Origin of the sequence: Clostridium sp. MCC344 (assembly GCF_018785365.1) — a bacterium.
Lineage (GTDB): Bacteria > Bacillota > Clostridia > Lachnospirales > Lachnospiraceae > Pilosibacter.
Genome location: NZ_WQPQ01000065.1, coordinates 1 through 52,612, shown reverse-complemented (window position 1 = coordinate 52,612; position 52,612 = coordinate 1). Strand labels below are relative to the sequence as shown.

Below are 52,612 nucleotides of genomic sequence, written 5' to 3'. Positions count from 1 at the left end.
GCGGGGCAGAGCCCCGCAATCCTCGGGCCATGCTGACCCGAAGTTTGGGCTTACTTTTCCTGTTCGGTTTTCTTCTCCGGCTTTTCATGTTCCTTCTGCTGACCCTTCCAGTCGTCCAGCAGCTTGATGATCTGGTCCTTCATTTCCCTCGGCGTAGTTTCCTTGCCGAAATACTTGCTCAGTTCCGCACCTGTCAAAATCACTTTGTCTACCTCCTTTTTGTCCTCCATCATAATGCCGTCGATCACATCCCCGTTGAGCAGCTTCTTTTCGTCCAGCTCACGCATACGCTTTGCCTGCGCCTGTGAAGGCGAGGACTGCTGGCTGTCAATGGCGACGGCGATATAGTTCTGGTTCTTCTTGCCGATATAGGAAAGCTCCACCGCCGTAGTAAAGCCCAGCTTTTTTTCATCCATCAGCTTCATCAGGTCGGGAACCAGCTCATTGAGCCGGATATACCGCTGCACCTGCTTGACCGCCATCTTATTGCGCTCGGCCACGATCTCGTTGGAGCGTTTGCCAGCGTCCTTCGGGTCAATCTGGCCCGAAGTGCGGGAGCCCTGGTGCTTGATAGCTTCAAGCTGCATTTTCAAGGCTTTGGCCCGCTCACTGGGGAGGATTTCTTCACGCTGGTTCAGATTGTCCTCGACCATCTGGGTGATGGCTTCATCATCCGTCAGGTTTCGGACGATACAGGGCATATCCGCATATCCGGCAAGCTCGCTGGCTTTCTGGCGGCGGTGGCCGGACACGATCTCATAGCCGCCATCCTCACGGGGACGGACGATAGCGGGCTGGGTCACGCCCTTGTCTTTGACGCTGGACACCATAGCCCGCATTTCTTCATCATCCCGAACCTCAAAGGGATGGTTCTTGAAGGCGTGAAGCTCGTTCAGCTTGATATAGACGATCTGTTCCTTGCCCCGGCGTGGTGCATCCTTCGGTTTTTCGGGTTCCTTCGGAGCGGGAGCAGCCTGTACCGTTGGAGCCGTTTTTTTCTCCGGTTCCTTTTTGACCGCATTTTCCGGTTTCTGTGCGGGAGCTTTGGGCTTCGGGGTTGCGGCCTTGTCCTTATCTGCTTTCGGGGGACGGCCCCGGCGCTTCGGCTGTTCCGGCTCTTTGGGTTTTTCCTCCGCTTTCTTCGGAGCCTCCGGCTGCTTTTCCGTTTTTGCCGGGGCAGGCTTTTCCCCGCTGGGAGCTGCCGACCGTTCCTCGACCTTCTTTTCCTTCATAATTTCAGCGAAGTTATAGACGGAAACCTGCGGGTTCTTTACCTCTGGTTCCGTCTTTTTTTCCGGCTCCGGAGAAACGGAAACCTTCTCCGGCTCTTTTGGGGGAGCGGGAGGCGTTTCCTTGCCCGGCCCGCTATCCGTTACCGGCTGTTCCGGCGTTTTTGTGGTTTTATCATCTGCCATAAGCATTTACCTCCTGTTTTTTGGCATGAAAAAAGAGGCTCAACTTTTCAGTCAAGCCCCCGTGGGAAGTTCCTCCTTTCTCCGCCATGATACAAAAATACCGCCCGTAGTCTCGTTTGGGCGGTACTTTGTGTAAGATTGGCAGTCCATTATTAAGTTTTTTATTATGTTCCCTTTGTACACCGTTGCAAGCATATCTTTAGAGACAGGATTATAAATTTCAAGTGCCAATCCTCTGGAATTTCGCAGAATAGCTGTCGGTTTTAAGCTGCTGTCTTCCTGGGGCAGAGCTTTCTCTGTCGGCTGAGGAAGTTCCACAAACGCCGGTTCTGGATTGTAGACCTCCAAACATGCTTTGCGGACTCTTTTCAGACGATAATAATAATTCGCTTTTGTGATGCCATGCTCACTGCACCAGGTTTCTACTTTCATATCTGCAGGGCGGTTTTTACAATCCTGGATCTGTGCCGCCCATTGCTGCAACCGAACCTGTTCAGCAACTAAACTTGTTTGACTGCTCATAGATAGACCTCCATAGGCGGTCAAAAAAGTTGAGTACTTAACTTTTTTGACTCTGTATAGTGTGAGACTATTATGGCAGAAAAAGGAGTGGAGGAACAGGTACTTGCTATGGAGCGTTTACCTGCAATAGGTGCGTTTACCATGGTTGACCTCCTGGTTTGCTAATTAAAAAAGGGCTACTTACCAGTAGCCCAACGGGAACTGCAGGATTCGAACCTGCGGCGTCTTTCATGTCATATTAGCTTTTACCTTTCCACATGCCCCTGCATATTTTCGTACAAATTCCCAGCACCGCCTGTACCCACCATAATGCTTTTTAAGGTTGTTATTATTGCCATAAGCGTACCCCCTGATACTATCAATCTAAACTGAAATTGACTTCTAATCTTTCGAGAATACATGACAGAGCAACATGAAAAAATGCCAACTAATACTTCTAACCATGACTATGTAATTTTCTATATTTTGATTTCTAACTTTCTCATCATATAATACAGATTCTCTGTCCGAACCCCGAATACTCTTGCCACATCGGGTATCTTAGCATTTTTATTCGGAGTCTTTGGACTTAACCCACTCGATGGAACCTCGGCAGTAATAATTGTATAATCATTCACCGCAGCTGCTGCAATCAACCACGGATCCGCGATATCGGCTGAACCCCAATTCCGCAATGCCTGCTCTTTATACAAGCCGCAATTCTGTACATACTGCAATATTTCCTGATATTTACCTATAATAGTTGCATTAACATGATTACAAATTATAAATCCCGTCTGTTTATCTACCCATTCAGCTAAATCATCCCGCCCTTTATCAATTTCTCCCTTTACCATATCAAGCAAAACGATTTTTCCTGTGTCCATACATTTTGACAGTTCTTTCCAATAAGTAGGTACTAAATCAAACGCATAATACTGCCTGTACGGTGTCATGAATGAATTCGAGTCAATCAAAAATTTTTCTTCTACCATTCTACACCTCCAAAATGCCGCACCACCTCAGGAAATGTCTTACCACTGGTGTTAGTCAAGCGATAAGCTTCTGTATAAGAAGTTCTGCCCATGTTGATACTCTCACATAATGCATTTACAAAATGTCCATCTAAACGAGAAAACATTGTATTGTAATAGTTGCCTCCAGAACTTTCCCGTTTTTCTTTTATCTGATTGTAATTATTGATTGCAGTCTGTACTATTTTGGTGTATACATCCCTCGTTATTTTTTTACAATCCAACGCTTTCCTTGCAATTACGCTTTCACCGCATCGGAAATATCCCGCCAGTTCTGTAATAGCTTTTTCTATATCTGCTGCATTATCATCCCATTTATCCAAAAAAATATATTTCGGTACAAGCAGTTCACCTGCTACAGCATTGCACAATACTTCTACGGAGCTTACACCATCTACTCGGTTATGCCTGTCATTATATAAATCATCCAGCCCAATCCAAATGTGTGCAACCTCATGCAATAAAGAGAATAACCGTGCTCCATTAGAATCTGCCGCATTAATAAAAATAAGCGGAGCCCATTCGTCTATCATCGCAAATGCTCTGAACTCATTTATATCTAATGTTCTATGCGTATTCTTGCCTACGATGCCATTCATCATTACAATAACACCGCATGCCTCCACTTGGCTCCTAATAACCCCGAATGCATCTCTGGAATCTTTGCATCTCTCATACCATTTAATGTCCAATTCCAAATCTTTACGAATTCTATTCACGATGGTCTGAACATTCCCACTGTTCTTCATGCAGCCTACTATAGTAAGAGTATCATACCCCAAATCCTGTCTGTAATCCCTCATCCAATCCTGAATATTCTCCATTTCATGAACAGTATCTATCAGATTACGACTTGGATTGACCAACTGGATGCTATCAACTGTCCTATATTCCAATAAATCCAATTGCTCTACAGGCGGCGTCTGTAGGAAGAAGTAGCCTAATGGAATATTCGCTTTTCTGCTGAAATCCTCTATCTGATTAAACGTAGGAGTCTTTGTACCATTAAGCCATTGGGTAATATGGCTCATTAACTTATCGCCCAGTTTTTCTTTCTGCGTCTGGCTTAGTGCCCATTTTATTATTTCTGGCTCGATATTAACATTTACTGCTGGCATAATGCTACCTCCCTCCTATTTTGTTTCTTTGTTATTATTATAGCAGAAATTTCTTATCATTACACCCCATCTCAAAAAATTTGTTCTATTTGAAAATTTCAATTGTAGTATCTATCACTCGCACATCAACCTTATCTTTGATATACTGATAAGGCACCGAGTAGTACATTTTGTCTGCGGTAATGTGATGAACTGTACTGTGGCGGTACGATATTCAGCTAATTCAAAGCGGGTAGCAGGCAGGGGCATGAGCAATGACTTCTCATCTTCGAGAAACAGCTTCTGTCGGCTCCCCATTTTCTTTTGAAAAGAAGCCTCGTTGTATTTTTGAGTTTTTCCTGATTTTCTGGTTCAACTCTGCCAGAGAGAAAAACTGCTCATCACGAAGCGCTGCTGTGATCCATGTGGAGACAGGGCCAGCTTTTCCTTCTGCACTTGGCTTATCCTTCGGGGTATGTACCCTTGCCGGGATGATAGCAGTGTTGTAATGCTGCGCTAGTTCCTCATAGGATTTGATCAGAACAGTCTCATATTTATCACTCTGCTTACGGTTCGTTGCTGTAGGAGCATTGTCTGGCACCAGAATCGACGTAACGCCACCAAAGAACTCGTACATATGAACATGAGCGGTAATCCAGGCCTTCTGTTGCTCATTGATGAACGCTTCGACAAAAGCACACTGGCTGTAGGTCATGACACCGACAAAGATCCACACACACAATAATCAGCGAAAAAGGGGAAAGCTGTCGAGGACGAAACTTGAAAACCTATTCAATAGAAATCAGTGATTCGGCTGAATAACAGCATTTCCTATCTCGCTTTTCAGGTTATAAAACAACTTATAATCCTGCAATTTGCAAACATATATTCAGGAAGTCAAAAACCTCATATCATCCAAAATCTATCTCCAACAGCTCTCCCGCTATTTCCGCATTTCTGATCCGCATCAAATTATCATCTTCCCTTTCCCTGGAAAGCAAATTCATGCTTCCATACCAGACGACCTCTCGATCAATGATCGCATAATGTTCATGCATCTGCTGCCTTATTTCTACTAACACCCCGTTATTCTTCATCATCTGTATCAATTGTGCCGTAGCCTCTATGCGCTCTTTCGGGTACTTTTCTGGGTTCAAAGTCAACACGATCACTTTTGTGCCTCTTTCCTGCACATTTCTCCAGATGTCTATCATAGTCTCAATCTTATTTTTATTTATTCCAGGACTGGAAATTATGATCTCTTTGTTCGCACTTTCGAGATCCTTTTTATATACCTCAATGTATGATTCAAAATCATAAATCACATTAACCTGCTGTATTCCTGCTGGCGATGGCACACAAATATTATAGCCCATTTTCCGATATGTCTTCATCCGCTTATGATACATCCTCTCCAATTGCGGAATATGCATATCCACATAATCGTAAATAATGACATCTTTTTTTGTATCATAATCACGGTGCAGACGTCCTGAATACTGTTCTACATTTCCTTCAAAAGAAATTGGCATCGCCAGCATCATAGTATCCAGTCTCGGATAGTTAAAACCCTCACCGATATATTGCCCTGTCGCCACAAGAATCACAGATTCATCCGCAGGAACTCTCTTCATCTGTTCACGAATTTCATCCCGCTCCTTAAGCTTTCTTCCACCCTCCAGTAGAAAGATATGATCTACCAGACTCTCTAATCTCTTATATAAATATTCTGCATGAACTCTGCTTTTCGTAATAACAAGCGGTGTTCTCTTCTGCTCCAGACACTGTTTCACATCATCTATGATCTGATTATTTCTGATTTCACTGCCGATAATAAGTTTATTTGCCGCATTCATGGACAGTTTCTTAATCTCCGGGCTGATCAGGCGTGTGAATCTTGGATAAACAAAATGTTCAATTCCCTGTTTCTTCGCCCGGTCCTTTGCGGTATATTTATAACGGATTGATCCAAGCTGCATAAATATCTTCTGTTCCTGCCCATCATCCCTCTTCGGCGTAGCAGTAAGCCCGTAGACATATTTGGCATTCACTTCATTTAAAACTTCCTGTGCGATCTGTGCCGCTGCATGATGACACTCATCCATGATAACCATTCCATACTGTTTCACGATTTCATTGATCTTATCTTCCCGGCCTAACGACGAGATCATCGCAACATCCAGAATTCCGTTCATTGAGTCATGTGCGGATGTTTTTCTTCCAATCACACTTTTTCGTTTCTTTAATCTTCCTGTTGGTGTCCGATATTCCGGCAATGGTTCATCGATACATAAAAACTTTCCAAAGTCTTCCACCCAGTTTTTCATGATCTCCGTATTATGTACTAATACCAACGTATTCACTTTTCTTTCAGCAACGAGCCATGAACCTACCGCCGTCTTTCCAAACGCTGTTGCCGCCGAGAGAACCCCCTGATCATATTTTAAAAGCTGATCCGCCGCTTCCTGCTGCTCCGGGTATAACGCCCCCTTAAAAGAAATCCGAATCTTTTTCCCGCCCTGACGTTCATCTTTAATCTCTGCCTGAATTTTCGCATTTTTCAACATATCCTGCAATTTTTCATAGCATCCTCTAGGAATACTGATATACTTCCCGTCCTCCTCACTACAGGAAATAAATCTCGGGATTCCCTGTACAGAACGCCCAATTGCCTGATTTTTATAAAACTCTGGATTACTGTATGCTGCTATTCTTCTAATCTGATTCTGCATTCTTGGCTTTACATTCGTGATATCAATATAAACGCGATTTGCCAATATAACCTGCAGTTTCCCATCCAAATCTTTTGGGTTGAAAGTCATAGTTCTCTTTTTCCACGGTTTAGGAATTTCTTCCACCATCGATGTTTTCTCCTGCTCGACCCATTCCTTAATACAATTATCCACAAATTCTTCCGATAGCCTCTGGACTTTCCCCAACTGCTTCCATTGGTTTGCAAATGGTTTCCAATTTTTGTCAATAAACGCGCTGTTCCCCTTCTTTAACGCCTGTCCCTGCAGTGGGAGCGCAATTAAATTTCCGAGTCCACCTTCCGGCAAATGATTTTGAGCCGGGATCATGCGGTCATACGACTGAAACGTTTTTAAGTTGACAGATTCTGCCCCTTTTTCTAAAAGTGCATCACCAAATTTTCTTGCTTTTTCTGCCGAAATTGCCTTTTCAAAAAAGATCCAGATATGTGCCCCATGTCCAGATCTTGACCGTTCTGTTAACGCGCGTATTTGGTTTTTCTCACAGATTTCCCGCAATACATTTACTTCTTCTTTCCATGCGAGACCTGTGTTAGCTCCATCATCCAGTTGATTCTCTTTATCATGGTTATCAAAGTCAAATACCAGAAAATTACAAGTTTCATCCGGCAACATCGGATAGATACCGATTACATCTGAGCAGTCTTCCCTATCTCCACGTAAATGCATCAACAAGTCATTTCCTGTCAAACTTTTATACTTCTGATTTTCACAGTTACCACATTTTATCTGCTTACCCTCGCGTTTTGGGCATAAACCATTTTTCCAATAGTTCCAACACTGTGTGTAATATCCTGTCTTTCCGGTTTTGGGATTCGGCTTTCCTGATCTCTTGCTATAGACATCACTTCTGCCCTTGAAGAATGAATAGAAATAGTTGGCGTGTTTTGGTGTGATCGTCTCCGGGATGATGTATGGCATCAGATTATCAGCCTCTACACTATTGTCCGCAGACTTTGGTTCTGAATTTTGTTCAACATCATATGGAATACCTGCCTGATCTAAGATTTGCTCCAGGTATTCAATTCGTTTCTTAAGAGCATCAATCTCAGCCTCTAATTTTTTTGTTTCATTGCCCATACCGCTGCTCATAGACTTATCTACACTTTCTTTTGAATGCACCCTTATAATTTCAACGCTCTTTTACCAGTTAAACAAATAATCATCCAAAGATTCTTTTAATATTGCTTTGACCCTATCGCATTTACGGTCGCAGAAAAGAAACAGTGCATGGTCAATTCCCATAAAAAACTGCTCTTGGATGATGGCATTTTAATTTGTACTGACTCTTGACAATGCACCGAATATTTTTTGCTAGATCCATAACAAGCATACTTACGTTAATTATTAAACATCTTTTTCCTACAATTGATAGTAAACGCTATGGAGCGTTTACCTTTTGTCAACGGAAAATTATGGAAGCAAAATTCCTTACGTAAACGGTACAACGCCCGTCCTTCCAACCACACATAAATTTTGAGATAATGACTCCAAACATTACTTGATAGTTTTTCAAGTCCCATTAAGACTACCAAAGGAGGCATCATCATGCATCAACTTGTTGCACAGGTCCGCACTCAACAGTGGATCACTATGATCAGAGAACTGTGAGCCAGTGGACTCTCTGTTTAATTCTGGTGTGTTGAAAAAGCACATCAATGAGAACTGCTTTTATTACCGTCAACGACGAATCAGAAAAATCGATGGCAATGAAATTCCTGAGTTTGTTGAGATGACAAGGGATACAGTTTAAATGCACCAAAAATATATACAAGCAATCTAAACATTACAAAATATCTATCATCCCATCCTCAGAGATTACAACTACAATACTTTTTTTATTATTTTCAACATAATTAACCGCCGAATTATACCTCGCCCCTCTTTCTGGCGTTCCCTGCCCAGCGTTGGGAGTTGCGATAATCAGCCCTATTCCTGAACATTTGCCGTATGGATCAATCATAAAAGCTCCATCAATTGAACTCAAACCTATAATTAAATCCTTATCAACTTTTGTCAAGTTTTTCTTTTCTATAGCAGTTCCCTTCTTGGCATTGACTAATTCCTTACTTTCCTTTTCAGCTGTCTCTGAAACAATTACCATTGTTCCATGTTTTTGATGGCTTGCAGTTTCAATAACAGTTGCAATGTCTTTATCATACTTATTTCCAAAGCGTTTTTTGCATTTTTCTAAAAATAAGTCCTTATCAAATTTCTTTTGTGGCAATCTATATTGACCATTAATATACTTCACAATATTTTTTTGATTACATGACAAATCCCACATATTTTTCCCGGTAAATTGAAGCAAACATTCTTCTTTATATTTTTCATAAAGATCCAGTCCAATAATTTCTTTTTTGGAACCAGCCGCAACTAAACAAGTATTCCCATTAGACATCTCTAACATTTTACGTATTTTTTTCACATTGTCTGTAGATAATTCTACAGGTTTCTCAAATCTGAATCCCCCCTTCATATCCCCAGTAAAAATAATTTTCCCTCTACAGGGATCCCCTTCGTATTCATAATTAGCAATCTTCGTAAAAATATGCTCAGATGGTAGTTCTCGCCATTCAAACATATCATTTACTGACGCTGTTATAATTGCCTGACTATCTGAAATATAATGAATAGCCGAAAAGGTAAGCCCATAATATATATACTCTAACCATTTTTCGAAAAAATTATTTATCAATGTTTTTAAAAAATATTTATATTCACTATCTGAATCCTCATCTGTGTTTGTATATTCCAAATATTGTTCATACTCTTTATTATCCAATTGAGATACAAAAAATATACAAAACGGTCCATATTCAATCCAATTTGACACAAATAGAGTATTATTATTTTTTAATAACTCTTTCATCTTAGATTGAATCATTTCATATTCTGATGATTTACCTTGTCCACCACTACGGTGTATCGAATAGAGATCCTTATTCTCATAATAAATTTCACATTTTTTTATATTTAAATCTTTTGATCATAGAAGAATCTTATTTACAGAGATTTTCTCATAGTCTCTTTACGACGTAAATTTTGAATTCCTATAATTTTTCCACCATTTGAAGCCCTTATTTTCAGTTTTTTACAATCTCATTTAATGCATCCAATAGCGGTACAAAATTTGTAAAATCTATTGATGATATATTTTGTGCAATATAAGAGGCAAATATCTGCTTACTATATGACTTCTCACCATCTTTTCCTTTTCGGTCAAAATATTTCCCATCTATTTCATGTGATAATACCTCATCCGAAAAGAGATCTTCAATTTCACATTCTTTTTGCCCCTTTACAAGAGGAATGGTTGCGAGATACAGATTTTCATGTATATTAAGCCATAACCGATAATCCATTCCACTTTTATTATTTATATGATTCAAAAAATCTTTCAATGGTCTCTTAGTTACAGTTTCATTGTCAAATAATAAAATTACCGGGTTACTTGACTTTAATCCATATTTTCTTAATGGTTCATACAAATTAGGATATTGATTATTACCTACATATTCATTGTAGATATTCTTCATAGCATTAGCCCCATCTTGTTGGATCCCCAAGAAAAATTCTAACCGCGATGTCCTTTTTAAAAACGTGATTAGATACTCAAATGAACCATCTTCCTTTTTTCGAATTAATTTAGGATATTGAATATAAAATTTTTGTAATGCAGATCGAATATATACGGGATCTGTTTTTCCTTCTGTTACAATTACAGGTTTCGAAGGACAAAAAAAATACTTATAAAACAAAAATTGCTGATATTCTTTTTCTCTACCATTCATACCTTTCTGAACATTTTTTCGCTCTCCCCCGTGTTTATTATTATATTTGTCAATTTGATTGATAAATGATAAACGTCCTTCTATTTGCTGTAAACTCACTTCAATACCATTATGTTCAACAATTAATCCCTTATATAAATGGTCAAGCATAGCCCGTGTTTCTTTGTAAAATTCCCTTTTTACACTAATTTTTTTATTTACAACTAATCCTGTTACTTCTTGTCTCGAATTCCAAAACAAAACCCGCGTTTTATTACGATTTACCTTAAACCCGCTTTTATCTATCACCGCATATAATTCGGATATTAGCTCATCCTTATTTTCCAAAAAATCTCTTCTGTTGGTTGAGAAAGTTAAATCATCCGCATAGCGTGTATATGTCATACGATATTTTTGAGCAATAGTAGCCAATCTCCGATCTAAAATCGAGCATATCAAATTGGTAATAACTGGAGATGAAGGGGATCCCTGAGGTAACTTTCCTTTATAGCAAGCTATATTGGCCAAACATGTGGCTACATTGGAATTTAGCATAAAATATTGATTTTTCTGAAAATAGCCTTTAACTCTACCAAAATGAAAACTATCAAAAAAATTTTCAAGATCTAAATTTAATATATAACGCTTATTTCTATGATAACTACCATTGGATATTATATCTCTCTTTTTTGTGAAGCCTTGAATAATATTATTCGTCTCTAAGTAATATTTTTCTTGAATGCTAATTAGTTGTTTAGCTAAATTACGTTGAACATATTTCAACGGCTCCTGTGGTGCATTTATGCATCGCATTTTTCCATTTTTTTTGGGGATTTCAAATGTTTGATATAGATTTTCGGTCCTTTTTGAATAAAGAATGTACGTTAATTCCTTATATTTTATTCCGAGAAATTTTGCTAATAGACGTTTATCAGTTATATCCTTAAATTCCATTTTAATAATCATTCAAAGGCGTGTGGTTGCTCATTAACACCATTCGAGAACTACTATATTAAGAAGCCCCTCCAGTCTGAACATAGAGAGTGGTGTACATTCCCACCATTTTTGTCAAAACTTGCGAAACACAAGCCAAATAATCCAACCACACGCAATGATATTATACTCCTTCCACTTATTCTGTTCAACTACTATAGAGTTAATAATATACTTTTTCACTTTCCGAGAAAATCTTAATCGATCCGTCTTGGCTTATTTTTACAGCAACTCCATTCTGTGCAAGTAATCTCGTTGCTGTCTCCCCAGAACCAGATAATTTCACAACACTATATGAATCATGACTCATATCTGCAAATACACTATCAAATATTATTTTTCCATCCTTATCAATAATAACAGCCCCATCACTTGCTAGAATTTTCTCTATCAAAACTTGATGACTTTCATTCATTATATTTAACTCATTATTCCATATCTTCACCCTGTTATCTGTTGTCAATTTACTAATGGCCTCTTCACTACAATCTTTTGGTATCCATAGGATAGAGCTGATATGATTTCGTGAACACCTTAAGATATAAAATAAAATCGCATAACTAACCTTATACTCTATGCCTAATTGTTCCACCATAAATTGCGTTATATTTTTATAATGTCTATATCTCCATACGTTTTCAATTTTCACAAATTCTTTCCCATCAGAGTCAGAAACCGATATTTCATTAGGTCCAACTGTACGCACAATAAAATCCGGTGTCTTCAAATCATTCGCCAAATAATAATCCTCAAAGAATCTCTCTATATAGTCAGTGGATTTTGACATTGATTTTCTATATATTTTTTTAGAATTCATGTTTGAATCCAGCAGGAAAAATGTTTCTTTACCATTTGCCAAAAACCACTCTCGCTTATCTAGTGTATCCAAATCTCTCTGTGTTCGAAATTCAAAGCTATCTTTTTTATATTTAGTTAAATCTGAGCATACAATCACTCCCGTTGTGAAGAATTCTCCTTCAAAAGTTGACGAGGCTAACTGTTCCATTTTTTCTATTAAATGCGCATACTTAATTCCATCATATTTTCTGGTCGAAATGCAATTAGATATAATTATTCGTGCCAAATTTTCTCCAAAAATCCAATCCCCTCCCCGGAAATCTTGAAGATAGCACATTGTAATTTGATCTGATATTGCTTCCGCCAGTTTTGATATAAAGCTACTAGTTCTCAAGTAAATTTTCACATTTCTTCCTGCTAAAACATACGGGAAATATGCAATTAATTCATTATTTACCTTAATTTGAGATACAACGCATATTTCATTATCTTTTTCCGAAACATCCATCACCTCCTCGATTTTATCAACTTTAAGCCACTCTTTTAATTTTTTTAGTTCACAAGGTTGAATGCGAACCTTAGATAAGTTTAATAGTTTTTCTAAAAAATCACAAAATTCATGTTGTCCAAGCTGTAAAAAACGGTTAAAATTGGGTAATTCAGCAATACAGTGTACTTTCGGTTCGCTTTTTTCAAATTTCATGATAACTCCATTCTTTAACATATATTTCTATGTACATCTTTTACAACAATATCAACAACTAAATTATGATTGGGGGATGGCATAGCTTCCTTAAATAAAGTTTTCTATGCCCAGATATAGTCTCATTTCTTGATGATTCAATATCTCATATTTCCGCTGATATACACATGTTCATTAGGCTACTTTCTATAGGTAAAATGCATCGCACAATTTCATTAGCATTACAACTGCAACCATTTTTCTCTATTCCTCTATTTTCCAAAAATGATATATTGGATATTGTTTGAAACTATTTTGTTCTTCTTTTGATAATCTTGCAAAATGTATTTCTGCGGCTTGCTGTTGTTCCAATAATAAATATGCTCCTACAATACACTCTTCTCCTATGTCTTTATTTTCAACCATTGAATATAGAGTTTCTATTTCATTTATATTGAAATTCCTATATCGTTTAATTGTTTGCAGAACATTCAGTGTTCTAATTTGATTATCCAATTCAGCTTGAGGCGCTTTAGAAATCCAGGTGCTAAACGCTTTACACGTTTCTAAAATTTGTTTTTTTCTTATCCCTTTGGCCTTATCGTATGCTTTCAATAATTCAAGTAAAAATTCATTTGCTTTAGAAAATGTCAAACGATTATGTTCTATCTTCTGAAAAGATAGAAGTAAAATATCAAATTTTATATTACTTAATGTCAAGAAGTCTTTTTCATGCAGGATGCTAAATTGTGAGACAAAAAATGTATTCTTATCGCTATTTCCATCTTCCATAGTAACCTTGCAACTTATATCAGTATCAAAAAAATCAAACATTTCATATGTTCCTTTTTTCTCGCACGGCTTTAAATAAACTGCAAATGCCATTTTTCCTACTTTAATGGTAATAACAGGTGGTAAGTTTTCTTTAAGACCCTCTACTGGTTTTTTATTTAAAAAAGCTATTATTAAATAATGAAGATTTCTCCAATCCGAATCATTCAAATCACTAATATCAATATCATCGGTACATCCTAATATATTAAGAACCCTTACGATTTCTTTTACATGCAAAAGTCTCTCTCGTTCTTTTTCCTTATCAAAGTTTGAAAAATCTATATCACCACATTCAAGTGGGATTTCAATGTCATTGATTTTAAAAAATCCCTTATCCATATATGATAAAATAAAATCAAGATCCCTCTCCAAAACTCGAATTTTATTTGAGTCTTTATATTCAACCGTGCAGGAATTGCAAATCTCATCGATTCTCATTTGAAAACTCTCTCCAATGCAAAGTGTGGTCTCTTTTGCACTTTTTGTAACCTTATAATTTGTGTAAAAGACCTTATCATTAATCGTAATCAATGCATCCATACTCTGCTGCATATGTATATCCTGCGGAATAATGTCAAGTGGTTGTAGAATAGTACTGCCCTTTATTTTAGCATATAGATAAATCTCATTCTTAACGAGTGCCATTTGAGGATCCATCTTTCCCACACCTGAAACCGGAATAACTACATTTTCCAACACACCTTGCGCACTTAATTCCTTTAAAGTAAATAGCTTTTCCTCTTTAATGTTAGATTGTCTTTGACAGTTTTGTAAGCAGTTCAAAAAGATTGTTGTTTTTTTATTATTATCAGCTGGAAATTCCTTTAAATAGACTGTTTTATGATCTTGTCCTTTTGCTTCCTCCAGCAGTTTTCTTAATTTAACTGGAGTAAGTTCTACATAATAAATTTTATTAGTCAAACCGTGGTTTCCAATATATACAACAAAAAGGATACAACCGCCGTCATAGAGGTAATTTCTTAAATCTACAGTCGGCATTTTAAATGAAATAGTATCTTTTGAATGATCATCACATTCAGTGCCTTTCACCTGTACTGGCATTCTTCCCTTAAGTTTACTTTTTGCTTTAGATTTGTCTCCATAAATATAAACAAATCCATCCCATGAAGGTTCTTTATCATTGTCTGCAATAAATTGGGCAAGAAGTTCTGACATTACAATACTATTTTTTACAGCATTGACCGACAGTGTCTCTATTGAATTATTATCTAATGGCATTTTAACACTCTCCCATAGTAAAATAGTCAGATGGCTTCACTGCCATCCTTCTACACATTTTTTATATTGTATTCATCGCCTGCATGAACCTTTATTTTTATATCCTAATCGGTGAATAAATCTTTTGATTTCTATTCCGATTATATCATATTTCTTATATTATACATCAATCTATACAGCAGAATTTTCACGATCTAAAATGAAAATTTAAATTCCACTTTTCCTAACTGCGGCGGAGTTTACTCTTGCACAGTTGATAAAACCAGAAGAGCCTCCGCTTGGTTTCACAAAGGGACTTTTCTTAATGCGAAGAACTTCTGTACCAATCATTTCCGTTGTAAGAAAACGAATGCCTGCAATAAGATCCTGCTCTGCGACGTTAAATGTGCTTCCTGTCCCACCTGTAACCAGACCTGTCCGGATTTTCAAAAAGAACGCTGCTGCAGACTTGATCGGGCTCCCTACGTCTGCAATGGATGCAGTAAAAAGATCAATCATTGTACGATTGCCCACAAATACACCTATAATGTCAGGTTCGCTGACCGGAAATACCGGGAACGTCTCAAGGATTCCAGGTCCGGTATCGCTTACCTTCTTTTTTACAAGAGAAAAGCTGTTTCTTGCGTTCCTCATGAACCGGAATACGGAAGGCTGCAAATTCCAGCCAAACGGTGCGCTCATTCTGAAATAAACGGTGCATCTATTCTGAACTGCAGATTGCCTAGCTAAACGGACGTCAGTGCCATATTCGGCGGACAGTGCAGAACATAATCACCGAACACTGCGAGCCTAATTAAACGGACAAGCTTTCCAGATATAATAGATTTATCTCTTACAAGAGAGAAATATTATATTTGGAGCTTCCACTATGGACTACAAAAAAGTTTTGAGACTTCATTTTGTGAATCGTCTCAGCATCCGTGAGATTGCCGAAAGCTGCGGTGACTGCGGAAAAACATCCGTTGGTGAATTCCTGAAGCGTTTTCGGGAATGCCCGGAACTATCGTATCCTTTGCCGAAGGATGTCACAAATGAGTACATTGAAAAACTGTTGTATAAAAAGCCTGGTGTGACAGCTGACCAGCTTCTGTATCGGGATTTCGATGCAGAAGCCATCTATAAGGCACTTGCCCGTAAGGGTGAGACACTTAAACATCTCTGGCAAAAATACAATGCTGCGGGCATTGTGGACGGCAGAAGACCTATGAGCTACCGCCAGTATTGCAGACGATACAGTGAATGGGCGGATTCCAAACAGCTTACCTTCCATATCCAGCGATATCCGGGTGTCAATCTCGAACTGGACTTTGCAGGAAAAGCGCTTTGCATTCATGACCGTCATAATCCGGAAGAGACAACAAAAGTTACCATCTTTGTTGCCGCACTTACCTACAGCGATTACTTCTATGCGGAGGGTATGACTGAGTGCGACATAAAAAACTGGATCCGCGTCAACAACAATGCCCTCGCATTCTTCGGCGGTGTAACGCCAACAGTCACTCCGGATAACTGTAAGGTTGCCGTGTCCCGCAATAAAGACTGGGTAAGCCCCGTTGTGAACAAAGACTTCCAGGCCTGGGCAGAACATAACGGTACCGTGATCACACCGGCGAAGGTAAGATCACCTCGCTGGAAACCAACGGTAGAAGGACATGTTAAGATTATTACAATGCATATCCTGATGGATATGGAAGATATGATCTTCTATTCCCTGGATGAATTAAACCATGTCCTGATAGAAAAGATAAACGCGGAAAACAAACGACCATTCGAGGGCCTTTCGTATTCCCGTTACGATCTCTTTAACAAAGAGGAAAAAGAGAGTCTTCTACCACTTCCATCCACCGCCTTTGAATACCTTGAACGAAAGACTGTGAAAGTTGCCCAGGACTTTTCTTTTACCTTCGACAAGGTCCATTACAGCATGCCGCGAAAATATCTCCGGCAGGAAGTTGAGATCAGGGCAGGTGAAAAAGAGATCTATGTTTATAACAAACAGGGGGATTTCATTCGCACCCACAAACGCAGTTATACTTCAAAAGACTGGGTCGTTATTCCAAGTGATATGCCGGCTGAGTACAAGGATTATGGTTACTGGAATGTTCCATACTTCCAACATAAAGCCTCCGCGATCGGTCCGAATACACGCATTCTGATCGATGCTGTTATTCAAAAGAGCCAGTATCCGGTACAGTCTTTCAGAAGCTGCTTTGGGATCCTGCGCTGTGCGGAGAAATATTCGCCGGAAGCGCTGGAACGCTGTTGTAAGGATGCCGTTCTGGCAGGCAAATGTAACTATTCTTATGTCAGTAACACGGTCTCCACATATCACATAGAACCTTCGCATCAGGTAGAAAAGTTCTACAAGACCAGTGGAAACACATCTGGAACAATTTCTGGTAGATACAAAGATGATGACAGTAAGTATTCCTTGAAGAGCCTTATGGAACGCCAGGAAAAGGAGGTATCCCATCATGAATAATACGAATTCTGATATTTATGAGATGTTGGATACGCTTTCCCTTCCTGTGGCAGCGCAACGTTTTTCCGAACTTACGCAAAGTCCGGAACTCGTGAACTACACTGCGTTCCAGTTTATCCGGGAGGTCCTTGAACCTCAGTATACAGAGACATTAAACAGGCGTTTTGAAACCAATCTGAGACTCAGCAGCTTGATCAATAAAGGTGCGTTGACAGAAAATCTGAAGACCGGAAACGGGCGGGTCTATAACGATGCTACAGTACAGCAGGTACTTGGATTCCACTTTGCGGAGAACCGACAGAATGTTGGCATTTATGGAGTCACAGGAGCCGGAAAATCTTATTTCATTTCTGCCTGCTGTGTAGAAGCATGCCGCAGGAACTATCGCTGTAAGTTCGTTGATTACAGCGATCTTCTGGATGAACTGATCGTTCTGAACCGTCAGAAAGACCTGAACCGATATCGTAAACGCATTAAGTACTATGCGCGGATACAGCTTCTCTTCATCGATGATTTTGCAATCAGCCGTTATTCCGAGGAAGGGATCAAGATCCTCTACCACCTTCTGAAGCTTCGGGATGATCTGGGAACTTCCACACTTTTTAGCTGCCAATACTCACCCGATGAGTGGGGAAAGCAACTTAGTGATGAGAATGAATGCTATGGAAAGTTAGACGGCATCCGAAGACGTCTTACAACAGGATTTACAGTTCTGATTGAAAAAGCATAGCCAAAAGCCTGGCGAAGCAGGGAATCCCTGCTTCGCTGGTCAGTAAAAATGTCCGCTTAATATGGCCCTGCATGTCCGGGGAATATGGCCCTGATGTCCGTTAAAACCGGCTATATGCATGGAAAGACGGTGGGTCATTCAGCGCTTACGTTGTACCGTTTACTTTCCTTCTGTCATTTCAACTCTGTGAACAGGTTTCTTTTATCTTGCCATAATGAAAGGCCCTCCTAATGATATTTATTTTATCATAGAAGGACCTTGTGATGGTTATTTTACAGAAAAAGTTTCACAGGTGAAAATTTCAAAAGTAAATTCCACCGTCCACTTGGGCATGCGGAATTTAGTCTTACACACCAGATATCCAGAGGTCTCTTTTCCATGTCACAAACTCAGATATTTTATGAGAAGTTAGCTTAATTATACCAGTTATCTAAAGATTTTGCTCATTATAATTCAATAAAATCAAGGAATTTTAATGTCTGGTGGAATTTACCACTGCACTGGAATTTAAAATTTCAAGTCAGCCTTTTTCCAATTGTACTTAACCATCGTGGGTGTGGGAGCAATTATTAAATGTCTTCCAAGTATTCTCTTTTCAGTTCCTCTATCGTTTCAAACGGGAAACATTCCGCACAGCCATCCTGGATTTCTTCCAGACACTCCACGATTGCCTTTACAAGTTCTATTCCTTCCTTGCTATAATCTCCTTCCTCTTAACCTTCCGTTTCCTACAGTATTTTTTCACACATATCCAGTGCCGATGCAATCACTGCATCCATATCATAATACTTATACTCACCTAAGCGACCACCGAATACGACCTTCTGCTCGCCCTCTGCAAGCTTTTTGTACTCTGCATAGAGAATTCCATTCTTTTCATCATTAACCGGGTAATACGGCTCATCTCCAGGCTTCCATTCCGAACTGTACTCACGGCTGATCACTGTCTTCGGAATTTCGTTTCCCTCATCATCTTTTCCAAACTCAAACCACTTGTGCTCGATGATACGGGTCCACGGAGTCTCCGCATCCGTATAGTTCACAGCCGCGTTGCCCTGGAAATTCGGCTTATCAAGAAGTTCGGTCTCAAAGCGGACAGAACGGTACTCCAGAGCGCCAAGCTTAAAGCCAAAGTATGCGTCAATTGCACCTGTGTAGATCACCTTCTCTGCCATCGCGTCATACGCTTCCTTCTCCGCCAGATAATCCACGCCAAGCTTCACCTCAACACCGTCAAGCATATTGGCAACCATCTTCGTGTAACCACCCATCGGAATTCCCTGATATAACGCATTAAAATAGTTATTATCAAACGTCAGACGCACCGGAAGGCGCTTGATAATAAACGACGGAAGCTCCGAACACGGTCTTCCCCACTGCTTCTCCGTATATCCCTTTACCAGCTTCTCATAGATATCCGTTCCGATCAGGCTGATCGCCTGCTCCTCGAGGTTCTTCGGCTCCGCGATCCCGGCCGCCTTCTTCTGTTCTTCAATCTTTTCAGCTGCCTCCTCCGGCGTCACAACACCCCACATCTTATTAAACGTGTACATATTGAACGGCAGTGAATACAGTTCCCCATGATAATTTGCCACCGGAGAATTCGTAAACCGGTTGAACTCTGCAAACTGATTGACATAATTCCACACCTTCCGGTTGTTCGTATGGAAAATATGCGCGCCATATTTATGTACATGGATCTTCTCGATGTCCTCCGTATAAACATTTCCCGCAATATTCGGACGCTTATCGATCACTAAAACTGATTTTCCATGTTTCTTTGCCTCATGTGCAAACACTGCTCCGTAAAGACCGGCGCCCACTACTAAATAATCGTACATCTTCTCTCTCCTTCACAAAATCATTTAATTTTTTTCTTACCTGTGGCCGCAAGCAGCCATCAGAACATTTCTACTCGCTTAACGCATTCCCAGACCGATCAAACCTTTTCAGCCGACCTGAAACCATTATGAAAACAGTTCGTCCTTATAAATTCCCTTCGCAATCAGCTCCCGGATCGAGTCCACAACCACCTGCTTGTCCTCCTTATAAGTAACGCCAAACCACCGGTCTCCCGTCTCCAGGACCTTCACACAGGCCTTCTGTTCCGCTAAAAGCTTATCGATGATCTTCGGGAGCAGATACTCCTTTTTCATGGCATCCTCGCCAAGTTCGTCCAAAAATTCAGCAAATCCGCCCTCTAACAGTTCCAAAAATCTCGGCGGAAGTCCCCACATGTTCATCGAAACATGCTGACCTGCATTTACGGAAACCGGTTTCTTTTCATCATCGCACGCCGTCAACTCTCCATCTTTCATCTGGATCTCATATGTCTCTGTCACACGCTGCAGATATCCGTCCCCGTCTACCGTGCAGACACCGCGAGTCACGCCGCCGTTCTCGCTCAGCGTATTGGAAAGAATAAATCCTGCCATGCAGATATCATAAACCGGCGCATCCACATCCATTTCCGTTGTCATATACTGATACAGCTTTACAAACGCCTCTTTGCCATAATAGTCATCCGCATTGATCACGATAAACGGTTCCTTCACGATATCCTTCACGCAAAGGACCGCCTGTCCGGTTCCCCACGGTTTCGTTCTTCCCCAGGTATTTCTTCTCCCGCCCGGAAGCTCATCCACCGACTGATATGCATACTCGACCGGAACCAGCTTCTCGATCCGTTTTCCGATAATCTCCTTAAAATCCTTCTCGATATCCTTGCGGATAATAAAGGCAACCTTATTGCATCCCGCTTCCAGCGCATCATGGATCGAATAATCCATAATAATCTCTCCATTCGGCCCAACCGGCTCCAACTGTTTAATTCCGCCGCCAAAACGGCTGCCGATCCCAGCGGCCATGATAACAAGTGTTACATTCTTCATTTTGTGATGTTCTCCTGATAATTTATTTCCTTTGTCTTCGCCAGCAATCTAAACCATCCATAGCTTAACATTATATGATTCAAAATAAGCTTAAAGCGACCTTCTCTCAACTTGTAATCTGAAACACTTTCGGATCATACGAATCAGAATCAACAACAGATACTCTGCAATTGAACCATCTCAGCTTCCGGTTCATACTGTCCTGTAATGACTGCATGATCATCTTTTTGCTGCGCGTTTTGCTTCCAAAATCTCCTTCCAGAAACAAGATTACATATTTCTTTTTTGAGTCATCCGAAAACGATTCAGATGACAAAAACTGGATAAACTTGTCAAATTCACTCAGACAATCTTTTTTATCCCCGAATGACTTTGCTCCGATTATGGAAGCTATTGTCATAGCTACTTTCTGTGTTACTTCAATATCCAGGCTATCTCTTCCTGTAAGATCAAGAGTTGTACTGGCTGTTTCCTTTTTCTTGTTATCCGGTGCAATTCTCCATCTGCAATTACCCTCATCGCCTCTGCAGTTTTTCACCTCTATAAATGCAATCTGATTCGGACTTACAGAAACAAAATCGATACCCTTTGATCCTGGAAATCTATTGAAATAATCTCGATAAAATAACGTATCATCAAACTTGATCACTATGCTTTTTTCGGGAAAACCAAATTTCAATCCGCTTTCTTCTTTAATTACCATAAATAATCCTCTGTTCTCTGTCGTACATCGCATCAAACTCCTGCATAATCGCATTATGCGCAAGGTCTGAAGCCGAATGAGTCATCTCATAGTGGACATCATGTGTCTTTTCGTCTCTGTATAAAGATAAAAAGCGTACATCCAGCTTCGAGGGGTTCAATTCCGGATAAGATGCAACCATATTAAATTCCTGCTGAATAAAATAATCGTGTGTTGATACAAAAACCTGTACCCCCATCTGAGCCAGAGCAACCAATGCCTGTACGATCGGGCGGATCATTTTCGGATTCATATTTGTCTCCGGCTCGTCCCAGAATAAGATCGTATTCCTGTTCAGACTCCCCGACAGAATCATATAGATGATCATCGATAATTTTCTGTACCCATCAGAAAGCAATCCCATCTCAAATTCGCCTTCACCTTTTATTTTAAAATAAAACTTTTTATCTCTCTGCACGATATTACCTTTCATAATATCTTCCAGACTGCTTAAAATCTGATTCTGCTCATTTGTATTTGGTCCCTTGGAAAGAGGACGGTCCAAAAGTTTTGCAAGATCGTAATACATTTCCTCAAAGTCAATATGATACTCCTCATATAGTGTCACGAAATGTTCCACCGTAGAGATCATTTCTTTTGTCGGAATGTAAATCGCTTCATATTTCTCCGCAAATTTGTTTTTTATAATATTGATATCTGCATGATTCGCCTGTCCACGGCTAAATCCAGCCGAGACTTTCTGTTTTTTATCAAGATCCACCGAAAAATCTGTTCTCTTGTTTCCTCTTTTTCGACTCACCAAACGCCCCAGTTTCATTTCATCCGGTCGAAAAACTCCCTGCAGTTTTTTCACAAAATACTGCTCTTCCATCTCCTTTGTCAAATTTTCACGATTTACTTCATTTAAAGGCTTAATAAGAGAATACATCGCCTTCAGTAATGTTGTCTTTCCGGTACTGTTCTCTCCGCAGATAACATTAATATTATCCGACCAATCCAATTGTAAGTTTTCAAAAGCCATGAAATTACTCAAAGTCAGCTTTTTTATTTTCATATGCGCCCGTCACCTCCTACAGCAGCATCACATCTTTTTGATCCATTATGAGACAAAAGCAGACCGTATAAGCTTTCGTATGGTCTGCTTTGTGATTTAATATTTTTATCCTAATTCATCATCATTCTTCAGCCTGTATAACAATCTTCGGATTATAGGATCTCATCTACCTCTTCCTACGAATATACTGTACTATATTTTATCATAGGGGAATGTTGATTGCAAGAATAGGAATTCCTCACTCCCCCACAAAATACCTCCCATTCCTCTTCCTATCAAACAACGCATAATACTGCACTGTCCGGTACCTCTCGATCCATTCCCTGTAACTATTCTCCGCCCAAAGATCATACCAGTCCCCATCCGCGGTCATATATCCCGCGAAATTAAACACCGGGATCTGCTCTCTCTGGTTCATCCGGTAACGGTCATACGCGGACAGCTCCAGCCCCGCATACTTCCGGACCAGCGTCCCGAGATAATTCGTGCTGATCACATCTTCTCCCTGGGAATCCTTCATCGAATAATCCTCCGGGATCTCATAATTGCTCCAGATAAAATACGGCACCGTATAGATCTTCTCCGTCATCGTAAGATCCGTATCCGTGTCCTCTCTCCCGGCTTCCCTGAGTGCATTCTCAAAGTCCCCATTCAGCGCCGGCTGATGATCCCCGAAGAAACAGATAAGTACCGGCCGGTCCACCTGCTCAAAATAGGAGATCAGATACGAGAGCGCCTGATCCGACTTCGCGATCAGCGACTCATACATCTGAAGATCCGAATACCCGCTGTATTCCTCATCGACATCGACGATCTCCTCCGGCTTCAGCTCCCCGATCCCGTCATATCCGCCATGATTCTGCATCGTGACATTAAAAATAAAGGTCGGCTCCGTCTGCGCCTCATAGACCTCGATCAGCTTCTGATAATCCCCAAGATCAGACACCCGGTTCCAGACCGTCCGCTCACTGTCCTCAAACGCACTGATCGACAGAAACTCATCAAATCCAAGCTTCGGATACACAACACTTCTTCGCCAGTTCTCCGGATTTTCCGGATGCATCGCGATCGTGTGGTAGCCCTGCTCCTTTAGGATCGAGACCATGGACGGCACATTCGTGAAATCAAAGCTGGAGTACGGATTGATCCCGTTTGTATAGGTCATCGAATCCCCCGTCAGATATTCAAACTCCGTCGTGGACGTTCCGCCGCCGCGGGTCGAAACATAATCCCATCCATACTCGATCGTATGCGGATCATCCTTCAGCGAATAGAAAAACGCAAGATCATCCTCCGTACATGCGAGCGGTCCCAGAACACTCAGATCACTGAACGATTCATTCATGATCGTAATGATCATCGGCTGCTCGCCGGTATCTTTCTTCTCCGTTTCCGCAGGAGCTTCCGCTGCCCCGTACTCATCAAAAATCTGTTCCGCACTCTGCTCCGTATACCCATCCGGCTTACTGATCTTCATCCTCTGCCAGAATGAGATAAACGCCGGAGCAAAACCGGTTGTCTGATATGTATTTACCTGCGCCCAGAAATCAATCCAAATATTGTAAGTATCCGGGAAATCATAGCTGCCGATCCAGAAAAACAACGCCGCAGCTGCCCCGATCGCTCCGCAGCCCTTTATCAGGATCCGTTTCTTTCCCGTTCTCTTCTGAAAAATTTCCATCTTTCCAAGCGCCCACATACAGGTAAACAGAAAATACAGGATCAGAAACGTAAACGCCAGCTCTTCCGCGACCTCAAACGTATACTGCCCTGCGACCGACATCGCGGTCCGCAGTGCAAAAATATCCGTTGCAAGGAACGGCTGCCCGCGGAACTTCAAGAGATAATAATTGAGCGCACCGACAAGCCACGCAAAGATATACAACGCCTGAAGCCCGAGCGTCCCTTTCTGCATCAGGCACACAAAGATCACTTCCAGAATCAGATAGATTAGGACATTCAGCTCCCCGTTTAAAAGGCTGATCCCCGTCACCGACGGGTTCCAGCAGAGTTCCTCGAGGAAAAATGCAAGAAACGGAGTGATCGCCAGAAAGATCCAGTAGATCGCCCTCGCACACTCCGGAAACCGCCGGAGCACGTCCGTTCCATAGATCCAGATCGCAGTGGCCGCAAGGAGCATGAGATCCGCCATCCCCGTACTCACCGGCGGAAACTGGTTTGCGATCTTCGTGACGCCGATCACATCACGAGAAAGATTCACATAGTAAAACGCCAGGATCCCCATACCGACCGCCATCTTGATCGACATGGAATAAACCTGCTTCCGTTTCTCCGGTATGCAAATGAAGATCCACAACATCCGGCTGCACTGCGCCGCGATCAGCGCGTACGTTAGGATCAGCCATATCGACAGGTAGTGGATATGGAACACCACCTTGATCGCAAATTCACAGCATAGCGCTGCGAATAGAGAACAGCCGAGATAAACTTTCTCTTTCCGCTCCTTTCCCTGCCCCTGTTTCTTTCCGGTCCCTGTAAAATATACAATGATCGCCGCTGCGATCCAGATTATTGCTTCCACTCTTTTGTATTTCCTGCCTTATCCTTTTTTCCTGAAAATAATCAATTTACTCGCTACATAATTTAAAATCACAACAAGCACATTTGAAGCAATCTTAATAAAAAGGTCATTCATCCCCATGCAATCCACAAAAACATACATGATCAGCAGATCGCATGCCCCAGTAAATAATCTGCACGATACGAATGACACAAATTCCTGCATCATGGCACGAAGCTGAAGATTTTTGCTCTCAAATACCCACCACTTATTCGTAATATACGCAAATAATACCGATATGACCCATGCGATACAGGTACTCGCTACAACAGATAAATGCAGCGGATGCGCACACAGATAGTATGTAATAATATTAACAGCAGTTGTACAAACTCCAAAAAAGAGATATAAAATTGGCTGCTGATATTTTTTGAATAACTGCATTATCATTTCTCTGTATCTCCGTCTGTATCTTTCTTCTCCTCTGTCCGCTCACTGATAATATATCTCGGACGATGCTTTACTTCCATATAGATTTTTCCGATATACTCTCCAAGAACACCAAGGCAGACCAGCTGGACACCTCCGAGGAGACAGATAATGCAGATCATGCTGGACCATCCGGCGACCGCATTGCCCATGAGCCGCATAACGATCGACCAGATCACCCCGAGAAAGCTTAGTCCGGCAATCACGGTTCCAAGAGCCGTAATGATCCGAATCGGTTTTACGCTGAGACTGGTAATTCCATCAAAGGCAAGTGCCAGCATTTTAGAAAGCGGATAATGGCTTTCCCCTGCGATTCGTTCATGTCTCTCATAATACACGCTGGTGCTCTTAAAGCCGACCAGCGGGAACATTCCGCGCAGGAACAGATTGACTTCCTTGAAATTTGCAAATTCTTTCAGAACACGACTTGAAACCAGTCGATAATCTGCATGATTATAGACAACTTCTGCCCCCATCCAGTTTAAAAGCTTATAGAATCCTTCCGCTGTAAAACGCTTAAAAAATGTATCCGTATCACGTCTGCTTCTGACACCGTATACGATTTCGCAGCCCTTCTGATACTGCTCAACCATTTCATCCATGGCATTGATATCATCCTGACCATCACAGTCGATGGAAATCGTAATATCACATTTGTCTTTTGCTTCCATCAAACCGGCAAGAACCGCATTTTGATGTCCGCGGTTACGGCTCTGAGAAATGCCGATAAAATGCTCATCCTGCCTCGCCAGGTTGCAAATGATTTCCCATGTTTTATCTTTGCTACCATCATTGACAAATAAGATTCGGCTACTATCAGAGATCTTATTTGAGCGAATCAATGATGTCAGCTTGTCTAAAAACATTTTTGATGTGATGGGAAGAACGGTTTCTTCGTTGTAGCATGGGATGACAATATATAATATGCTATTCATTTCAAATTTCACCTTTCTGATCTTTTGTGTTGTTATTTAATAGCGTTCTAATATATTTTATATAGATCAATACATACAGAATTGCGTGATACTGCGTTATTCCCTCTGTTCCAAACAAATAATGACCATATGTAATTGTACTTAACATTACAGATACAACCGCATATATTAAATATTTCTTATTCAAAGTTCCCAGTATCAGCAATAAAATATCTAGTGGATATGAATACCGTTCATGCATTGCCGGCAAAAACCTTAAACATGTCCAAACAAATCCTGCGGCAATGCTTATATAGTCTTCCAGCGTATCCATTTTTATCTTCTTAGATAGCATTATGTACATTCCTGTACCAAGAAGTACCATTGTGAAAATAATGGAAAAAGATTTCAAACTGTTATAATCATCTCCAACTATTAGCCAAAAACTAGGGAAGTTCATATACATATGCTCGTATGTTATTGTCTGACTGGCATATATTGTAAAAGGAGCAAGTAAGTTTCTCCCATTTATAAAAGCTAAAATCCCTGTGCGCCAAAATGTAATTATCGAGATGCAGATATGTATTATGCTAAATCTCTGATTGTTAAATTAGTAACTAATAATAAATGGCACAATAAAAATCATTTGTAGTTTAAACGCAAACCCTAATCCTAACATTATAAATGCGCGTACATATTTTTCATCATATATGAAAAATAAAGTCAAAATCAGAAATGTTGTATATATAGAATCACATTGTCCCCAACAAGATGGATTCAATAAAACTGTCGGCAAGAATAAAACTGCACCATATATTATATTAAATTGAATTTCAAAAATTTTATTGTTAGTGATTTTTAAAACAAACCATGCTGTTGATGCAGCCAGCGTATAATCGAATAATATTGAAATACACTTATACATAAAAATCGGATTACAATCAATGTATGTTATCAGCGCAATAATTATCTGATACAAGACATTGTAATCTCCAATTTGGTATTCAAGTGCTGCTACCCCCCACACACACATTTTCCATACTATTAAACCAAGGAAGTAAAAACTCTTGCATGTCTCCTGATAGGAATGAAAATCCGGAACACCTTATGAGTATTCCGAAAAAATTTATCATTAAAAAAATAAACTATTTTTATGCTTTCTAAACCAAAAAACTATTTTGTCTTCAACTCTTATCTGCATATAGCTTAGTCTCCCTTCTACTGTATTCTTTCAAAATTCTATATAGTTCTGCCCAGTCATCTACAAATAATGCGGTTATTATGATTAGCACTGGATATATAATAAATGTATATCTATTCATTACTTCCACCAGTACAAAGGCTGATGTAAATCCCAATAATAACAATCTTAATAATAAGATAAACTCATCATTTTTCCTTTTGAATATACAGCTAAACAAACTCCCAAATACGATTAATGCAAAATACAATGACACCATGCTTGAACATATTAAATAAAGTGCGCTTTCATTATTGATTCCCAAGCAATACCGGATATCATATATTGCATTGCCCTCATTTGCAAATAAAACTGACATCTTATTTGCAATATGTGTTATAAACATTTTCAATGAATAATCAGAATAGCGTTCAATTCCCTTTTCCATAATCATCTCACGCGCTATGTCTGCTGGATAATAAGGTGTTATCTCACCAAAGAAATAATCTCTGTCTGATGCTGTCCATTGTCCTTTGGATTCGTAATTACTTCCAACATAAAAATTCCATCCACCTGTATTGTTCATTACATTCTCATTCACAATTTTATTAATTGCTCTATTGGTTATCTGCGATAATATTACCATTGTGCAGGTCATTACTAATATTCCTAATATCAGCGTTCTGTCTCTGTCCTTTAAGTATCTCATAAACAGAATGATAATCATCGCTATCAGAACAACTGAAAATAATGGTCGAAAGTAGTTAGCCAAGGTAACTGCTATTCCCAATGCAAAACACGTTAATAAAAATTTTTTATTTGCCTTTTTATGAATAATATTTATACAGATAGTTATCACTAATAATAAAAGGAAGTTTACTACAATTAAATTTAATGAACACCAACATGCTATTATTGAAAACGGATTTACCAGAGAGATAATCATTCCGAAAACTGCGTTCTTTTTTCCCTTCATTTTATGTAAAATTTTATATAGTAAAAAAATTCCACAGTAATCGAAAAAAAGGTTTGACAGAATAATTGCGCAGTCAATATGTCCAAAACAAAGTCTCACAAAGATTGATAAAAGAAACGTATATGGAAAAAGATAAGGATACATTTTCTCGTATGTTACTATATTATCTCCTAAGAAACCTTCTGCCAACTCCTGCGCACCAAAATAATGAACCCCTGTATCACTTAAGTCATTAATGCAAGTATAGTTCCAATTTAATATTAGTGGAAGTGATCTAAATATAATTCCGACAATAAAAAATATTGCCACAATATACTTATAATTTATTTTACATTCTTTATCCCATCTTCCAAATAGCAACACTATGATTGGTATTGCTATAACAAATGAAAGACCCGGTTCTACTTTAACCCCTGTAATTGAAAACTCGAACATCAAAATTGCTAAAATTACAAAACATATCCAAATTGTGGATGAAAGTAAATTTCTGATTTTTGTCATGATTAAAAATCCTCTCTGTTATATTACGAATATACTTTTAGTTGTTCATCAGCTTATTCTGCAAATAAATATATTTTTTTAACGATACTCTTAGTATAAATTTACTTGTATATTCGAAATATTAATAACAGAGCTGTACGGATCTCCATAGTTCAAGCATTCATAATTTCAAGTCTTCTATATTGAAATTTTCTTTTCTCTTATGACTCCTATCCCGTAAATAGATATTACTATATAAAGAGGAATATAAGAAAACAAATAACGGGCCCGTGCTTCAAACAGTAATTCGAAAATCGTTAATCCAACAATACCTAACATAAGTACATTTACAGAATTTGCTTTTTTTGCAAATATTGAAACAACATTCATTACCAAAATAGTCATCCATAACATTTGTTCGAAATTAGACCAAACCGAATAATATCTTCCAATATCTGCATAATCTCTCGTATAATATAAGCCACGTAATAAATTATTGCCTGGCAATTGTTTCTCATCAAAAACGGTTACAAAGAAGGTTCCTTCCCCCCCCAACAAAAAGTACCATCATTGTAATTTGTAAGTGTTTTTCTAATTTCTTGTTTTACACATCCTGTAACACCCATTTGATTAATTCTCATAAATGCCTCCCTTAAATCGGCTTTTTTGCGTAGTTCTTTTGATAAAAAAGAACTTGAAAATTGAACATCTTCTTCAGAATACACGCCCATAACATCCGGGTTCATTCCCATCATAAAATAATGTTCAATGTCAAATGATTGGTTTTCATCTATTGTCAGTGGAACTTTATTTATTAGTGTATTTACTCCGAATTCAGCTATGATTATTCCTATTAATATACCTATGATTGTTTTTTTATATACTGTTTTTTCTTTTATAAAGGAGAGTATTTCTATTAATACAATGCCAATGAATAAAATAATTACTTGTGGTTTTATTTTATAACCTATCCATGTGAAAACGGCTATATTCATCCATACCACTAAACTGTTTTTATGTTTATTACGATTTATGTATAAATAATAAATCATTGTTGGGAAAAACAATCCAATGGCATCTGAATATGGAATGGAAACCCATGGAGAGAGTCCAACTATTAAAGTGTACAATATGTACCCTAAATAGGCAAATGTCTCATTATCTAACAGTCCTATTATTATTTTAAACAGCAATACTCCAGTAATTGACACAATCACACATTGAACCACTATAAGTGAGAAATATTCTAAAGGATGTAATCCAATACAATGGACTATCTTCTCTATACCTGCAAAAATGACACCCAAGAAAATATTATTAGGATATCTCGAAAAATACCATGATAACCACGAGACATCTTCTCCATGAGCAAAAGCACTTGCAAACATTGTTAATGTCGAAGAATCCCAATCTGTATAAAAATAATAATTCCAGGTACTATAGACTTGTATTGCAAACAGTACAAGTGCAATATAAACTATATATTTAGAAGAAAAATCGCCTTTCTCTAAACATGTTAATATTCCAAACATGAAAATCATTCCAAAGGGAATTAATATTAGTGTAGGTAAATAATTGTTATGAATGTCTCGACCATAGCCAATATCAACAAACAAAACACAGCATATAAGAATACTTAATATCATAAACCCATATAAGAGTTTTATACTTTTTTGAGCGGCATTGGCAAGCCATATATTTACATTTAACATTTTTATTCTCGCTTTCATCAAATGTTAATCAAGCCTATATCTCTTTAGACATTATATCAAGTTCTATACAACCTCAAAGAAATTTCTTAATGGAGTATGTATAATCATAGGTTTAGAAATATCTATTTCCTTGTATCCTAAAAATTTAAAAACCATACGCTCGCCAGAATTTCCAATTAATCCCCATTCAAATAATTGTTCCAAAAATTCAGGAATTTTAGTTTTTTTTCTGAATGTATCCACATAATCATACATTAATGCGTACGTATCAATTCGTGTATTCAAGGACATAAATGTAAAAGGAACATTTATACCATTTAATATTCTTTTTATAGCCTTGATATCATCTGGAGAATATTTCAATGCCATTTCTTCTTTAAGCTCGTTCCACATTAAATTAGAATATTCCCGCAAAGCTCTATCAAATTTTTCTTGATTAATTTTAGTCTCTCCATATTGACATTGATCCTGAACAAGTAAAAGCATTCTTATAATATCTCTTGGACGGTACCATGAATAATTTAAAATGTACTTCCTAACTTCTATATTATTTATTCTATCATCAAAATATTTTTTCCATACATCTTCTGATTCTGGTACATTTTGAGCAATTTCTGATGCATGTATTTTGGTTTCAACTATTTTCAATAATGGATTATCTGTATAATTTCCTCCCTTTTGAAACCATTCGATAGTTACTCCAAAATCTTCGATACATTTATTAATTTCATAGCCGCTAGACAATGCACTATCCAACACGTCCGATCTGATTGATGCATATATTTTCACATTATACCCTTGTGATTTTGATATCTTATTTAAAGCGTCTATTGCTAATATTAGGTCTCTAATTAATTCAATATCAGCTGTACGTTGCTTTTTCGTTGCTATCGACAATTCCAATTCATCTATAAGTATATATGCAGAATTACTTCCGCCAATCAATTCCTTATATAATTGAATGATTTTTTTGCATATAAGCTCATAGTTTACGGTTTTTTCCTTTTCTCTTAATTCAATCTCCAACTTTACAGATGCTGAAATTTTTTTCTCCAAATCTGCAGAAATTTCAACAGTTCCTTTAGTGATTTTGGGGACAATTTTGTTGCTATCGTTTTCTCCATAAAGGACCTTTAATAACGTCCAGAGGGTCTTATATTGATCAGTATATGGATCAAATACTACAAATTCATTTCGTAAAGATTCCTGATTTTTAAATATTAAATAAATCAGATAAACTTTCCATGCTATAACATATGATTTAACGATATTATCACCATTGTCATTATCGACAATTTCATCTTGCACGTTAATGGCTGCGGTTCTAATCTTTTTTTTATCTAACGAATCAAAATCAGATTTAAATCGAATAGGAATAACCAAATTCTCTTCATTCTCCGCAAATCTACATTCAAGGTACTTAAGTAGCGCAGTCTTTCCAGTTCCCTTTCTGCCTATTATATAATATCGAGCTCCATTCAAAAACTCACTGATTTTATATTTCTCATAGGGTAAAAATGATTTCAAAAAATATTGATTGCCTACTTCCTGAAGTTCATTACTCGCATCAGTCTTTCCAAAAAGAATGTCTTTAATAAGGATATTATTCATCTATGTTCTCTCCCATATTAGACTAAAGTTTATCTATTTTTATATTCTTCCTCCAAAATACTAATTACAGTTCATTTTCAAATAGATTGTTAATTATATGCTATAAATGAGCAAATTTGAAAAATTGCACAAAACTACACCACGGACTTTAAAAAGGAATCAAAATCATTGCATTGCCTCGCACATTGATAGAGGATGCGATATTTTTCCATCTGGATTATGCCACTGATCTTGTGATACCCTGTTTCAAAAGAACAGATTTCACCAGTTCCACCAACACACATATAGTGTGCGAATGACATAATCAACCAATATCTTCGGATTCCCTGTGCAGAACGGATTTGATAGCTGTCCAGCGCCAGCTTATCCTTACATTGGCGGAAAAACACTTCAATTGGCCACCTGCATACGTAATTGTCCAGGATTTCATTTGTGGATAAAGACACATCCATGCAAAGAAAAGCCCTTAGTGCTTTCGGTTTTCCAAATGCTTTTTCAGGATAGCTGAAAAGAACAATCGCGTTTTCTATACCGTTGAGATTTCCTTCATATCGGTACACATAATAGTTTCTGCCTTTGACTGTCACAAGGTCAAAGTTCTTATGTGTTATGGATAATTCGGCAGCCAGTTCACTGAGCTTCTTTTTCATTCCTGACGGGTACAGCAAACGATTTGTTTTCAAAGCACCAATGGTATGAAATCCTTATATCGCAAAGGTGTTGATTATTTTTTCAGAAACGTACCAACAGTCACAAAGAAAATAAGACTTTACCGGAGGAGTTGGCAGTTCCCTTGCGATATCTTGAACAATGTCAATTTTAGAAATTGCCTTGTTATACAGCACAAAAGCATAATTCAAAACAATGTCGTTACAGGAAAGCATAACCGAAACTGCCTGATGCCCATAGTCCTGTTTTCCCTTCAAATGAGATTGGTGAAAATACGCATCTTCAATCGGATGCAGATCCTGTGACGAAGGCTTTGTCTTTGAAGCTATCGTATCGTCAACAATACAAAAAACAAGTTTTCTAGTGCGGGCTGCTTCTGAATAAATAATCTCAATGACAAACTTTTTTAACGTATCTGAAAGCAATAATTCATCCTACTTCCCAGAGTTGAGGAAATGGGCAATTGTAGTTCTGTGGCAAGAACTGTTTTTAGCAAAATCCGTGGTTTTCCCATGGTATCCAGAAAGAAAGATGCTAATCAGGATACTCATAAGATGATTGATCATTCGATTAGAATACGATTTGCATAAATTTAATTTTTAAACTGGTTGTATATGAATGCTGAATGATGTATAGTATTTGCAGGAGACACCTTCTTTCGTGAATGCTGCAAATGTTAGTTTGGGCACTTTCATTATACAACACAATCGAATTCAAGGTGTCTTTCTTTTATGCAAAATCACGAACTTGCTCATTTATAGTTATAAGTATATTCTTGATTATTTAATTCAGTACTTGTACTAAGGCCTATGCAAAGAACTTTCTTCTGTTTTGCAATAAGCTTCAATGGTAAATCTTCGATGGTTCTGCAAATATTAATTCCATAATCATAAGCTTCCCAGTAGACACCGTCCTCAATAATTGCTCCACCGCCAAAAATCAATACATCGAATTTTTTTCAATCTCACCATAATCGTACACTGTTTTGGGATAATGGATATATTCAATCCCATATTTCAAGTATACCAATGGATCAAACAGCCGATTAGGTTCCATCATAATCGTTATTTTTCTTGTTGCATACCGTCTAATGTAGGATATCATTGTATCCATCATCCACTCGTCCCCAGTATTGGGGTTTCCATAATTACCACAAAGCAAAATCCCATGGTCCGGAATATTCTGCAATTTCTGGATTAGTAAATTATTTAAAATAATATTGTCTGTCTACAGCCAACGTAAGCAGTTTACTCATATCGTTAATTTTTTATTTAAATTTTCAATTCCCTTGCGTAACTCAACAACTTCGTTTCTTTCTTCTTGAATTACTTCCCCTTCGAGCAATTAGTCACAAACAATATTTATTTGTAATTACTAAATATTTTCACATTATTCTGTTCGATTGCTTTGTAATAGTCCGCATTTTCCTGACCAATTCTTTCGCGTGCAAGCTCATATGTCCTTTCAAATATTCCTGTACTATCTAAATCCTCCTTTGCATGTTTAATATAATATTCTTTAAACTCATCTTTTATTTTTCTTAATGCATATAGATGCGTCTGTATCTTGCACATCTGTAGCTGATCTGTTAAGAAGCCATCATTTTTATCAGCAATCGATTTATTCAAATACTTAAAGATATCAAAATGAACATATAAACGCTCGTCATCTGCCGCAACATCTTGTCCGGGTCTTGCAAGTCTGTAATAATATAAATATTCCGGAACCGCTATGACTGATTTAGCTGCCGCAAATGTTTCTACTTTAAACGGAAGATCATCAAATCTACGCAAGTCCGTATAAAAATGAATGTTATTCTTTTTAAGCATTTCTGCTTTATATATGCCTCGCCAGATTGCAACACGGCAATATGTAATTAAATTGAGTATTTCCTGTGTGTTTGTAGTACCATCACAATATGGCACACCTAACGCATCATCTACACGTTTCTGTGTCTTCGTGTCTTCATAATACTCATTATATCCGCAATAACTAATGTCATAAGATCCAGTCATGGCTGCACGCAAAAGTTTTCTATACATACTCTCGTCAATATAATCATCCGGATCAATAAAACCAATATACTTTCCCTTTGCATGATCAAATCCATATTGTCTGGCAGATGCACATCCTCCATTGGGTTTATCCAAAAGTTTAATTCTTGGATCTTCCTTTGCCCATTTCAGCACAACCTCTCTTGAATTATCTGGAGATCCATCATTTACAAACAAGAACTCTACATAAGGTGCTTTCCATGCTGTCACACTCTCAATACACTGATCAAGGTATTTTTCCACATTATACATTGGGAAAATAACACTTAATTCCACATCTCCATTTTCTCCACTATCCCATTCTAAAATCTGATCTGCCTTACCCCATCTACGCGTTTTAATCAAAATATGTACCGCAGAATTTTTATAAGCTTCCCACACTTTGAAAGCTGTTATATAATCTTTCCATAAATCCGCTAATAGATATGCAGGCTTCCATTTATTCACATTCAATAATAAATCCGCTTCAATCCACTCTGCACATAATGCCCAGTTTCCATCCATTCCATTAAACGTATTTATATCCATAAATTCAATTAATATAGATATGTTAAAAGACATATAATTCCTATCATACTCTAACTGCTTTCGCATTTCTTTTATTTTGGAATCTGGAAATGGATTAATCACTATTAAATGATCAATACTAATATCCTTAACAAATTCTCTCAAGTTTTCGTATGTATATTTATTTCCAATCAGTAGTGCTACATTTTTTATTTCTGGATTGGAGTTTAAGAAACAACTTATTTCGTTCATTTGTTCATCTCCATTCAATTTTTATTAATTACAGAATAGAACTTTCTGCACATTAAAACCAATGTATAACTAAGTCCATGATCACATATGCACTGGATTCCGCCTTTAATAATATTTTTCTTTCCGCTGACATGTTTTTCAATTACTTTTTCTCTTATTCGATAATCAGCAAGATTTCCATACTCCTTCCCACACAAAGCATCAATAAATCGTTTTTCCTTCTTTCTATTTTTTGAAATATTAGTTAAATAATAGCTAATATCTTTTTGTGGAAAAGTCTGATACAGTTTATGAAGTTCTTCAAGCAATTTTCCAATATATTGCTGATTTGTAACATCTACACTCCACATGCTAAAATCAATGATAACTCTTAATACATATGCTCTTTCAATTAAATTAAAGTCAAAGTTTTTTTGAACATCCAACAGTTGTTTGAATATCGGAATCATGTCCAAGCGTGATACCCCTCCGCCAGATGTAATTTGCCCCCCCTGATTTATGCGATAGAAAAAGCCAATCTCTGGCAATGCCATACATGTATTAGCCTCATGTAGCAACTGAAAATGTCCTGGTATATCTTCCCATTTCAATTTTAATGGAAATTGAAAATCTTGTTTTTTCAAAAAATCCGTCTTATAAATTTTTCTGCATGCATTCACTTCCAATGCATATAATTCCGGGTTGTTTCTCGTGTTTGTTATTACTCTTGAATCTCCCGATTTTGAGTCAAAAATCTGATCATACAGATCTTTATCTTTCCACTCCATCACACGTCTCGTGACAGTATCAAATACCCATGGAAGCGTAAATACTAATTCTGGTAATTCGTCTGTATTTTCTATCATTTTGCTAAAGCATTCAACAAAACGATTGTTAAGCCAATCATCACTATCTAAAAAGCACAAAAATGGAGTGTCTACATAACGCATTCCTGTATTTCGTGCTCCACCTAGTCCCTTATTTTCCTGGTATACATATGTAATTAAATCTTCATTATTTTTCTTAAATTCCAGACAAATTTCTTCTGTTTTGTCAATTGAACCATCATTTACAATTACAATTTTATGATTCATCTGTGACTGATGAATTAAACTATTTAAACAATCAGCAATATATTTTTCTACATTATATGCTGGCACAATGATCGTAAGTAACGCTTTCATTTTCTATCATCTCCGTTTATTTTTTTACATAGATATTTCGGCAGATAACCAATAGTATATACTATTCCATGATCTTCTACACATTGTAATCCTCGATGGAATATGTTGATATTTCCTTTTCGCTTATTCATATGACCTGGTTTATTGTATTGCGCATTCATCCGTCCCAGCATAATTTCATAATACGCTGTCCCTCTCGCACACTCCCAGAACTGCATTCCAAAATCCATTTCCGGTTCAAACCATGGCTTTTGCGGGCCTGCGTAGTGAATGATCTTCGGATCTTTTCTGGCTTCGTGGTACATTTCGTTCAGCCATCTCGGTGCCAATGCGATGATCTGATTGATTCTTACACCGGCAAAATCGACCATAACATTCCAGCTCATATCAATATATTTGACAGCGCCTTCACACAGTTTATTTAAAATATCCTGGTCCAGCAGCTGCCACTTTTCCGAAACTGCAAAGTCCAGAACCTGTTTTGTTGTATATCGTTTGCGGAATTCCTCAAGGTTTAAAAGCAAGACACCAGCCTGAAAATACTGGTAGGGCTCTTTTAATTTCAGGATCTTATCGGTATAATCTTTTTTATCCTTCCGATATCCGTTATATAATCCAGCGGTATCTGCGTCATGGCACGCTGCCAGGAGATAACCATCAATATTTTCATCATAAATCTTTGCAACGTCATCCATCGCGATCATATCCGAATCAAGATAAAGAACTTTATCGTAATTCGGCAGTAACTCTGGCAGTACAAGACGATAGTAAGTTTCTTTGCTAAAATGTCCCTCAATATGGAATGTATATTGGTCAATCAATACACTCGGATCGAGCACCCGCAGAGAAATATTTTTCCACGCAGAAAGCATTTTTTTCACGTTCTTTACGTTGATATCTGAAACGTCCTGAGAGAGTAAAAGAATATCATAGTTCTTATCACTATCGCTATGCTCTGCCATCGATTTCAAAAATGTCGCGCAATACGGAATAAAATAATCATTCGCAGCAACCGCAATTGCTACATTGTTCGTGTCAAAAGCAGGAGCTGTTTTTTTCGCCTGAGCTAACGTCATCTTCTGATCTGTTTTCAGGAAGATGATTGTCTGGAGCTTTTTTACCCTGAGATTCTTTTTTCTCTCCGTATACCAACAGAACACAGTCAGCAAACGTTCCGCAAGGTGTCCGGGAGTACGATACCCTTCAACCGTATATTCGCTCATGTCGGCTTTCTTCTCAAACTCAAAAAGGATATCAAACAACCAACTCATGTATTCATGAAAAAGCTCTTTTTTCATGATATACATATTGCAAAGGCAGGTTTTCCTGCCTTTCATCACTTCATCAAAGGTATCCAGATAATCCGGATGCTTAGCAGCAATGATATCTCGCACCAGATCCAGATCCCGGATATTTAAGGATCTTCCATTTTTATATTGCTCATACACAGATGCATTTCTGTCCGGCATTTTTGCAATATTTTTTTCTTCCGATAAAACCAGGTCGTATGTTTCAACCAGGTTTCGGATACAGTCATCGTTCAGATTATATTTTTTCAGGCAAGTATCGTTTAAACGTTCCTCCGTGATATTCTGCCATGAATCTAACGGATATTTGTTCTCTGAAAAATTCAGATATCTTCTGTAATGAAAAAAGCCATAGTAATCTGCATCCAGATTCTTCCATGCCCAATATTGTGCCGTTAATTCACAGTACATTTTATTTTTTGCAGAAATATTGTCACCGCTATTATCCTGAATATAACCCTCAATATGCTTGCTGCGCAGATCAGCTCCAACTTCGATCGGAAGCATGATCTCACTGTCAGGCACAATGCTCTGTTTATGACACGAAATTAAAATCTTTATGTTTCCCACAACTGTTCCATGATACTTTTTTTATAAAAGTAACCCTTTCGTTTAGCTCAGTGCCTCCATATAGGCATCTCCAACCGTTTCCACATCCCCGATCATTTTGACCGTTCCTTTATCGAGCCACAGTGCATGATCACATACACTCTTTACTGACTCAATGGAATGTGACACATACAAAAGTGTGGTCCCGTTTTTCCGCATATCGCTCATTCTCTGCTCACACTTCTGCTGGAACGCATAGTCTCCGACAGAAAGGACTTCGTCGCAAATCAGGATATCCGGTCTTACGACCGTTGCGATCGCGAAGCCAAGACGGGCCGCCATACCAGAGGAATAGTTCTTGATCGGCATATCAAGGAAATCCCATAGCTCTGCGAAATCAACGATCTCATCAAAATGCTGTTCCATAAACTGCTTATCGTATCCAAGAACAGCTCCGTTTAAGAAGATATTCTCCCTTGCGGTGAGGTCACCGTCAAATCCGGCCCCAAGCTCGATCAACGGGGCGATCGAACCGTTGATCAGGACTTCTCCCTTATACGGTTTTAAGATCCCGCAAATCAGCTTCAGTAACGTCGATTTTCCGGATCCGTTTGTACCGATAATTCCCCAGGCCTCTCCTTTTTTTACCTCAAAGCTTACATCTTTCAATGCGAAAAATTCTTTGAACATCAGCTCTCTGCGGACCAGTTTTACAAAGTATTCCTTTAGATTGTCGATCCGCTCGGAGGCCATATTAAAGCGCACGACGGCATGTTCAACGCGCACTGCATATTCGTTATTCATAATTTTGTCCTCATTCAATTAGATATACAGGATAAAGCGATCCTGGCTCTTTAAAAAGACCAGTGTACCAACTCCCAGCGTAACAAAAGCAACTACAAAGCCGTATAAAACCATTCCCATATCCGGGCAGGCTACATCGAGAACGATCGTCCGGAACTGGGTGATATAGGTGTATAACGGATTAAAAGTTTTGATCGCTGTCTGTAAATTTTCAGGAAGCTGACTGAGCGGATAAAAGATCGGAGTAACGTACATCCATGCAGTTAAAAATGCACTGTATATATACTGGATATCTCTGAAAAATACATTTCCTGCTGCTAAAAGCATTCCCAGTCCCAGTGAAAAGATATATACCTGAATAAGGATAACCGGAATAAAAAGCATATTCCAGCTGAAAGTAACTCTGCAAAAAATAAATACAAGAAGCATTGCGCCTAATGCAAAGAGTGTGTTAACGAATGAACTGGTCACTTTCGATAAAGTAAAGATATACTTTGGCACATATGTTTTCTTTAATAGTGCCGCATTTCCCGTAATCGACCACATCGCCTGGTTTGTTGATTCCGAGACAAAGTTAAAGATTGTCTGTCCGACGATCAGGTAGACCGGATAGCTCTGGATATCAAACCGGAACATGTTGGAAAATACGAGTACCATAATTCCCATGATCATTAACGGGTTTAAGATACTCCATACATATCCGAGGAAGCTTCTCCGGTACTTTAGTTTAATATCTTTCGTGACCAGCTGCGATAACAGCGGCTTATAGTGCTGAAAGGTTGCCAGTCTTTTTATGAATTTACTCATCGTTATTTCAGATTCTCCTCCGTTTTTGCTTCATTTTCTTTTTCGAGTTTATGATTATGCCGCAATTTATTATAAACCCCGGAATGCAGCATCTTCTCATACATCGGATATGAAATTCCAAATCGGTTCATCCAGAGATAAATCCGGAACTTCCTGCTGACGCGGTTCCAGATTTCCGGATTCAGAGTTCGGATCATTGTATTGTATCGAAGACAATCGCTACGTCCGGTTCTTTTATTCGGATTCATGATGCATCCTGCTACATAGTAGCTTAGAATGACACCTTCTGTTTTTTTGTAGATATATTCCTTCGCTGCATCCGAAAATTCCGGATGTGCATTATAATGGCGGATCAGATCCTCCGTTACTTTTTCCACATGGCTCATTCGCTTTAATCGGTTTGTGACCGATACGCTCTGTTCCGCGTTTCCTACCAGATACTGATACAGATACAGGTCGATCGGATAAATACTTGCCGCATACGAGCAAGGGATCGTTGTGTATTCATGATCTTCATAGAAGATTTTTTCCGGTAATTCATAGCGGTGTCTCTGGTAAAATTCCCGGTTATAACAGATTCCGTGGAATGCAAAACAACGGTCAAATTTCTTCCAGTTTTGTACGACATCCTCCAATGTATAGGTCACTTCATACCGGTCCAGGAACATTTTCCAGACCGTTTTTTCTCCTGTCTTCATATCGACCTGGTGATATGGATTTAAAACGACGTCCGCTGTGCATACTGCCAGCTTGTCGACAAGCTCCTTTAAGTTTTCTGTGACTACCCAGTCATCCGCATCGATCACCTTCAGATATCGCCCGACAGCTGCTGCCGTTCCTGCATTGATTGCGGAACCATGTCCGCCGTTTTCCTTTGAGATCAGGCGAAACAGCTCCGGATATTGTTTTACATAGTCTCCGGCGATCCGGGCGGTCCGGTCTTTCGATCCATCATCCACAATGATTACTTCCATTTGTTCGATCGCCTGTGGATTCAAAAAGGACGAGAGACATTTTTCCAGATATTGTTCCACATTATAGGATGGTATGATAAACGATATGATTTTGTCCATAAAAACCTCTTTGCATATTTTCTATCTGCACATGCTCCTGACCATCAGATTTACCAGATAATATGTATGATACTGTGTTTTTCTCAGCAGTGAGACTGCCTTGTTGATATTGCTGTCGTAGATGTCCCGGTATTGAGTTTTCAGATTCTGATCATACTGTTTGATCTGCTGTTTCTTCTTTGCAGATGGTGAAAAGCTGAGCATGATCTTGAATTTGCCGGCAATGACGCGGGCGATCAGTCTTGCAATGTACTGTTTTTTGATTTCCGTACACGGAACCTGATTTCCAAGTTGGCTGTAAAATTTCAGCAGCGATTCCAGTACCTTGTTGTAATTCTCCTCATTCTTCTGCATCTTCTCAAGTCCAACGCTCTGTCCCGCCCGTCCAAGGCGATAGTAATAGACAAATCCATCCACAAAGCAGATTGTCTTTACATACGGGATCGGGTAAGTGATGTACTCGGTATCGACGTAGTAACAGTGTTCATCAATGTGGATCTGATTTTCGCGGAGAATTTCTGTTTTGATCGTCATGTTATGCATCTTCATATAGAGCTTGTCCGCGATCGAATCAAACGAGTACGTTTTCTGGTATTCCACTCCCTCAAACGGGATCGTGATCTCCGCTTTTGTCTGGAATTTCGTCTTGTCGGCCTCGCCATTGTCGTAAGTCCATAGGAAGCCGGAATAGACGACATCTGCGTTACTTGTCTTTAAGGTCCGGACCAGATCACAAAAGGCCTTTTCGCCGACCCAGTCATCGGCATCGACCACTTTGAAATATGTTCCCCGCGCATTTGCGATCCCGCAGTTGATCCCGGAGCCATGTCCGCCGTTTTCTTTTGTGATCACGCGGTAGGTATCCGGATACTGCCGGACATATTCCTCAGCAATCTCAAGGGAATGGTCCGTAGATCCGTCATTGACGATCAGGATCTCAAGATCTTCCATCAGCTCCGGAATTTTAAAGGATTCCAGATTGTCCCTGAGATATTTTTCCGCATTGTAAGTCGGAACGACTACTGTTAATATTTTTCCCATCTTTTTATCCATTCTATTCTTTTAAAGCCGGATCCTCCCAAAGACCTTCCTCGAAACCATCCGTGGATTCCTTCATGAGAAGGACCTTCGGTGTCATAAGGATCAGCTTTAAGTCAAGCCAGATCGAGTAATTTCGGATATAGGTCAGATCCAGTTTCAATTTGTCGTAGCTGGTCGTGCAGTAACGTCCATGCACCTGTGCATATCCGGTGAGTCCTGCCTTTACTTTCAGGCGATACTCGAACTCCGGGATATTTTTTGTGATAACTTTCGCAAGCTCCGGCCGTTCCGGTCTCGGTCCTACCAGGCTCATATCGCCTTTGAGGATGTTTAACAGCTGCGGAAGCTCGTCCATACGCGTTGCGCGTAAGAATCGCCCGACCGGAAGAATACGGGGATCTTTTTCTCCCGCTTTTACCGGTCCGCTTTTCTTTTCCGCATCGACGATCATCGTCCGGAACTTATAGATCCGGAAGATCTTTCCGTCCTTCGTCAGGCGTTCCTGTGTATAGAAAATCGGTCCTTTATCGGTATTCCAGATCAGGAATGCGATAATGAGGAAGAACGGGCTCGTCACAAGGAGCATCGCCCCCGCAACGATGATATCTTCGATCCGTTTTACGACTGCCTGATCCCAGGCCAATCCCCCGTCATTTCTTGAAAGATACAGCGGGGAATCGAAGATGTTGAGTTCTACCGAAGTGCGAAGCAGGATATCGCTGATCTTCGGGACCGTATAGCTGCGGATATTTCTCGCATAGCAGAGTTTCATGAGCTGGTTTCGTGCTCTCGCCGGGATATCTCCGATGATCACACCGTCATAATCTTCCGCCTGTTTGATGATTCTCTCAAGACCGGTGTCGATCGAGATATTTTCCGCGATCTCATATTTATCGTCGCGGGTATCGATCCTGTTCACAAGGTGGAACATCGGTTTCTTTCCGTAGATCAGCAGAAGTCTCCGTTTTGGGAACATCGCCGCATAGATTTTTTTAAATGCAAGTGCCCAGAGCAGGACCATCACGAAATCCAGAGCAGTGAGTCCTAAAAGCGCTGCCGGATTATGCATTTTCTTGTCGAACAGAACGACCTGAACATACGAAAAGGCATTGACTCCGACGATCGAGAGCATATGGGAGTATACAAGCGTCCAGTATTTATAGATCCCGACCTTCAGACCGCCGTACAGCCGGTGCAACACCAGAGACAGGATCAGATATTCGCCTGCGATCAGCCAGTTTCCGCGCCGCCAGAAAGCCACTGTCATATTTCGGTTATAGCAGTCCATCCACACATAATAATAGGCGGCCAGTTCCAGAAGCACGATGATTGCCGATCCGGCAAATTTTACCACGCGCTTATATGGTTCAAAATTGTTATTTATCTTTTTAGCATTCATTTCATTTGTGATTCCTTAATCGTAACTTCATCCGGTCTTTGCAGCTGCCCTTAGCATTCTGTCGCTGACCATTTTCTGAATGGTCCGGCAAAAGCGGTGCCGCAATCCTGAAAAATTTTTGCTTCAATTTATTTAGTTTGTTCAATTAAGCAAAATAACCCTTATTACAGTATACCACCTAACGGGGCTTTTCGCAATATTGGGTAAATGGGTCTTCCATCCATTTATGGGTTATTTTCATTCTATTTTTCACAGTTGCACTTTTCCAAACTGAAAATTCCGTATTTTGATACACCACAGGGGCATTGTGATCCGTTTTCCGTTCACATGCCCCTGTTTGTAATTTCTTATTTGCGAAGTGTTTTATGTCCTCACGGTTGTCTGATCTGCTATATGCTTCTTTCCGTCCCGGCAGTTGTGTTCACTGGTTTGATTTCCCACAATCTGCAAGCAATTCATGCGCACAATCCCACCGCTCCAACAGCTATATTCACTAGCTTGTTTTTTCGTAATACCCAGTGTCTTAGCAATTGCAAATTTCTCATTACTATCCGGAGTCTTAACAGTTTCCGTTTTCTCCTGGCACTTCCATACCTCTATATTTGCAATTCCCCTGCTAATGCTTTTCGGCCTCTTCTACTGTTGTTTTCTTAATTTTTTCTCATATAAGAACCGCCGCAGCGAATTCGGCATCAGACTCACCAGAACCCGAACTACCGTCATCGGCAGGAACTCTCCGAATGTGATGACCCGATCCCGGTACATTTTCATGCGAAAATCGATCACACACTTCGCATACCGGATCCCGCCCCGCCGCTGGTGCATTCCGTTGATCCGCATGTAGAGCAGTGTATCCGGCAGATTTGCAAACACCGCATGATTTTTGTACATCCGCACCCATAGATCGTAGTCTTCAAAATACGGACACGGCTGATATCCTCCGGCGGATTCCACTCTTGATTTCCGGAACATCACGCACGGATGGTTGATCGGATTTCTCTGTTTGATGTAGGCAGCTATCTCTTTCTGTGTTTCCGGTACGGTCTTATAGGAGATCACCGCTGTTTCCGCCGTTTTTCCATCGAGCGCGTCTCCCTGAAACTCCGCGATCGTTCCGCTCAACGCGTCCACCTCTGGATGTTCTTCCAGAAATTTCAGCTGTTTTTCGCATCGGTCCGGCGTCGAAAGATCGTCCGTATCCATCCGTGCGATCCACTCGCAGGAGCAGTACTTGAGTCCTTCGTTCAGCGCTTTCCCGAGACCGCCGTTTTCTGTGAGGCGGATCACGCGAAAGATCACTTTCTGGTTGCTGTTTTCCTGCCTCTGACTTTCCTGAGGATTTTTTCCTTGTATCTTGCCTTGCTGACAAGTATCTCCTTGCTGATCGTTTTCCGATAGGCCATTTCCCTGCAAACCGCTTTCCCGCAAATTCATGATTTCTTCTGAATTTTCCGGGAACAGCTCCTCATACTCCGCGATCACTCTGTCCAATACCTCTGTCAGCGGTCCGTCACAGACCAGCACCACCTCTTCCGGCGGCACCGTCTGCCCCAGAACACTCTCCACCGCCGCCCGGAGATATTCCGGATTTTCTTTTTGATATACCGACATCAAAACTGAATATGCTTGTTTCACGATACTGGGCCACCTGATAATGTTTTCTTTTTAATTTCTTCCGATCTGAAACTGGATTTCACATCAACTTCCCGTTTCTCACTCTACCTCTTCTCATACGTCTCCGGTGTATAATGGATCACTCTCGTACCACTATTCTCAAACTCAAACGGCACATATAAGAGTTCTTCCATCGCCTTGTGGACCTGTTCCTGTTTATCCGGCTCAACGTAGAATAAGAGGAATCCGCCGCCGCCGGCTCCAAGAAGCTTTCCGCCGAGCGCACCGGCCTCGATTCCTTTCGCGTAGAGTCCGTCGATGGAATCCGTGGAGATCCGGTTGGAAATTCCGCGTTTCAGCTTCCAGGTATAGTCGAGAAGTCGGCCGAATTCGTTGAGGTCCGTCTTGGAAGTCAGAACTTTCTCCGCGTCATCGACAAGAGACAGCATCTCAAGGAGCTGTGCCTGTTTATCGACAAGCGCTTTCTCCGTTGTCTGCTGGATATCGGAGGAAAATCTCGAAAATCCGGTAAAGAAGAGCATCAGGTTATTGTTTAACTGTGTCTTCCGCTCCGGGGAGATGATCACCGGATTTACCTCGTATCCGTCTGCATTGAAGTTGATCCTGTTTAATCCACCGAATGCCGCCGCGATCTGGTCCTGAACGCCACCGCTCTCGTTGCAGAGGACACGTTCTAAGTAGATCGCATCATCTGCGAGTTTTCTCTTATCCGCATATTTTCCTTTTAATGCATAGAATGCGTTTAACATGCCGACTGCGAAGGAACTGCTTGTTCCAAGTCCCGATCTCGCCGGAAGGTCTGCCTCGTAAGTCAGGCGGATTTCCTGCATATCCAGATACTTCATCGCTTCGCGGATCGCCGGGTGGTTGATGTCGTTGACATCTGTCACGCGCTCGATCTTTGAGTAGGAAAGTTCGGTCGAATAGTCAAAAAAGCGCGGAAGATGACGCACATTTACATAGCAATATTTATCAAATGTCGTGGAAATGACGGCTCCGCCGTGTTCCTTATAAAAGTCTGGGAAATCCGTTCCGCCGCCGAAAAAAGACATGCGGAAAGGGGTCTGTGTAATGATCATGGTTTTTCTGTTCTCCTGTGATTTACTCTATCAATCGTTTACTCTCTGGCTGCTCGCATCGCCTCTGTCCATCAAAATTTATGGCAAACAAGCCAGTACCCTCGCTGCGATGCTGATATCTCTTGTCCATTTAATTTTACGCAGCTATATATCATTTATTTCTGACGTTTTCACTCAGCAATTCCTAACATTTAACTGTTCTCTTCTGCTGAGTTTTCATATTTTATCTTAACGATCTTCGCTTTTCAAGATCTTCTCCACCGCATCCAGCAGATTTTCACACACCAGATCCGGCTTCACGTCGTATTTCTTATCCTTCCCGGCTTCCCCGGTCAGCACAAGCGCTGTCCGCATTCCCGCATTCACGCCTGTCTGGATGTCCATCGTCGTATCCCCGATCATCCAGGATTCCTTGAGGTCAATGTTGAACCGCTCCGCCGCCTTCTCGATCATCCCGGTCTTCGGCTTTCTGCACTCGCACGGGATCTTATAAGCCGGATTCTCCTCCGGGTATCCTTTGTCCGGATGGTGCGGACAGAAGAAAACATCGTCTAAGAACACGCCCTCTTTTCCGAGCAGTGTCTCCATCTTCTTATGGATATTTTCCACATCTTCGATCCCACAGAGACCTCTCGCAACAACCGGCTGGTTCGTGATTACGATCCCGAGTCTTCCGGACTGGTTGATCTTCCGGATCGCATCGACCGCACAGTCTTCCAGAACGAAGTCATCCTCTTTGTATACTAGTCCCTTATACTGGTTGATCGTACCGTCACGGTCCATAAAGATACAGCGCTGCTTATTTTTCAGGCATTTATCCGCGATCACGCCTCGCGCGATATCCGCCAGTGTCTGCTCTACACGGTCAACCGTACCAACATCCTTCACATACTCCGGGGAGCAATAGCCATAGATCGGCTCTCCCGCGTCCAGCATTCCTTTGATCACATCGTTCTCCAGATTCCTTTTCACCGGCTCCGGCACGTAATCGCAGATCTTCTTTTCAAACACAAAAATTCCTGCGTTGACGCAGTTCTTATACCAGTAATCGCGGACGTTGTGTTTCGAGTCGAACGCTGTTACCTTATCATTCGCATCCAGAACAAGAAGATCCGAGTCAAACGGATGTCCGTTCGGATGAACAAATAATGTGGCAACTGCGCCTTTTTCCTCGTGGAACCGGATCATGCGCTGAAAATCAATATCGAAGAACAGATCCCCGGACATCATCACAAACCGGTCCCCGTGGATCATGTCTTTCAGATAATAAAAGGATCCCGCAGTCCCGAGCGGTTCCGTCTCCTCAAAATACCGGATAGAAACGCCAAACTGCTCTCCATCGCCAAAATATTCCTTAATTTTATTTCCGAGATGTCCGATCACCATGATCAGATCCGTGATCCCATTCTCTTTTAGCCTTTCGACCTGCCATAAAAGCAGCGGTTTTCCGGCAACCGGGACCATCGGCTTCGGGATCTCATCCTTTGTGAGCGCCGCCAGTCTCGTTCCCTTTCCGCCGGCCATGATGACTGCCTGCATTGTTCGTTCCTCCCTGTGTTTGTCTCTGCTTTGATTTTCCTGTTATTCAGCTTTTTCTTCCGCTTTGTCGGCCGTTTTCTTTCTTCCGGCTCCCATCGCAAGAAGCTGTAAGATGATCGGCATTGCGATCGGCAGGTTGATATTGACAACCGCCTGGATCGCATACGCGAGAACTGCCATCATGACTGCTGCCACGATCGGCTGCTCCTTGATCTTCTTCGCCATCGCAACGATCGAAGAAACCATAAATACAAGGTAAGACGCCATTCCGACGAAACCGGTCGTTACCAGATAATGTAAGTACTCATTATGTGCACTGTCGAAGATCACCATACGTCCGTTCTGCATTTCGCCCGGATAATAATACTGCATGATCAGTGCAAACGTATCCGGTCCATATCCGAAGATCTTCTGGAGAAGATTCAGCTTCTTTGTATAGATCTCCATCGCGCGCTTCCACACATATCCACGCTGGGTTCCCCACTCATCATTGAATACAACGTAGGAGCTGAGCGCGCCATACTTATCTGCATGACCTCCAAGGTTCGCATCATAAAGGACGAAAAGAACCGCAAGGCAGACAACCGCGATCACACCGATCCAGATATAGACTGCGATCTTATTCATAGAATCGTCCGTTGTCCTGTTCATCAGGGCCTGTGGTTTTCTGTTCATAAAGATAAGTACCACAGCGATCACCCAGAGAAGCACTACAAGTACCGGAAGAAACTTCGTCCCCGCAATCAGATTAAACGCACTGTCGATCCCGAGAACGGATGCCGCATACGCCTTATTGATTCCGTTGATGCAGAGGATCACCGTAAAGAATGTCGCCAGGGAGATCACATATCTGCGAAGTCCTGTCTTTGTCTGAAACAGCCATAACGGTGCCAGACCGAAGATCGCTGCGAGGGACAGATATGCGTTATCACTGCTGCCCATGATCAGCGCAAAGCTTGTCAGGATCATATTTCCGTAGTACCAGAACATTCTCTTCTGGTTTTTCTCCTGTGTAAACAGGATCATGGAGATTGCTAACAGCGCTGCCACATAGATCGTATAAGTATTGATATTTCCGAATGTGGAAGTATAGATGGATTTCTGTGTATCCATCATATTTACCTTAAATCCAAGGATATCCATCTGGAAGTAGTCAGTAATTCCAAACACGCATACAAACACGCCGACTGCGAGGAATGCGTCCAGATACCACTGTTTTAACCGGTAAAAACGGGTGACAAGGAAATATGTCATCATGTAGATCGTCATGAGGAATACGCCGTTATAGCGTCCGGATGTTCCCCAGAATGCCTCCCATCTCCAGTCCTTGCACAGGATCCAGGAGATCACGTTTGTGAGCCAGAAAACAACCATCGCCCAGTCCCCGACGCTCATGCTCTTTCTCCATGTCTGGAAATTGAACTTCGAGAACCACTCGAGCATCTTTCCGCTCGCGAGACCATATCCGCCCATGATCACAAGCGCAGCGATCGCAACAACACTGTAAAACTGATATTTTGTCTCCAGGATATCAAAATAGAAATCGTGGAACACAAGCGGGAGCACGCAGAGTACGATCAGCGTGAACGCCCCCATGATCAAAGCAACATTATCCTGATAGCTGCTTTTCGTATCCTCTTTCTTCTTTATTCTGTTTGCCATGATTTACTTCCTCGTATTATAAAGTAGTAGTGTTTATAGACCCTCTCCAAGGTCTGTATCGTGTACCGTCAGAAATACCGTGGACCGTTTTTTCTCTCTTCCACCCGTATGTCATAAAAAATCTATTATATTATAACATCCTTCGACTTTTCCCGCAACTTGCGCCACCGGGAATTTCCTTCCTTTTGTGGGGTTTTTTATGAAATTATTATTAAATAATACAAATACAGCCACAGGCATACCTTTGGACCGGTCTGTCTGTGGCTGTATTGTTTTCATTTTTTCTTCACCCTGCACCGTTTCTTATAAAAAGCAATTCCGTAACAGAGAACTGTTTCGTACTCATCCGCATATTCATCTGCATACATCCGATCATTGATCTGGTCGATCGCGCGGTCACAATCCATTTCCATCCGGTCCGATGTTTTCGAATATTTTGCCTCGAAGATCGCGACACGCCCATTAGTATCGTCGTAGATTACGACATCACTTCTGCCTTCTCCGTGCTCCTTATTGGAGTCCACCGTATAACCGGCTCCTGTAAAGATTCCTGCGAGGAATGTATGGTAAAAGTCTTCTTTGTAATCATGGTAACTGATCGTTTTTCTAAGAAGTTTTGCCATCTCCTCGGTAATAATCTCCGCATTTCCAGACCAGACTGCCTCAAATAATCTGCCGCGATTCCAGATTTTTGCAGAATCAGCAAACCATTTTTTCACAGTTGTCTCAAAGATTTCCCTGATCTCCTCATTCGGGATTACAAGCGCAACTGTTCCTTCCGGAAGTTCCCCATTGTAGTTCTGATCGCGCGCTCTCGTCAGATATCCGGTCAGGTACAGAATACTCCAGAGATTCTCTTCCGAAAAATGCAGATAATCATATGTCAAATTTTCATCAATATGCTGAATGATCGCTCCACCGGAAAGCAATGTTTCCAGCTTTTTCGTGATATTGCTGCCTGCATAATCAATAAATGACCGTATGATCGCATTGTCACTGGTGTTCTTCCAGTAGCTCGCCGGTTTTGCTTTCGGATTATGCTGCAACTCCAGAATATAGTTCATAACATCCCATGGACAATAAACGTCAAAATTTCCAAAATGATATCCATCGTACCATTTTTTCACACTTTCCGCATGTTCTTCTGCCCCAGCATCTTCAAGGATCCTGTCCACCTCATCCTGCACAAATCCGAAATATTCATTCAGGCGTGAGTCGGTGATCGTGTCCGAAACGAAATTATTGGTCCCCGTAAAGATACTTTCCTTTGCGATCTTCAGGCATCCCGTGATCACAGCAAACCGGATCGCCTGGTTATCTTTTAACGCCTGCAAAAGTCCTTTCATGACATCCAGCATTTCTCTATAGTAACCATTGCTGTTTGCCTTTGCCACCGGAACATCATATTCATCCATCAGAAGGATGACTTTTTCATCATAATGTCTGACGAGCAGCCGGGAAAGAAACTGAATAGAGCGCAGGATATCCGTTTTTTCCGCCTTCCGGTTCCGGATCTGCTGAAAATAGAATTTATCCTGTGTGCTTAATACCGGACTATCCAGAAGATATTCATGTTCCCGGTAAAGAGAGCTGATCTCATAAACAAGCTGCTGATAGGCGCTTGGGAAATCCAGCCCTTCCACATTTTTGAGTGAAAGAAAGATCACTGGATACTTATTCATCCACGCGTTGCAGAGTTCTTTGTTTTTTGCAATCTCAAGTCCCTGAAACATCTCTTCGCTGTTCTTGCGAATATCAAAGAAATTTTCCAACATGCTCATCCCCAGCGTTTTTCCAAATCGCCGCGGTCTTGTGATCAGCGTCACCCTCGTCCCGGTCGTCTTGAGAAGTTCAGCGATCAAAGCTGTTTTATCAATATAGTAATACCCGTTTCTGCGGATTTCCACAAAATCCGAAACCCCGACAGGGATATTCATACTTATCATTTTCGTCGCTCCTCTCCCGATTTTCCCAACTTTTTTGTTGACCTTATGATCTGTTAAGCTCAGAGTCTGTTGCCCTCATGATACCATGTTTTTCATGACCATACAAGAAAAATCAGACATGCTTTCTTTGCCGGCTTTCTCCTCTTCCCAGCCTTTTTCCATCTTGTGATAATTTTACTTATCGGAAGTATAATGGCTTCGTAATGCAATTAGGAATTTCAAAAAGCGTTTCAAAAAAACAAAAGG

General features: G+C 40.2%; 43 protein-coding genes. 2 read left to right on the top strand and 41 right to left on the bottom strand.

All coding sequences use genetic code 11. From position 1 onward, the window contains the following. Positions 1-50: 50 nt before the first annotated feature. The 12 genes from GPK90_RS15275 to GPK90_RS15225 form a co-directional block, all read right to left on the bottom strand. On the bottom strand, positions 51-1,421 hold the full coding sequence (locus tag GPK90_RS15275; protein ID WP_215696620.1) for a ParB/RepB/Spo0J family partition protein: 1,371 nt from the start codon (positions 1,419-1,421) through the stop codon (positions 51-53). A gap of 45 nt (positions 1,422-1,466) precedes the next feature. After that, positions 1,467-1,937 carry an IS66 family insertion sequence element accessory protein TnpA gene (gene tnpA, locus GPK90_RS19655; RefSeq protein WP_346011275.1) on the bottom strand — a complete coding sequence of 157 codons (471 nt, stop codon included), beginning with the start codon at positions 1,935-1,937 and terminating at the stop codon, positions 1,467-1,469. Positions 1,938-2,395: 458 nt separating this feature from the next. Next, positions 2,396-2,911, bottom strand: coding sequence for a DUF4411 family protein (locus GPK90_RS15265; protein WP_215703382.1), 516 nt, complete (start codon positions 2,909-2,911; stop codon positions 2,396-2,398). Continuing rightward, positions 2,905-4,068, bottom strand: coding sequence for an ImmA/IrrE family metallo-endopeptidase (locus tag GPK90_RS15260; protein ID WP_215703381.1), 1,164 nt, complete (start codon positions 4,066-4,068; stop codon positions 2,905-2,907). The genes GPK90_RS15265 and GPK90_RS15260 overlap by 7 nt, the downstream gene beginning before the upstream one ends. Positions 4,069-4,153: 85 nt before the next feature. Next, positions 4,154-4,282 (bottom strand): Mu transposase domain-containing protein, encoded by a 129-nt coding sequence (locus tag GPK90_RS19820; protein ID WP_486463675.1) that lies wholly within the window; start codon positions 4,280-4,282, stop codon positions 4,154-4,156. 48 nt (positions 4,283-4,330) lie between these two features. After that, positions 4,331-4,762 carry a hypothetical protein gene (locus tag GPK90_RS15255; protein WP_346011274.1) on the bottom strand — a complete coding sequence of 144 codons (432 nt, stop codon included), beginning with the start codon at positions 4,760-4,762 and terminating at the stop codon, positions 4,331-4,333. 196 nt (positions 4,763-4,958) lie between these two features. Continuing rightward, on the bottom strand, positions 4,959-7,898 hold the full coding sequence (locus tag GPK90_RS15250) for a TOTE conflict system archaeo-eukaryotic primase domain-containing protein (protein ID WP_215703380.1): 2,940 nt from the start codon (positions 7,896-7,898) through the stop codon (positions 4,959-4,961). 706 nt (positions 7,899-8,604) lie between these two features. After that, entirely contained in the window at positions 8,605-9,690 is a 1,086-nt protein-coding gene (locus tag GPK90_RS15245; protein WP_215703379.1) for a diadenylate cyclase, read from the bottom strand. A gap of 214 nt (positions 9,691-9,904) precedes the next feature. Continuing rightward, a complete protein-coding gene (locus tag GPK90_RS15240) occupies positions 9,905-11,545 on the bottom strand; it encodes a retron Ec67 family RNA-directed DNA polymerase/endonuclease (protein WP_215703378.1) in 1,641 nt (546 codons plus the stop codon). A gap of 202 nt (positions 11,546-11,747) precedes the next feature. Further along, positions 11,748-13,085 carry a hypothetical protein gene (locus GPK90_RS15235; protein ID WP_215703377.1) on the bottom strand — a complete coding sequence of 446 codons (1,338 nt, stop codon included), beginning with the start codon at positions 13,083-13,085 and terminating at the stop codon, positions 11,748-11,750. 243 nt (positions 13,086-13,328) lie between these two features. Further along, positions 13,329-15,137 (bottom strand): hypothetical protein, encoded by a 1,809-nt coding sequence (locus GPK90_RS15230; protein ID WP_215703376.1) that lies wholly within the window; start codon positions 15,135-15,137, stop codon positions 13,329-13,331. 207 nt (positions 15,138-15,344) lie between these two features. Beyond that, positions 15,345-15,770, bottom strand: a complete 426-nt coding sequence (locus GPK90_RS15225) for a hypothetical protein (protein ID WP_215703375.1) — start codon at positions 15,768-15,770, stop codon at positions 15,345-15,347. Positions 15,771-16,005: 235 nt separating this feature from the next. Here GPK90_RS15225 and istA point away from each other — a divergent pair, with 235 nt between their 5' ends. Next, positions 16,006-17,619: an IS21 family transposase gene (istA, locus tag GPK90_RS15220; RefSeq protein WP_215703374.1), complete on the top strand. Its 1,614-nt coding sequence runs from the start codon at positions 16,006-16,008 to the stop codon at positions 17,617-17,619. After that, positions 17,612-18,349: an ATP-binding protein gene (locus GPK90_RS15215; RefSeq protein WP_215703373.1), complete on the top strand. Its 738-nt coding sequence runs from the start codon at positions 17,612-17,614 to the stop codon at positions 18,347-18,349. The genes istA and GPK90_RS15215 overlap by 8 nt, the downstream gene beginning before the upstream one ends. Positions 18,350-19,077: 728 nt before the next feature. On the opposite strand, the gene glf is transcribed toward GPK90_RS15215, so the two are convergent. From glf to GPK90_RS15075, 29 genes are all read right to left on the bottom strand, one after another. Beyond that, positions 19,078-20,190: a UDP-galactopyranose mutase gene (gene glf, locus GPK90_RS15210; RefSeq protein ID WP_215703372.1), complete on the bottom strand. Its 1,113-nt coding sequence runs from the start codon at positions 20,188-20,190 to the stop codon at positions 19,078-19,080. A gap of 126 nt (positions 20,191-20,316) precedes the next feature. Further along, on the bottom strand, positions 20,317-21,240 hold the full coding sequence (locus tag GPK90_RS15205) for a sugar phosphate nucleotidyltransferase (protein WP_215703371.1): 924 nt from the start codon (positions 21,238-21,240) through the stop codon (positions 20,317-20,319). 106 nt (positions 21,241-21,346) lie between these two features. Then, a complete protein-coding gene (locus GPK90_RS15200; RefSeq protein ID WP_215703370.1) occupies positions 21,347-21,943 on the bottom strand; it encodes a DUF6661 family protein in 597 nt (198 codons plus the stop codon). Next, positions 21,933-22,997, bottom strand: coding sequence for an AAA family ATPase (locus GPK90_RS15195; protein WP_215703369.1), 1,065 nt, complete (start codon positions 22,995-22,997; stop codon positions 21,933-21,935). The genes GPK90_RS15200 and GPK90_RS15195 overlap by 11 nt, the downstream gene beginning before the upstream one ends. A gap of 238 nt (positions 22,998-23,235) precedes the next feature. After that, entirely contained in the window at positions 23,236-25,539 is a 2,304-nt protein-coding gene (locus GPK90_RS19650) for an LTA synthase family protein (RefSeq protein WP_215703368.1), read from the bottom strand. Positions 25,540-25,557: 18 nt separating this feature from the next. After that, positions 25,558-25,968 carry a GtrA family protein gene (locus GPK90_RS15185; protein ID WP_215703367.1) on the bottom strand — a complete coding sequence of 137 codons (411 nt, stop codon included), beginning with the start codon at positions 25,966-25,968 and terminating at the stop codon, positions 25,558-25,560. Beyond that, positions 25,965-26,942, bottom strand: a complete 978-nt coding sequence (locus tag GPK90_RS15180; RefSeq protein WP_215703366.1) for a glycosyltransferase family 2 protein — start codon at positions 26,940-26,942, stop codon at positions 25,965-25,967. The genes GPK90_RS15185 and GPK90_RS15180 overlap by 4 nt, the downstream gene beginning before the upstream one ends. 1 nt (position 26,943) lies before the next feature. Beyond that, positions 26,944-27,381, bottom strand: coding sequence for a hypothetical protein (locus GPK90_RS15175; RefSeq protein ID WP_215703365.1), 438 nt, complete (start codon positions 27,379-27,381; stop codon positions 26,944-26,946). 150 nt (positions 27,382-27,531) lie between these two features. Then, positions 27,532-27,948 carry a hypothetical protein gene (locus GPK90_RS15170; RefSeq protein WP_215703364.1) on the bottom strand — a complete coding sequence of 139 codons (417 nt, stop codon included), beginning with the start codon at positions 27,946-27,948 and terminating at the stop codon, positions 27,532-27,534. 157 nt (positions 27,949-28,105) lie between these two features. Continuing rightward, the gene (locus tag GPK90_RS15165; RefSeq protein ID WP_215703363.1) at positions 28,106-29,578 is read right to left on the bottom strand and encodes a glycosyltransferase family 39 protein; all 1,473 of its coding nucleotides are present in this window, start codon (positions 29,576-29,578) and stop codon (positions 28,106-28,108) included. 177 nt (positions 29,579-29,755) lie between these two features. Beyond that, complete coding sequence (locus tag GPK90_RS15160; RefSeq protein ID WP_215703362.1) at positions 29,756-30,115, bottom strand: hypothetical protein; 360 nt, start codon at positions 30,113-30,115, stop codon at positions 29,756-29,758. Beyond that, complete coding sequence (locus GPK90_RS15155; RefSeq protein ID WP_215703361.1) at positions 30,085-31,269, bottom strand: glycosyltransferase family protein; 1,185 nt, start codon at positions 31,267-31,269, stop codon at positions 30,085-30,087. The genes GPK90_RS15160 and GPK90_RS15155 overlap by 31 nt, the downstream gene beginning before the upstream one ends. Positions 31,270-31,332: 63 nt before the next feature. Next, positions 31,333-32,880, bottom strand: coding sequence for a P-loop ATPase, Sll1717 family (locus tag GPK90_RS15150; RefSeq protein ID WP_215703360.1), 1,548 nt, complete (start codon positions 32,878-32,880; stop codon positions 31,333-31,335). Between the two features lie 134 nt (positions 32,881-33,014). Beyond that, entirely contained in the window at positions 33,015-33,530 is a 516-nt protein-coding gene (locus GPK90_RS19190; protein WP_252197520.1) for a hypothetical protein, read from the bottom strand. A gap of 54 nt (positions 33,531-33,584) precedes the next feature. Next, positions 33,585-33,974, bottom strand: a complete 390-nt coding sequence (locus GPK90_RS19185; RefSeq protein ID WP_252197517.1) for a hypothetical protein — start codon at positions 33,972-33,974, stop codon at positions 33,585-33,587. A 936-nt stretch (positions 33,975-34,910) separates the two neighbouring features. Continuing rightward, positions 34,911-36,362 carry a glycosyltransferase gene (locus GPK90_RS15140; RefSeq protein WP_215703359.1) on the bottom strand — a complete coding sequence of 484 codons (1,452 nt, stop codon included), beginning with the start codon at positions 36,360-36,362 and terminating at the stop codon, positions 34,911-34,913. Positions 36,363-36,376: 14 nt separating this feature from the next. Continuing rightward, entirely contained in the window at positions 36,377-37,525 is a 1,149-nt protein-coding gene (locus GPK90_RS15135) for a glycosyltransferase family 2 protein (protein ID WP_215703358.1), read from the bottom strand. Beyond that, positions 37,522-39,402 (bottom strand): DUF4422 domain-containing protein, encoded by a 1,881-nt coding sequence (locus GPK90_RS19645; RefSeq protein ID WP_346011273.1) that lies wholly within the window; start codon positions 39,400-39,402, stop codon positions 37,522-37,524. The genes GPK90_RS15135 and GPK90_RS19645 overlap by 4 nt, the downstream gene beginning before the upstream one ends. A 42-nt stretch (positions 39,403-39,444) precedes the next feature. Next, entirely contained in the window at positions 39,445-40,185 is a 741-nt protein-coding gene (locus GPK90_RS15125) for an ABC transporter ATP-binding protein (protein WP_215703356.1), read from the bottom strand. An 18-nt stretch (positions 40,186-40,203) separates the two neighbouring features. Further along, positions 40,204-40,992, bottom strand: coding sequence for an ABC transporter permease (locus GPK90_RS15120; RefSeq protein ID WP_118322324.1), 789 nt, complete (start codon positions 40,990-40,992; stop codon positions 40,204-40,206). Between the two features lie 2 nt (positions 40,993-40,994). After that, the gene (locus tag GPK90_RS15115; protein ID WP_215703355.1) at positions 40,995-42,065 is read right to left on the bottom strand and encodes a glycosyltransferase family 2 protein; all 1,071 of its coding nucleotides are present in this window, start codon (positions 42,063-42,065) and stop codon (positions 40,995-40,997) included. Between the two features lie 21 nt (positions 42,066-42,086). Beyond that, the gene (locus tag GPK90_RS15110; RefSeq protein WP_215703354.1) at positions 42,087-43,106 is read right to left on the bottom strand and encodes a glycosyltransferase family 2 protein; all 1,020 of its coding nucleotides are present in this window, start codon (positions 43,104-43,106) and stop codon (positions 42,087-42,089) included. A gap of 13 nt (positions 43,107-43,119) precedes the next feature. Next, a complete protein-coding gene (locus GPK90_RS15105) occupies positions 43,120-44,505 on the bottom strand; it encodes a sugar transferase (protein ID WP_215703353.1) in 1,386 nt (461 codons plus the stop codon). A 636-nt stretch (positions 44,506-45,141) separates the two neighbouring features. Continuing rightward, complete coding sequence (locus tag GPK90_RS15100; RefSeq protein ID WP_346011272.1) at positions 45,142-46,140, bottom strand: glycosyltransferase; 999 nt, start codon at positions 46,138-46,140, stop codon at positions 45,142-45,144. An 83-nt stretch (positions 46,141-46,223) separates the two neighbouring features. After that, positions 46,224-47,219, bottom strand: coding sequence for a GHMP family kinase ATP-binding protein (locus GPK90_RS15095; protein ID WP_215703352.1), 996 nt, complete (start codon positions 47,217-47,219; stop codon positions 46,224-46,226). 228 nt (positions 47,220-47,447) lie between these two features. Next, positions 47,448-48,758, bottom strand: coding sequence for an HAD-IIIA family hydrolase (locus tag GPK90_RS15090; RefSeq protein ID WP_215703351.1), 1,311 nt, complete (start codon positions 48,756-48,758; stop codon positions 47,448-47,450). 42 nt (positions 48,759-48,800) lie between these two features. Beyond that, positions 48,801-50,420: an O-antigen ligase family protein gene (locus tag GPK90_RS15085; RefSeq protein WP_215703350.1), complete on the bottom strand. Its 1,620-nt coding sequence runs from the start codon at positions 50,418-50,420 to the stop codon at positions 48,801-48,803. Between the two features lie 111 nt (positions 50,421-50,531). Then, positions 50,532-50,699, bottom strand: a complete 168-nt coding sequence (locus GPK90_RS15080; RefSeq protein WP_182426539.1) for a hypothetical protein — start codon at positions 50,697-50,699, stop codon at positions 50,532-50,534. After that, positions 50,696-52,366: an AAA family ATPase gene (locus tag GPK90_RS15075; RefSeq protein WP_215703349.1), complete on the bottom strand. Its 1,671-nt coding sequence runs from the start codon at positions 52,364-52,366 to the stop codon at positions 50,696-50,698. Before GPK90_RS15075 ends, GPK90_RS15080 begins: the two co-directional genes overlap by 4 nt. Between the last annotated feature and the right edge of the window lie 246 nt (positions 52,367-52,612).

Excerpts from the sequence above, each read along its gene's own strand:
- GPK90_RS15275 (WP_215696620.1), bottom strand. The coding sequence starts at position 1,421 with ATGCTTATGGCAGATGATAAAACCACAAAAACGCCGGAACAGCCGGTA.
- tnpA (WP_346011275.1), bottom strand. The coding sequence starts at position 1,937 with ATGAGCAGTCAAACAAGTTTAGTTGCTGAACAGGTTCGGTTGCAGCAA.
- GPK90_RS15265 (WP_215703382.1), bottom strand. The coding sequence starts at position 2,911 with ATGGTAGAAGAAAAATTTTTGATTGACTCGAATTCATTCATGACACCG.
- GPK90_RS15260 (WP_215703381.1), bottom strand. The coding sequence starts at position 4,068 with ATGCCAGCAGTAAATGTTAATATCGAGCCAGAAATAATAAAATGGGCA.
- GPK90_RS15255 (WP_346011274.1), bottom strand. The coding sequence starts at position 4,762 with ATGACCTACAGCCAGTGTGCTTTTGTCGAAGCGTTCATCAATGAGCAA.
- GPK90_RS15250 (WP_215703380.1), bottom strand. The coding sequence starts at position 7,898 with ATGGGCAATGAAACAAAAAAATTAGAGGCTGAGATTGATGCTCTTAAG.
- GPK90_RS15245 (WP_215703379.1), bottom strand. The coding sequence starts at position 9,690 with ATGAAAGAGTTATTAAAAAATAATAATACTCTATTTGTGTCAAATTGG.
- GPK90_RS15240 (WP_215703378.1), bottom strand. The coding sequence starts at position 11,545 with ATGGAATTTAAGGATATAACTGATAAACGTCTATTAGCAAAATTTCTC.
- GPK90_RS15235 (WP_215703377.1), bottom strand. The coding sequence starts at position 13,085 with ATGAAATTTGAAAAAAGCGAACCGAAAGTACACTGTATTGCTGAATTA.
- GPK90_RS15230 (WP_215703376.1), bottom strand. The coding sequence starts at position 15,137 with ATGCCATTAGATAATAATTCAATAGAGACACTGTCGGTCAATGCTGTA.
- GPK90_RS15225 (WP_215703375.1), bottom strand. The coding sequence starts at position 15,770 with ATGAGGAACGCAAGAAACAGCTTTTCTCTTGTAAAAAAGAAGGTAAGC.
- istA (WP_215703374.1), top strand. The coding sequence starts at position 16,006 with ATGGACTACAAAAAAGTTTTGAGACTTCATTTTGTGAATCGTCTCAGC.
- GPK90_RS15215 (WP_215703373.1), top strand. The coding sequence starts at position 17,612 with ATGAATAATACGAATTCTGATATTTATGAGATGTTGGATACGCTTTCC.
- glf (WP_215703372.1), bottom strand. The coding sequence starts at position 20,190 with ATGTACGATTATTTAGTAGTGGGCGCCGGTCTTTACGGAGCAGTGTTT.
- GPK90_RS15205 (WP_215703371.1), bottom strand. The coding sequence starts at position 21,240 with ATGAAGAATGTAACACTTGTTATCATGGCCGCTGGGATCGGCAGCCGT.
- GPK90_RS15200 (WP_215703370.1), bottom strand. The coding sequence starts at position 21,943 with ATGGTAATTAAAGAAGAAAGCGGATTGAAATTTGGTTTTCCCGAAAAA.
- GPK90_RS15195 (WP_215703369.1), bottom strand. The coding sequence starts at position 22,997 with ATGAAAATAAAAAAGCTGACTTTGAGTAATTTCATGGCTTTTGAAAAC.
- GPK90_RS15185 (WP_215703367.1), bottom strand. The coding sequence starts at position 25,968 with ATGATAATGCAGTTATTCAAAAAATATCAGCAGCCAATTTTATATCTC.
- GPK90_RS15180 (WP_215703366.1), bottom strand. The coding sequence starts at position 26,942 with ATGAATAGCATATTATATATTGTCATCCCATGCTACAACGAAGAAACC.
- GPK90_RS15175 (WP_215703365.1), bottom strand. The coding sequence starts at position 27,381 with ATGAACTTCCCTAGTTTTTGGCTAATAGTTGGAGATGATTATAACAGT.
- GPK90_RS15165 (WP_215703363.1), bottom strand. The coding sequence starts at position 29,578 with ATGACAAAAATCAGAAATTTACTTTCATCCACAATTTGGATATGTTTT.
- GPK90_RS15155 (WP_215703361.1), bottom strand. The coding sequence starts at position 31,269 with ATGTTAAATGTAAATATATGGCTTGCCAATGCCGCTCAAAAAAGTATA.
- GPK90_RS15150 (WP_215703360.1), bottom strand. The coding sequence starts at position 32,880 with ATGAATAATATCCTTATTAAAGACATTCTTTTTGGAAAGACTGATGCG.
- GPK90_RS19190 (WP_252197520.1), bottom strand. The coding sequence starts at position 33,530 with ATGAAAAAGAAGCTCAGTGAACTGGCTGCCGAATTATCCATAACACAT.
- GPK90_RS15140 (WP_215703359.1), bottom strand. The coding sequence starts at position 36,362 with ATGAACGAAATAAGTTGTTTCTTAAACTCCAATCCAGAAATAAAAAAT.
- GPK90_RS15135 (WP_215703358.1), bottom strand. The coding sequence starts at position 37,525 with ATGAAAGCGTTACTTACGATCATTGTGCCAGCATATAATGTAGAAAAA.
- GPK90_RS15125 (WP_215703356.1), bottom strand. The coding sequence starts at position 40,185 with ATGAATAACGAATATGCAGTGCGCGTTGAACATGCCGTCGTGCGCTTT.
- GPK90_RS15120 (WP_118322324.1), bottom strand. The coding sequence starts at position 40,992 with ATGAGTAAATTCATAAAAAGACTGGCAACCTTTCAGCACTATAAGCCG.
- GPK90_RS15115 (WP_215703355.1), bottom strand. The coding sequence starts at position 42,065 with ATGGACAAAATCATATCGTTTATCATACCATCCTATAATGTGGAACAA.
- GPK90_RS15110 (WP_215703354.1), bottom strand. The coding sequence starts at position 43,106 with ATGGGAAAAATATTAACAGTAGTCGTTCCGACTTACAATGCGGAAAAA.
- GPK90_RS15105 (WP_215703353.1), bottom strand. The coding sequence starts at position 44,505 with ATGAATGCTAAAAAGATAAATAACAATTTTGAACCATATAAGCGCGTG.
- GPK90_RS15095 (WP_215703352.1), bottom strand. The coding sequence starts at position 47,219 with ATGATCATTACACAGACCCCTTTCCGCATGTCTTTTTTCGGCGGCGGA.
- GPK90_RS15090 (WP_215703351.1), bottom strand. The coding sequence starts at position 48,758 with ATGCAGGCAGTCATCATGGCCGGCGGAAAGGGAACGAGACTGGCGGCG.
- GPK90_RS15085 (WP_215703350.1), bottom strand. The coding sequence starts at position 50,420 with ATGGCAAACAGAATAAAGAAGAAAGAGGATACGAAAAGCAGCTATCAG.
- GPK90_RS15080 (WP_182426539.1), bottom strand. The coding sequence starts at position 50,699 with ATGAAAACAATACAGCCACAGACAGACCGGTCCAAAGGTATGCCTGTG.
- GPK90_RS15075 (WP_215703349.1), bottom strand. The coding sequence starts at position 52,366 with ATGATAAGTATGAATATCCCTGTCGGGGTTTCGGATTTTGTGGAAATC.